Here is a 57671-nt window from a genome sequence, read left to right on the forward strand (position 1 = left end):
TCTGTCCTTCTTCGCCGGCTTCGGCGATCTCGTTGGGCGAGAGGGCATCGAGCTTCACGACGCGCAGCCGCGTATTGATGCCCGCGCGGCCCGCGCTGCCGGGCTTCTTTGTCGCGTCCTGGTCGATGCTGAACGTGTAGACCTCGGACGAGCCGTAGTGATTGACGAAGAGCTCCGGCTCGAACGCGGCCGAGAGGCGCTTGAGCAGGCCGTCGTTCATCGGTGCGCCGGCGAAGCCGAGCTTTCTGACCGACGACGTGTCCGTGCTCGCGAACGCGCTGTCGGCGAGCAGATCGTGATAGAGCGTCGGCACGAGATAGAGGCAGGTGAGCGCGTGCTTCGAAATGCAATCGAGCGCGAGCTTCGCGTTCCAGCGCCGCACGCAGACGAACAGGCCATCGACGAGCGCCATCGCGAGCAGCGAGCGCACGCCCATCGTGTGATAGAGCGGCATCACGCCGAGCGTGCGTTCGCCGCGCCTGTAGAGGTTCTGCGCGACGTGCGCGAGCGCGCCCGCGCGTTCATGCCGATGCCGGCGCGGCACGCCCTTGCCTTTGCCCGTCGTGCCGGACGTATAGAGGATCAGCGAGATGTCGTCGGCGGTGGCGTGCGTCGTGTCGGTCACCTCTGCACTGCGCGTTCGTTCGACGATGAGCGCATCGAAGGTGGTGGTGCGGCCGGGCGCATCGTCGAGTCCGACGCGCGGCACTTTTTGCGCGGCGGCGCTCTGCGCGACGGAATCCGCGCTGACGGGTTCGTAGACGATCGCCTTCACCCCCGCGTCGGTCACGCAGTAGTCGACTTCTTCCGGCTTCGCCCGCCAGTTGAGCGGCACGATCACGATGCCCGCGAACTGTCCGGCCCAATGCAGCGTCGCCATTTCCCAGCGGTTTTGCAGTACGACGAGCAGCCGGTCGCCGTGTTCCAGGCCCAGTTCGCGCAGGCCATCGGCGACATTGAGGATCATGCGATGCCACTGCGCGTAGGTCAGTTGCACATCGCCGTCGACGAGCGCGAGCGCGTTCGGACTGCGCTCGACGCTTTGCAGGAACGTACGTCCGAGATCAAGCATGTTCGGCCTCCTTCGCGCTTGCCTCGGCCCGGCGGCGCGCCGCCACGTCGAGCACCGCGGCCACGATGGGCGTGTAGCCCGTACAGCGGCAGATATGACCCGAGAGCATCTCGCGCACCTGCTCTTCGGAAGGATCGGGCACGCGCCGCAGATAATCCGCGCACGACATCAGAATGCCCGCCGTGCAAAAGCCGCATTGCAGCGCGTGATGCCGCTGGAACGCCTGCTGCAGGTCGCCAAGCGTCTGATCGGGCGCAAGGCCTTCGACGGTATCGATATGCCGACCGTCGGCCTGCACCGCGAGCATCAGGCACGAGCGCGCCGCGACGCCATCGACCTGCACGGTACATGCGCCGCACACGCCGTGTTCGCAGCCGACGTGCGTGCCCGTCGCGCCCAGTTCGTGCCGGATGAAGTCCGACAGCAGTTCGCGCGGCTCGCAATAGCCGCTTCGTTCGCGGCCGTTCAGCGTCAGCGCGATGCGCCGCACTTCGCCGTGCCGCATGATGGTGTCCGACATCTTGCTCACTTCGCCTCCTCGATCACGCGCCATCCGAGTTGCCGGACCAGATTCCGGCGATATGCCGCGCTGATCTGCGCATCGTCCTGCGCGTTCAGTTTCCAGCTCAAATCGTTCAGTGCGCCGCGCAGGTCGTCGCCCCGCAGACGCGGCCATTGCTCCGTCACCGGCCGGTCGGCGACGCCGCCGACAGCAATGCGGATCGACTCGTCGGTGACCACGGCCGCGCACGCGACGATCGCGAAGTCGCCGTGCCGCGCGGAAAATTCGGCGAACGCGTAGCGCTCGCCTTCCTTGCGCAGCGGGAAGCGCACGGCTTCGACGAGTTCGTCGGGCTCGCGCGCGGTCATCAGCATTCCCTGAAAGAAGTCCTGCGCCGCGAGCGTGCGGCGCCTCTTTCGCGAGCGCAGCATCACGTCGCCGCCGAGCGCCGCAAGCACGAGCGGCAACTCCGCGCTCGGGTCCGCATGCGCGATCGATCCGCACACGGTGCCGCGATTGCGAATCTGAAAGTGCGAGATGTGCGGGAAGGCCATCGCGAGCAGCGGCGCTTCGTCGGTGAGCGTGCTGCGCCATTCGACGCTGCCTTGCGTCGCCGCGGCGTTCACCACGAGACGCCCCGCCTGCTTGTCCACGCGCACGGCATCGAGTTCGGCGGTGCGCGAGATATCGACGAGCACCTTAGGCTGCGCGAGCCGCATATTGAGCACGGCCATCAGCGACTGGCCGCCCGCCAGCACGCGGGCGTCTTCGCCGTATTGCGTGAGCGCGTCGAGCGCGTCTTGCGCGGTCATCGCGCGCAGGTAATCGAATGGTGCGGGCTTCATGCGTGTCTCCTGAAACGTGCAAGGAGTCTTGCGATCCACGATCCGTGCGCTTGCACGGGCTTGCCCGCCGCCTGCCGTCCGAGCGATTCGAACAACTGCTTGAGCACGACCTTCGCCGCGCCTTCGAGCATCCGGCCGCCGACCGCCGCAACCTTGCCTGACACCTGTGCTTCGTAGTCGTACGTCAGCCGCGTGCCGCTGCCTTGCGGCGTCAGTTCGACGAGACCGCTGCCGCGCGCGCTGCCGAGCGGCGAGATTCCCGCGCCGGCGAGTCGCAGGCGGCGCGGCGCATCGATCTCCGACAAGCCGATACGCGCCTCGAAACGCGCCTTGATCATGCCGACGCCGACGGTCACGTCAGCGCGATACTGGTTCGGCGCCGTCTCTTCGAGCGCGTGACAGCCGGGAATGACGTTAGCGAGTGCCTTCGGATCGAGCAGCACGGCGAACACGGCTTCGGGTGTCGCGGGCAGGTCGACCGCGCCCTGCGCCGTCAGTGCGCGACCGCCGCCTGGCGTCGCCGGCTTCGCGGCGGGCGCTTCGCGATATTCCGGCCGCGACGGTTCGGGATCGTCCATGCCGATCATCGCCATCACTCTGGGCGGCGTGAGCGGCAGGCGAATGTCTTCGACGCCAAGCGCGTCCGCCACCGCATTCGCGATGCACGGCGGCGTGCTCATGTTGTTGCCTTCGCCGAGACCCTTCGCGCCCAGCGGCGTGAAAGGCGAAGGCGTCTCCAGATGCACGATCAGCGGATCGGGCACTTCGCAGGTGGTCGGCATCAGATAGTCGGCGAGCGTGCCGGACTGGAAGCTGCCGTCCGCGCCGTAGCGGAACTCTTCCATCAGCGCCGCGCCGAGGCCTTGCGCGAACGCGCCGCGAATCTGGCCATCGGCGAGTGCGGGATTGAGGAGGGTGCCGGCGTCGTGCACGGTCACATACCGGTCGATGCGCACGCGTCCCGTCGCGCGATCCACTTCGACCCCGCACATGTCGAACGCGAAGCCGTATGCCGCCGAGGTATTGATGCGGTCCTGTTCGTCGGGCGCATCCATGTGCGGCGGCGACCAGAACACGGTTTCGCGCAGGCCCGGCTCTTCGCCTTCGGGCAGGAGCGCGGGCGCCCAGTGCGGCGCATTGCTCGCGGCACGCGCGAACGGCAGCGCGCGGTCTTCGGCGTCGTGCGGAAAGACGCGCGCGCGTTCGAAGCGCACGTCGCCGGGCGCGCAGTTGAATTGCTTCGCGAGCACGCGCGCGAGCTTGTCGCGCACGCGCGTCGCGGCGAGATGCACCGTGCCCGCCACCGCGCCCGCGAAGCGGCTCGAATAATTGCCTGCCGCGACGGACCAGGCGTCCTTGTGCGTATCGAATTCGACGTTGACGACGATGTCCTTCGGATCGAGCCCGAGCACATCGGCGACGACTTGCGCGCACACGGTCATGTGGCCCTGGCCCGCGGGCGTCGATGCGATCGTGACGACCACGCCGCCGAGCAGATCGACGCTGACGGTCGCGCTCGCGATCGCGCCGTTCTTCGGCCCGGCTTTCCTGCGTGCGTCGGCGGGCATCACGGTCGTGATGTAGCCCATGTTCGATACCGACGGCTCGACGATCGCCGCGAAGCCGATGCCATACAGCCGCCCTTCGTTGCGCGCGGCGTCGCGGCGCGCAACGAGTTCCCGGTATCCGCCTTCGTCGAGTGAACGGCGCAGCGCTTCCTGATAGTTGCCCGAATCGAGCAGGGCGCCCGCCGCTGCGCGATACGGGAACGCATCGGCGGGAACGAAGTTGCGGCGATACACGTCGAGCACATCGAGCTTCAGTTCGATCGCGATGCGCTGGATCAGCCGCTCCAGCGCGAAGTACACCTGCGGGCCGCCGAAGCCGCGCACGAGCCCCGTCGGCGTCTTATTCGTCAGCACGACGCGATTGCGCACGAGCAGATTCGGGATCGCGTACGCGCCCGTCAGGCAGCCGTGCATCCGGTAGAACGTCGCCGGCTCGGGCGCGCGCACGTAGCCGCCGACGTCTTCCAACTGATCGTAAGACAGCGCGACGATCCGGCCATCGGCTTCGACCGCCGCTTCTATGGTTGAAACACGCGCCGTCGCCGATGTCGCCGCGCTCAAGTGTTCGAGCCGATCCTCGACCCACTTCACCGGCGCGCCGGCCTTGCGCGACGCGAGGCACATCAGCACGACATACGGAAACACCGCCTGCTTCACGCCGAAGCTGCCGCCGGAATCGCGCGGGGCCTTATGACGCAGCCGATTGGCAGGCACGTTCAACGCCATCGCCATGACGGCGTGCAGCGAGAACGGCCCCATGAAATTGGACGTGACGTCGTAGCCTTCTTCGCCCGAAAGATACTCGGCGATGACCACGCCGCACTCGATCGGCGCGCAGGTGTTGCGCGGATAATGCGCGACCAGCTTCACGCGATGCGGCGCGCGCTCGAAGGCCGCTTCGGGCTCGCCGTAGCGGAAATGCCGGTCGCTGATGACGTTGCTGCCGACGCGTTCGTGCAGCACCGGCGCGTCGTCCTTCGCGGCCTGTTCGATCGACGTCACGGGATCGAGCATCGCGTAGTCGACCTTGATGAGATCGAGCGCGTCTTCCGCGAGCGCACGCGATTCGGCCATCACGACCGCGACCGGCTCGCCGACGTAGCGCACACGGTCCATCGCGAGCGCCCACTGTTCCATCGGCGATTTCAAGCCGACGACGAACGGTCGCGACCACGGACGCAAATCGTCGCGCGTGAGCACGGCACGCACGCCCGCGAGTTTCGACGCGGCTTGCGTATCGATCGACAGGATGTCCGCGTGCGCGTGCGGCGAACGCAGAATCGCGGCGTGCAGCGTGCCCGGCTTGACGGCGATGTCGTCGCCATAGCGGCCACGGCCCGTCAGGATCGCCGGGTCTTCGAGGCGCTCGATCGAGCGTCCGATGTGACGCTGCGGTGCGCTCGCTTCGCGCGCCTCGTTGCCGGCGACGCGCGCGTCCATGTCGGCGAATGCGGTTTCGCGCTGATTCATGACCTTACTCCTCACGTGCGGCGCGGCCGCCGAATTCATCGGCTAGACCGCTCCAGCGGCGCGCAATCTCGTCGTGCTCGATCTCGAACAGATCGAGAATGCGCCCGACAGTGTGGTCGACCACGTCGTCGATAGTCTGCGGATGCGCGTAGAACGCGGGCACCGGCGGCATCACGATCGCGCCCATTTGCGTGGCGAGCGTCATGTTGCGCAGATGCGCGAGATTGAGCGGGGTTTCGCGCGCGACCAGCACGAGGCGGCGGCGCTCCTTGAGCATCACATCGGCGGCGCGCGTCAGCAGGTTGTCCGCGAAGCCGTTCGCGACGCCCGCGAGCGTTTTCATCGAGCATGGCGCGATCACCATGCCTTCGGTCAGAAACGATCCGCTTGCCACGGCCGCGCCGATATCACGCACGTTGTGCACGACATCGGCAGCGGCTTCGAGGTCACCGCGCGCGAGGCCGAGTTCCTGGGCGGCCGTCACCGCGCCCGACGACGACACGATCAGATGCGTTTCGTGCGTGCCGAGCCGGCGCAAGGCGGCGAGCAAACGCACGCCGATCACCGCGCCGCTTGCGCCCGAAATGCCGACGACGATGCGTTTCTTTCGTTCAGCCATGATCGCGTGACAGATAGGCGTCGAACGCGCTGTTGTCGGCGGCGACGAGTGCTTGCAGGTCGACCGTGTCCTGCCCCGGTATGCGCACGCGGGTGAACACATGCGCGGGGTAGACGACGGGGCGCGTCGCATCGAGACCCATCTTCGCGCTGACGCCTTGCAGATGCGACGGCGCATCGTCGGGCTGACCGACCGTCGTCGACGGATCGAGCGGCGAGCCTTGCGCGCCTGCTATCACGACGAGATCGCGGTCGGCCTGGAAGCGCGTCGCGATGGCCCATTCGATTTCGGCGGGATCGTGCACGTTCACATCGGTATCGACGACGACGACCTGCTTGATGTCGTAATGCGCGCCGAACGCGCACAGAATGACGTTCTTCGCTTCGCCTTCGCGCTTCTTGTCGAATTGCACCCACAGGTGATAGCGGCACACGCCGCCCACCGACAGATGCACGTCTTTCACGGCGGGATGACTGCGCTGAAGATGCGCGAGCAACGTGGCTTCACGCGGAATCGCGCCGAGCAGCAGATGCTCCATTTCGGCGGGCACGATCGTATGAAAGATCGGATCGCGCCGATGCGTGACGGCCGTCACTTCGATGACTTCGCGTGCTTCCTTCGCGCTGTAGTACTTGGGAAATTCGCCGAACGGACCTTCCGGCTCGCGCACGTTCGGCAGAATGCGCCCTTCGATGACGATCTCCGCGAACGCCGGCACGTGCACGCCGTTCGTCACGCACCGCGCGACAGGCAGCGGCGCACCGTGCAGCGCGCCTGCGATTTCGAGTTCGTCGTGATCGATCGGCGTGATCGCTTGCGACGCGAGCATCGTCAGGGGATCGACGCCGATCGCGATGGCGACGTCGAGCGCATCGCCCGCGGCTTCCGCGTCGCGCTGGAACGCGTAGAGATGACGCGGCAGCAGCAGGATCGCCATGCGATCGGGGCCGTGCACCTGAATGCGGTTGATCGAGACGTTCTGCAGGCCGGTGCGCGGATTGCTCGCGATCACGAGACCGGCGGTGATGTACGGGCCGTTGTCGTGTTCGCTGTGCGTGGGAATGGGCAGCAGGGCGTGGAGATCGATGCCGCTCGTATGCACCACCTGCTGACAGGGCGCGTCTTCACGTTGAATCAGTTTCGATGCGAGCGGCGCCGCGGCCGCAGCGGAAAAACGCGCGAGCAACGCCGATTCATCGACGCCCATCGCTTCGGCGATCCACGCGCGCTTCGACATGAAGCCGCTCACGACGGGAATCCCATGTCCGTGCGGCTGCGTGAAAAACGCAGCTTGTTCGCCGTCGAGGCGCTTTGCAATGGCGGCGAGTTCGTGCTCGAGCGCGACGGGCTTGTCGATCGTCGCGACGCGGCCGGTTTTCGCGAGATGCGCGAGCCAGTCGCGCAGCGACAGCGAGCCGGTGTCGGCGTGATCTCGTGCCCAGGTGAATGAGGGATTGCCGTGCGTTGCGGCATCGCGTGTGTTCATCAGCGTCTCCATCTGTGCGCGCTACCGTAGCAAGCGCATGGGATGAAGCGTAGCGAGATCGCGCCATAACATCTAATACTGTTTACTGATGCGACGAATCATTCGTCGTTATATCGGTGTTAGCCCGGATGACAGCGGTCTTACGGTTACGTATCAATAGACCGCTCACGCACGCCCGTACTGCAGGGCGCACTACCAAAAGGGGCCCTGCACCGTCGATGAACGCAGGGTGATAATGTCACCACGCCCCATTAGCATCGCTGATGCCGTGAGGGAACATGGACCTCAAGCAAATCCAGTACTTCATCGCACTATTCGAGGACGGCTCGGTCACCCGTGCCGCGAAGCGGCTGAACATCGTGCAACCGGCCCTGAGCATGCAGATCGCCAAGCTCGAGGACGAACTGCATCAACAGCTGTTCGAGCGCGGCGCGCACGGCATGGCGCCGACCGCCGCCGGACGGCTGATGTACCGCCTGTTTTTACCGATCGTGCGTGACCTTGCCCACGCACGGCAGCAACTCGTGCAGCGCGATGAAGTGGTGACGGGGCATGTCGGCATCGGGCTGATCGCATCGGTGACGGAAAGCGTGCTCGCGGATTCGCTGTCGCGCTTTCACGCGCGTTACCCCGATGTCGAAGTCACCGTCGCCGATGGCTACAGCGCGACCTTCATCGACTGGGTGGCGGGCGGGCAGCTCGATGCCGCCCTCATCAACAAGCCGCGCGCGCGCTTGTCGCTCGACTCGCGCCCGCTGCTCGACGAAGAGATGGTGCTAGCCACCAGCGCCGCGCATGGCCCCGACTTGCCGCATGCGATCGAACTCGCGCAATTGCCGGAACTGGAACTCGTGCTGCCCACCAAACGTCACGGCCTGCGCGGCGTGCTCGACAGCGCCGCGCAACACGAGGACGTGCTGCTTGCGCCGCGCTTCGAGATCGACGTGCTTTCGACGATTCTCAAGCTCGTCGAGCACACGCGCTTTGCGACGATTTTGCCGCGCATCGTCGTCGAGCGCGCCGCGCGGCACGGCACGTTGCGCGCGTACCCGATTCTGGCGCCTCGCATCGTGCGGCACATCGTCTGCGTGAATCATCCGCGCCGCCCGTTGAGCGCGGCGGCCGAAGCACTGATCGGGATCATCGGCGACGAGTTGCACCGCGCGTCGAGCCTGTCGGGCGACGAGCCCTCACACACCATCAAGGAACGATCTTCATGAACGCACGACACTGGATTGCCGGCGAATGGACCGGAACGCCCAACATCGACAGCATGGATCCCGCGACGGGCGAGGCCATCGGCCGGTTCGCCGACGGCGGATCGAGCGAAGCCGATGCCGCCATCGCCGCCGCTCGCCACGCGTTCGATCGCACGACATGGGCGCAGGACGCGCGCTTGCGCCAGGACGTGCTGCTCGGCTGGGCTTCGGCGCTCGAAGCCGAACGCGACATGCTCGCGACGCTGCTCACGCGCGAAAACGGCAAGGCGATCGCGCAATCGCGCGGCGAGATTGCCGGCGCGATATCGGAGGTGCGCTATTACGCGGGGCTCGCGCGCCATATTGCCGGGCACGTGCTCGAACCGGAACCGGGCACGATATCGACGATGCTGCGCGAAGCGGCTGGCGTTGCGGCGGTCATCGTGCCTTGGAATGCGCCCGCCGTGCTGCTCGTGCGCTCGCTCGCGCCCGCTCTCGCGGCCGGCTGCACGGCGATCGTCAAACCGGCGGCGCAAACGTCGCTGCTCACGGCCGCGATGCTGCGCTGCTTCGAACACACGGCGTTGCCTGAAGGCGCGGTGAACCTCGTCAACGAACGGGGATACGCGGCCAGCCAGCGGCTCGTCGATTCGCACGGCGTCGACGTGGTGAGCTTCACGGGATCGACGGCGACGGGCAAGAAGATCATGGCGGCCGCTGCCGACAGCATGAAGAAGCTGTCGCTCGAACTTGGCGGCAAGTCATGCTGCGTCGTCTTCGACGATGCCGATATCGCGGCGATCGCGCCGCGTCTCGCGCGCGCCGCGACGATCATCTCCGGGCAGCAATGCACGGCGGCGCGCCGGGTGCTGGTTCATGCGTCGCGCGCTGCGCAAATGCGCGAGCACCTCGCGTCGGCGCTTGCGTCGCTGCGGGTCGGACCGGGCATCGATCCGGCGACGGATATCGGCGCGCTCATCGACGGCACCACGCGCGATGCGGTGGCACGGACGATCGAGCGCGCGTGTGACACGGCCGAGCGTGTGCTGCTGCGAGGCACTCGCTCGGGGTACGCGTTTCTGTCGCCGACGCTCGTCGAGCATGACGATCCGAAGGCGTTCTTTTGTCAGGACGAGATCTTTGGCCCGTTCGTCACGCTGGAGGTCTTTGAGAACGAAATGGAAGCGATCGAGAAAGCCAACGACACGGTCTTCGGTCTCTCGGCGAGCGTATGGACGCACGACGGAGCGCGCGCATTGCGCGTCGCGCGTGCGCTGCGCAACGGCACGGTGTGGATCAACGACCACAACAAGCTTTTCGCCGAAGCCGAAACGGGCGGGTATCGCCAAAGCGGACTGGGTCGGCTGCACGGCTACGATGCGCTGGCGGACTTCACCGAGTTGAAGCACATCTGCATGCCGGCCGGCGTGGCGGAAGGCATCGCGCCGTTGCGGTGAAGGGCAGGGACAGGCGCCGTAAGGCGAGCGGTCCATCGCTTAACTGCTGGCGCAGGAAATCGACCGCCACGCGCACCTTCGCGGTGGACGGCCTGCGCTGAGTCCCGTCGAGGTAAGTCAGTCGTTGTCGGCGTCGGGGGCTCCGGTATCGAATCCGGCGGCCTCGCGCAGCGCTTGCAGCATCGCCCGCGCACCCGGTGAGAGCCGGTCCCCGCGCCGTGTGACGATGCCCGCCGGCCCGAGCTTCAGATCGAGCTCGAACGGCAACGGTTCGAGCGCGCCGGCAATGCAATACGGCCGCACCGGCTCGCGCGCAAGCGGCGCGATCATATCGCTGATCTGCAGCAGACTCGTAATGACAGGCAGCGATGAGCTCTCCACCACATCCGTCGGCAACGCGAGCTGCCGTTCGAGAAAAAGTTGCGTGAACTGATTGCGCATCACGTTGCCCTTGGGCGGCAGGATCCAGGTTTGCGGCGCCAGTTCGTTCCAACTGAGAGCCTTACGCCTGGCGAGCGGATGGCCAACGCGCGCGAACAGCGCATGCTGAGCTTCCGCGAGCGGGGCGTAGTGCAGTTCCGTCAGATCGTCCGGCTTGCGGATTCGCGCGACGATCATATCCAGCTTGCCTTCCTGCAAACGCTGCACCAGCACCTCGCTGAACTCCATCTCGATGTTGACGCGAATCTGCGGAAAGCGCTTCTTGAGTAGCGCCACGGCCTGCGGCACGACGTTGGTGGCCGCCGTGACCTCGGTGCCGATCATCGCCTGCCCGGTCAGGCCGGCTTTGAGCGCGGACACTTCGTCGTACGCGTGCTGCAACTCCGCCAGCACGCTGCGCGCATGGCGGATCAGCACCTCGCCGTACCAGGTGGGCTCGACACCGCGCGGATGGCGTTCGAACAATGGCACACCCATCGTCTCTTCCAGTTCCCGCAGCAACTTGGTCGCCCCGGGTTGGGTCATGTGCGTGGCGTCCGCCGCGCGCAATACCGAGCGATGCGTGTCGAGCTGAACGATCAGGGCCAATTGGCGCGTCTTCAGGCGCGAGGGGTCGAAGCGGCCCGGCGCGATGGCCCCCGCGCCGTCGACCGGATGAAGTGCCGAGCTCACGATGTCGCCTCCACGTATTCCGTATCGATATAGATCTTGCGTTATTTTTCATTATAAAAGCATATCGAACAATCCTACTATGCAGCAGTCGCCCTGCATTTCAAGGCGGGCGGTTTCCCATCATGGGCATCGAGACCGGCTGCATCCAGCATCCGCGCATGCAGCCGCACAGGAGGCGAAGAGGTAATGAACATCCGTACTGCAGACATCCCGCCGGAAGGCATCACCACCGACGAATTCCTCGGCCGCGTCGCCAAGGTCCGCAGCGCGCTCGACAAGGCGGGCCTGGTCGGCCTGCTTGCATTCGGCGATTGCTGGCGTGGCGCGAACATCGGCTACTTCACCGAGTTCCGCCCGCTCGACGGCGTATCGGACATTGCCAATGCGATCCTGCTGCTGCCGGTGGACGGCGACCCCGTGCTGTTCGTGTCGGATCAATGCTTCGATTACGCGACGAGCGTGACCGCCTTCGAGGTGCGCAGTCTGCGTGAAGTCACGCAACAGGTGCAGGCCTTTTCTGCGCGGCACCGCAGCGGCACGGTCGGCCTCGCTGGCGCCGCCTATATCCCCGCGGACCTGTTGCAGCGCCTGAACGCCGGTCTCGGCGAACTGAAGCTCGAACCGACGATGGTGCTGGCCGAAATCAAGGCGATCAAGAGCGAGCCCGAGGTCGCGCTGATGCGCAAAGCCGCGGCCTTGACCGATTCGGCGATGGCCGCGATTCGCGACGCGCTCGCCGAGGGCCGTCCCTACACCGAGCGCGAACTCGCTTTAATCGCCGACCGCGCGATGCTCGCGGGAGGCGCGGACCGGACCGCGTTCGATTCGATGGTGCAATCCGGTCCGCGCTCGGCGTATAACCTGGCGCGCCCCACCGACCGCATCCTGCAACCGGGCGACCTCATCATGACCGACATCGGTGCGCGTTATCGTGGGTACGTGGCCGACGGCGGACGCGGTTTTACCTACGGTCCGGCGAATCCAGAGAAGATGGCGATCGTCGCGGCAGCGGCGCGCGCGGTCGAAGCGGGGCTGGCCGCCGCGCGTCCCGGCATGGCGGCCATGGAGTTGAACGCGGTGATCCAGCAGGCGCTGGTGAAGTCGAACTACGAGCAATACTCGAGCGAAGCGCGCGGCCATGGCACCGGTCACGGCACCGGCATGGACCCGGAAGAAGAAGCGCCGTGGATCGGGCCGGGCAACAGGACCGTGCTGCAGGAAAACATGGTCTTTACGCTGAAGGCGACGATCACGGTGCCGAACGTCGGCGGCCTGCGCACGGAACGTATCGTGCGGTTGACTTCGGGCGGCGTCGAAACGCTCGACCATTTCCCGATGGAACTGCACTGGTGAGCACAGTGAACTGATCGTAACGTGCGGGCGGCCCCGCGCCGCCGACACGCAGCAGTTCAAAACATAGATTCCCAGAGAAGGGAGGAGACGTGAAAACATCGCCCATTTCATCCGGCAACGCGCCGGTTATCAGCCGGTCGGCCGTCAACCGTGTGCTGGTCGCCTCGGTGGTCGGGACCGCCATCGAGTGGTACGACTTTTTTCTCTATGCCACCGCTTCGGCGCTGGTCTTCGCCAAGCTGTTCTTTCCCTCGTTCGATCCGATGGTCGGCACCATCGCGGCGTTCGGAAGTTTTGCGGTCGGCTATCTCGCCCGGCCCTTCGGCGCCGTGTTTTTCGGGCACTTCGGCGATCGCATCGGACGTAAGGCGACGCTCGTCGCGACGCTGACGATCATGGGCGTCGGCACCTTCGTGATCGGCCTGCTGCCGACTTACGCCTCGATCGGCGTCTGGGCGCCGATGCTGCTGGTCGCGATGCGCTTCCTGCAAGGGCTCGGCGTCGGCGGCGAATGGGGCGGCGCGGTGCTGATGGTGGTCGAAACGGCACCGGCCAGAAAGCGTGGTTTCTTCGGCGCGTTCCCGCAGTTGGGCGTGCCGCTCGGGTTGATGCTCTCGACCGCCGTGTTCAAAGCCGTCTCGAGTCTGCCGTCGCAGGCGTTCTATTCCTGGGGATGGCGCCTGCCGTTCCTGCTGAGCGTCGCGCTGATCGCGATCGGCCTGTTCATCCGCCTGCGCGTCATGGAGTCGCCGGTATTCGAACAGATCAAGGCGAGCAGGCAGGTCGTGAAAGCGCCGCTGATCGAATTGCTGCGCCGGCATCCGAAAGACCTCGTGCTGACGATCGGCACGCGCTTCGCGGTCGACATCACCTTCAACGTGATCAACGTGTTCGTGCTGGTGTACGGAACGACGCGGCTCGGCTTGTCGCGCGGACTGCTGCTGAACGCCATCATTGTGGGCTGCGTGGTTGCGCTGTTCACGCTGCCGCTGTTCGGCAAGCTGTCGGACGCTATCGGACGCCGGACCGTCTTCATGCTCGGCGCGGTATTCGTGGCAATCTATGGATTCGCGTTCTTCCCGTTGCTCGAGACACGCAATCCGACTTTGATTTTCGTGGCGTACGTCTGCGGCATCGCGTTGAGCCAGGCGTCGGTGTACGGCGTGCAATCGACGTGGTTCGCGGAACTGTTCGGGACCCGGGTGCGTTATACAGGTGCTTCGCTGCCGTATCAGATCGCCGGCATCATCACGTCGGGACCGACGCCATTGATCGCCACCTATCTGTTCGCGACGTATGGCCAGACGCTGCCCATTTCGATCTATATCGCGGCGACAGGATTGCTGAGCCTCGCGTGCGCGTTTTTCCTCGCAGAGACTTTCAGGCGCGATCTGTCCGCCGAGCCGGGAGATGAGGCGGCCGCGGCGCCGGGCGCGCGAGCGTCCGCGCACTCGCCGCATCCTCTGGCGCGGTGAGTGCAAATCGATCCGGTTGCTGTGCCGTCCGGGACCTGATCATTTTCGGTGCTGGAGCGGCAGCCCGGCGAGGGGGCGGGCGAACTCGCTAACGCGGGTGGAATGGAAGCCTCGTCGGCCCGTTCGCTGATTTACGCATCGCTTACCGGCCCCATGGCGCGGGCAAGCGCAAGCCGTTTTGCAAGGGCTTCGTATAGAGCGCGCACGCCGAATCGCCAAGGCGCGATTTCGGTTGACGACTGCACGGTGTTGACCAGTGCGCCGAGCTCCGGCGTTGCAATAGTCACCTTGTCTCCGAGGTGATGCGTGAAGCCACTGCCCGGAGCATGCCGGTCTTTAATCGGGGAGAACATCGTGCCGAGAAACAGCATGAAGCCGTCGGGATACTGGTGATGTGGGCCGGCAGTCTGAGCGACGAGTTCCTCCGGGTCACGGCTGATCTCGCGCATGTGGCTCACGCCTTCGAGAATGAATCCGTCGTCCGCGCCTTCTATCCTCAGCGACACGCTGGCCGCACGCACCGAGTCCATCGTGAAGCGATCATCGAACAAGCGGACAAAAGGACCAGTCGCGCATGAGCCGTTGTTGTCTTTCGCCTTGCCGAGCAGCAACGCACTGCGGCCCTCGATGTCGCGCAGATTGACGTCGTTGCCAAGGGTTGCTCCGACGATCGTTCCGCGGCTGTTTACCGCCAGCACGATTTCCGGCTCGGGATTGTTCCAGTGGGAGGCCGGGTGAAGCCCGACGTCCGCGCCGTAGCCGACTGCCGACATCGGTTGAGACTTGGTGAACACCTCTGCGTCAGGCCCAATGCCGACCTCCATATATTGCGACCATGCACCGCGCCGTTCCAGTTCCCGCTTCAGACTGTCGGCGGCTGGCGTGCCGGGGCGAATTCTGGAGAGATCAGTGCCGATCAGTTGCGCGATCGTCGCGCGCACCGTGTCGGCTTGCGTCGCGTCGCCGGCAGCCTGTTCTTCGATGACCCGTTCGAGCAGGCTCACGGCAAAGGTCACGCCACATGCCTTGATAGCCTGAAGATCGCATGGCGCGAGCAATGCCTGGCCGATGTTCTCGACGGGACCGAGCGCCTCGCCCTCGACGTGACGTGCAAACTCCAACAGGTCCACGCGCTCGAACAGATCGGAGCTCGTCGGCGCCGACGCCGTGATGTCGTAGACCTGACCGGCACGAACAACGACGACCGACGGCCCGTCTATCGGCGCGTCTCGCCAGATGCGTCCGACCAGCAACGCATCGGGTAGGTCAGCAGGTACGAAAGGCGGAAGATCGTTCGATATCATGGACGGATTGGCTAGCGAGGGTTCGGAACCGCGCGGCAGGGGTGCTTCCGGCGAGCGATACGCGTTGCGTGCCGGGCCGAAGCTTGCCTGGCAACATCACGCGACTCAGCGCTTCGGCGAAGAAGAAATCGCCGAACATCGTCGCGCCATCGACGCCTTCATTGTGCGGCTTCGAATAGCAGGAATTTCTCAGGAGTCCGCGATGCGCAGATTCGTAGGCAAACTCGTCACGACACAGAGCTTCGAGCATCGCAAGTCCGTGTTCTCGCCAGTGAACCGAACTGGCCGGATCGGGATGCAGACGGCCCAGCTCGATCAGCGCTGACGCCATCACCGCTGCTGCGGCAGTGTCCTTGATTTTCGCGTCCGCGCCAGTGGCGTCGAAATCCCACGGTGGCACCAGACGTCCATCGAGCCGGCGCAGATAGTACGCCCCCAGGCGCCCTGCAAGATCCAGCCAGATGCGCTTGCCGGTTTCACGCGCCGTGTTCACGTAGCCATAGACGGCCCACGCCTGGCCCCGGCTCCACGCCGATTCGTCGAATGCGCCCTGAAACGTGTAGCCGCGCCGACGCTCACCGGTTGTTACGTCGTACTCGACCGCGTGATAAGTCGAACCGTCCGGGCGGATAAACGACTTCGCGGTCATGACGGAATGTGCTTCGGCGGCGAGGCGATAACTGCCGTCCCCGGAATGGTTGGCCGCCCAGTAAAGCAACGATAGATTAGCCATCGTGTCGATAGCTGAAGCGCTGCGTCCGCGCGGATCGTCGAGCGGGCCCCAGGAGGCGAGATAGGCGCCACTGTGCGTGGTGACGAGACGGGCGCGCAATTTGTCCGCGGCTTCCATTGCAATTTGCGCGTACCACGGGTCGCGGGTGATTTCATAACCGGGCACGGCGCTGCTGTCGAAGATGAAGCCAATGTCGTGCGTGTTGGGGTCCTGCGCGCGCTGCGCGACGAGGCGCATGCGCTCGCGGGCCCACGAGAGGTATTTGTCCTCGCCGGTGTGCAAATACGACGTCAGCAGAAGTCCGACCCAGAAGCCACAAAACCAGTTGCCGTGGCTCCAGGTTGAACCGCTGTAGCCTGCGGACAGCGACGCCGGGAGCAGCACCCACTTTCCATCGGCCGCCGTGATCTGAGGGAATTCGACGCCGAGCGTCGGCTCGTCCTCAGCAACTTTGGCTGCCATGCGGTCGAGGACGCCGGTGAAGAGCGCGGACCGTTCAGAGGACAACCCTTGATCTTGGTACGAAGCATTCACGCCTTTTCTCTCCTGATTGCTTTCACGTTTCCCGAGTGACGGGGACACGCAAATTCTAGGAGCGCGGCGGTTCCGGCAGTTAGGACGAAGTGCGGCTTATGTTGGACTTTTCTACGCGCACCGGCGTGTGTCGAGCCACTGCTTCAGATGCTCAGTTTTTCCAGGCTGCGGCGGAAGTCGATGGGCGAGCGGCCCGTATGCTTGCGAAAACATCGGCTGAAGTAGGCCGGGTCGTCGAACGCAAGCTGTGTTGCGATCTCGGCCACATTGACCTCGGAATGCAGCAGCAGACGCTTCGCTTCCAGCATCACGCGTTCACGAATCAGCTTGGCTGCGGTGCTGCCGAGCGCCTGGCGCGTCGCATCGTTCAGCGCTCGTTCCGTGACGTTCAGCAGGCAGGCGTAGCGAGCGACGTCGTGGATCGTGGCGAAATGTTTTTCCAGCAGGCTCTTGAAGCGTCGCGACAACAGCACGCTACGCGACGAATTGACCTCGGTGACGGCGTCGCCGCCGAGGCGCGCGGACTTGATGAGCAGAACCCGCAGATACGACCAGATCACGTCCTCGTAGCCAGCCTCTTCACCCTGATATTCCGCATTGATTCCATCCAGCACACGGCGAAGGTCCTGAGCCTGTGCGTCGCTCATATAAACCGTATTCGGAATTCGCTCGAAATCGTAGACGGGAATCTCGGTCTGCGAATGGCGGTTCTGCACCTTGAACGCGAAAAATTCGGACGAGAAACTGATCGCGTGCCCGATGGTGTCTTCGGACAACGCGAAATCGTGGATCTGGCCAGGGGCCATGAAAAACAGCGTATTGGGCCGCACCTCGTAGCGAATCGAGTCGATGATGTGGTGACCGCTGCCCGACTCGACCCAGACGATGTGATAGAACTCGTGCCGATGAGGATACGGCAACGTCGATTTCATATCTTCGAGAGGCGCGAGATGAAAATCGATCGACTTGATTCTCGACCCATACTCGTAGTGCGCGATCTTGAAGACCGGCAACTCACAACCACAACTGCTAGGCATCTGACTTGTCTCCTGCATCCAGCGCACTTCTCAGGCTCGCCTAGCCAGTTGCCCCCCAGCCAAGTCAAGCCTGCTGTTTCTCCTTCGCCCGTTCGGCATCGAAAGTAGTCTAATTGTAATTGGCAAAGCGGCGTGACGGCTGTTGCCGAAAACCCGCACAGGTTCGGCCTCGCGTGCTGATTGTCAGCTCATTACGTCTGCTGATTGGAAACGCAATTCCTTCAGCGCCGACAGTCCGGTCAGCACCGGCTTGCCGTCCTGATTGCGAACCATCGTGTCCATCACGAGGATGCGCTTGGCGGGTTTCTTCTCGACCACGGTCACATGGATTTTGATCGTATCGTCGATGAAGACGGGTCCGAGAAAGCGCAACTCCTGCCCGACGTAGACGAAGCCGGGACCGGTCAAGCCGGTATGCGTCGTCGACACCAATGCCGCGGTCAGCAGGCCGTGCGCCACGCGCTGGCCGAATGGCGTGCGTGCCGCGAAGTGGGGATCCATATGCAACGGATTCAGGTCGCCCGACAGATGGCCGAAAGCGTTCACGTCACTTTCCGCGATGGTATGCACGAGGATCTGGCAGCGGCCAATCTCGATATCGTCGAAACGCAGCATCTCGTGGCACCGATTCGGATGAGTGTTCATGCGGTTCTCCGCTCGGTCAACGCTGTGCCGGCTTCAACCAGCGCATTGATTTCGTGCGGCTCGTAGCCGAGTTCGGCGAGCACCTCACGGGTGTGCTCGCCTTGCCGCGGCGGCTGGCGGGTGAGCGGCGGTGCTGCGCCGTCGTATCGAACCGGATGCGCGAGCAAGCGAACCGGCCCGGCCTGCGGATGGTCGACCTCCATGATGATGTGGTTGTGCGCCACTTGCGGGTCGGCCTCGACCTGATCGTAATCGTTCACGGGCGCGTACCAGACGTCGTGCTCGTCGAAGGTCGTCATCCAGTCCGCCGTCGTGCGCGTGGTCAGCGCGTCGTACACGATGCGGTTCAATTCGTCGCGGCGGCGCACGTTGTCCTTGGGGTGCGAAAACCCGGCGAGCGTGGGCTGAGACAAGGCCGCCGCCAGCTTTTCAGTGGGCGTCAGCGAAACGGCGATCCAGCCGTCGAGCGTCCGGTAAATCCCGTAGGGCGCCGGATGGAACCGGCTGCCGGTCGGCGGGTTTGTGCGCGGCCAGAGCGGCCCCTTGTTCAGGTAGTAGGTGAACGGCTCGATCTGAAGATCGAGCGCCGCGTTGAGCAGATTGCTTTCGACCAGCGTGCCTTTGCCGGTACGTTCACGCGCCTGCAACGCCGCGACGACGCCGAAGGCTGCCAACGCCGCCGCGTGCTGGTCGACGATCGCGGAGCCGACTGGTGTGGGCGGGGAATCGGCGTCGCCGGAGAGCATCGTCATGCCGCTGATCGCCTGCAGCAGCAGATCCTGCCCTGGCCGCTTCAGATATGGCCCGGATGACCCGTAGCCGGTGCACGAACAGTACACGAGCCTCGGATTGATCTCGCGGACATCGTCGTAACCGAAGCCCATGCGCTGCAGGACGCCTGGGCGGTAGTTTTCGATCAGGACATCGGCTTCCTTGATCAGCCGCCAGACGATCTCTCTCGCGCGCTCGTCTCGGAGATCCAGCGAGATGCTGCGCTGATTGCGGTTGCCGAGCAGGAAAAACATGCTCACACCTTCGACATACGCATCGAAACCGGTCCAGCTTCGCTCGAACGCGCCGCCCGGCGGTTCGATCTTGATCACGTCCGCGCCGACGTCGGCCAACATCTGCACGGCAGCGGGGCCCTGTAAGAAGTGAGTAAAACTTACTACCTTGATGCCTTCCAGCATGACTCGTCTCCTGAGCGCGTGTTCCTATCTGTTTGACTGATCGCTCAGGCAAGCAGGTTTCGCGAAATGATCATCCTTTGAATCTCCGAGGTCCCCTCGACGATCTCCAGAACCTTGGCGTCGCCGAATGCGCGCGACACCGGGTACTCGCTCATCACGCCGTAGCCGCCGTGTATCTGCAACGCCTGATGAGCCGCCTCCATCGCGCGCTCGGTGGCGAAGAGCTTGGCCATCGACGCCTGTTGATCGAAGCGAACGCCCGCATCTTTCAGCGCGGCGGCATCGTAGAGCATCAGCCGCGCGGCGTGCGCGTGGGCCGCCATGTCGGCGATCTTGAACTGCAGCGCCTGGAACTCGGCGATCGGCTTGCCGAACGCGCGCCGCTCCTTCATGTACGCGATCGACCGATCCAGCGACCCTTGCAGGATGCCCAGCGCGAGCGCGCCGATCAGGATTCGGCCCGTGCTGATCTGGGCGAGCGTCTGTCGTAAGCCCGCACCGCGTTCGCCGAGCAGGTTGGCGGCCGGAATCGCGCAGCGCTCGAAGAACAACTCGTAGGTGCTCGATGCGCGCCAGCCGATCTTGCGCAGTTTGCGTCCGTAGCTGAAACCGGGGGTGCCGTTGGGCACGATGAAGTTGGAAATTTCCTTGCGGCCGTCGGGGCGCGTTCCCGTTACCGCGGCGATGACGACCGGTCCGGTCACTTCCGTGCCGGAGTTGCTAATGAAGGTCTTTGATCCATCGATAATCCATCGGTCGCCTTCCAGCGTCGCACGCGTCGCGATGTTAGCCGCGTCGGAGCCCGCGTTGGGCTCCGATAATCCGATCGCGCCGACCTTGCGGCCGTCGAGAATAGGGCGCAAATAGCGGTCCTTCTGCTCATCGGTGCCATAGTTGGAGAGCAGGCTCGCGACCGTCGAATTGGCCATCAGCGAATTGGCGATTGCGCAATCCACCCGTGCAAGTTCTTCCAGCACGATCACATAGGAAAGCCATTCGCCACCGCCGCCACCCCAACTCTCCGGATAGGGCAGGCCGGCGAAGCCAAGCTCGCCGGCACGCTTCCAGATGTCGTAAGGAAAGGCTTCGGCTTCCCAGAGCTCTTCCGAGACAGGAGCGATTTCGTTTTCCGCAAAACGGCGCACGGCGTCTCGTATCGCGGTGTGTTGTTCGTTTAACCAATGCGGCATGTTCGATTCCGTGAAAAGCGGGAGAGATTAAAGGCAGTGCGCTGGGTTACAGCACCTTCAGATAGGTATCGCCGGATGCGACCACCGTGCCGTCCTGGCGCGTGACCTCTGCTCTGAACACGCATACGTTGCGATCGTCGTCCTTCTCGCGCAGCGTGAGCCGGGCAGTGACGGTGTCGCCGATAAATACCGGCGCGTTGAACGTGATGTCGTAGCGGTAGGAAACCGCACCAGGGCTCGGCGCCTTTTGCGCCATATAGCCCATCACAGTCGATAAGAAGCCGACCGACAGACATCCTTGCGCGATGCGCTTTTCGAAACGCGTGGTTTTGGCGAATTCCTCGTTCAAATGCACGGCATAGAAATCGCCGACGATCCCGGCGAAACCGTAGATATCGAATTCGGTGACGGTCTTGGCGAAATCGGCAGTGTCGCCGAGCGCGTAACAATCCATGTGCGGGCGTTTGGCCATGGTGGTTCTGACGGTGAGAGTGGGTTGAGAAGCCTGCCTGTTCCTCGTTGATTGGGGCCGGCAGGCATGACTCAAATCTAATCAGTGCGGGTTGCTGACCGTTAGGACGGTTTGGGGGAATGCTTGGACTTTTTTGACCGCACGCACGCGGTGATTTCAGTCTTCACCTGATCCGCAAGGCGCCCGCGGATAGCCCCCGCTGTGCCCTTCGCCAGTATCGCCAAGGGTCTTCCGCCGTGTGCGCCGGATCAATCGCCGGACAGTCCGGGAAACGCTTGCTATCGAAGACGCCGTAAAAAAGTACAAGAAATCGGGCGACCGGTCCTAACGCCCGTTGCGTGCACTCACGAATACTTGAAGCGCCTGCTGACGGATCGACCTGACGCGGAGCGAAGACTAAATTCCAGTACGGAAGGAGACGAAATGAAAGCATTCTTGAGCGCGCGCCGCGCAGGACGCGCCATCATGGTAGGTACGCTGCTCGCGGCAGGCGTCGTTGTCGCAGGCGTCGCTCGCGCCGACGACCCGATCGTCATGAAGCTGGGCCACACCCTGGCTCCGAACAATCACTATCAGCTGACTGCCCAGGTGTTCGCCAAGGAGGTCGCGCAGCGAACCCACGGCAAGGTCAAGATCGAGATCTTTCCGCAGTCACAGCTCGGCGGCGAAGTGCAGATGGCGCAAGCGCTGCGCACCGGCACGCAGGAGCTCATGATTTCCGCACAGGCGCCGATCGGAAACACGATCAGGCAATGGCAGATCTTCGATACGCCTTATCTCTTTAGCAGCATCGACGACGCCAACCGGGTTCTGCAAGGACCGGTCGGCCGCAAGTTCCTCGACATGATGCCGGCCGTCAACATGATCGGCCTGACGTGGCTATCGGTGGGCGAACGCAATTTGTTCACGGCTAAGAAGTCCGTCGGCTCGCTCGGTGACATGAAGGATATGAAAGTGCGAGTGATGCAGAGCCCCGGCTATATCACGGGCTATAAGGCACTGGGCGCAAACCCGACGCCGTTGCCTTATAACCAGTTATTTCTGGCGCTTTCGCAAGGTCTGGTGGACGGCGGCGACACGTCACCGGAGCAGTTCATCCAGGACAAGTTCTCGGATGTCGCGAAGCATTACTACCTGACCCACGTGAACTACTTGCCCGTGGTGCTGGCAATGAGCAAGAGCGCCTGGACGCGTCTTTCGCCTGACGAGCAGAAGGCGTTTCAGGCGGCTGCCGCCGTCGCCGCTGACTATGACATGAAAGAATACAAGCGCGAGTATGACGACGCGCTAACAACGATGAAGAAGAACGGCACCCAGGTGACCGAGATAAACACCGCGCCGTGGGCCGCAGCAACCGAAAAGGCGCGCGACGGCCTGCTCAGTGGCATTCCGGATGGCAAGGCGCTTTATCGGGAAATCGAAGCAGCCGACCAGTCCGCTGTCGCTTCGAAATGAACGGGGAGCGCCATGGAAAAGCTTGCGCGTAGTCTCCTGTTTATCGACGACCTGGTTCTGAAGATCACGCTGTTCCTATGCGGTGGACTGCTTCTCACGATGGTGTGCGTCGCTGGCCTCGGCGTGGTCTTTCGCTTCATCCTGCAGGACTCGCTGTCGTGGTCCGACGAACTCGCGGCTTATCTGTTCGTGTGGCTCACGTGCCTCGGTGCGGCGGCAGGAGCCAAGCTGCGGGTTCATCCGGAGGTGCGGGTACTGGCCGACCGTTGTCCGCCCATCTTCGCGCAGACACTGGCGGACCTTACCGACTGCGTAGTCCTCGCGCTCGGCGTGGTGTTCGTCATGTACGGTGGAGAGATGCTGGAGCTGATGGGCACGGAAACAGCGACCTCTTTGCCAGTTTCCATGGTCTACCCGTATCTCTCGATTCCCGTCTGCGGCGCGCTGCTGGTCTTTCATTCCGCGGTGCGAATCGCGGTTTCCCATCTCGCGCCCGGCGCGCAAACGAGGCCCTCTCTGTTGCAGGGCGTCTCCGAACATATCTGAGGTGAATCAACATGTGGGCACTCGCTCTAGGCGCCGGATTGCTCGGCTTCGGTGTACCGGTGGCCATTTGCATCGGCATTGCGGCGACGATTGCATTGACGCTGAATGGAACCCCGCTGCTGGTGATTCCGCAGCAGCTATTTGCGAACCTGAATAACGTCGGCCTGCTGGCCATCCCGTTCTTCATGTTGACTGGCGCCATCATGGATGCGGGTGGTGTCTCGCGCCGGATCATCGACTTTTCGCAGGCGCTTGTCGGGTTTATGCGTGGCGGCATCGGCCAGGTGACGATCGTTGCCAGCATGTTCTTCGCCGACCTCTCCGGTTCGGCGACTGCGGACACCGCAGCGATCGGCTCGGTCATGATTCCGGGGATGGTCAAGCAGGGCTATTCACGCGCGTTCGCAGTGGCGCTGCAGTCGGCGGCGGGCTCGCTCGGACTGCTGTCGCCCGTGTCGATGAGCATGCTGGTGTATGCGTACACCGCTAACGTGTCCGTCGGCACGATGTTCGTCGCGGGGATCGTGCCGATGCTGCTGGTGGTGATTTCCTTCATGCTCGTGAACTACGTCACTGCCGTGCGCCAGAACTATACGGCCGTCGAACCGTTTTCCGCCGCGCGGCTGTGGACCACGTTCAGACAGGCGATCCTGGCACTGCTGACTCCTGTGATCATTCTGGGCGGCATTCTCGGCGGCATCTTCACCCCGGTTGAGGCAGGCGTCATCGCGGCGGTCTATGTGACGCTGGTGAGCGCCTTCGTTTTCAAGTCGCTCAGGCTGTCGCACTTCAGGGAAATACTCACGCGCACTGCTATCAATACCACGCGGGTATCGTTTCTTCTCGGGCTCGCGTTCGTGCTCGGCCGCTATCTGATCGAGGCGCAAATCCCGCTGCACGTCGCCAACAGCTTTCTCGCCGTGACGACCAGCGCGTTCGTATTGCTGATCCTGATCAATCTCTTCCTTCTGGCAGCCCATACGGTACTGGAAACGATCTCGAGTATCGCGGTGGTGATCCCCGTGTTCCTGCCGCTCGTCGCGCAGATGCATATCGACCCGGTGGTGTTCGGCGTCATCGTACTGATCAACTCGGCCATCGGCATCAACCTGCCACCGATCGGCTTTTGCCTCTTTACGGCTGCATCGATCGGCGGCGTGTCCGTCGAAAAAGCGACTCGGGCGATCCTGCCGTTCATCTTCGCGCTGACGGTCGACCTGCTGCTGATCATCGTCTTCCCGCATATCCCACGGTTCCTGCCGAACCTGCTGGCAATCAAATAACACGAGGAGAATGGGCCACCGGCCGCACGCGCCCGGCCCAATCTTTAGAACTTCGTATGCGGCGACTGTTCTCGCGCGCAAAACGATCGCAATACCGAGAGGCTCATCATGAACACGGCTCACATCGAACGAAGCGGCGCCGCCCAGGTCCCGCTGGCCGCAGGCGAGGACCTGCGGTACCTGAAGCTGGAACAACCCGCTGAGTTCGTCTGGTTGATCACGTTGAATCATCACGACAAGCGCAATGCGCTGTCTGTGCCGCTGCTGGAGGAACTGGCGCGCGTGCTCGCGGCGGCCGAAGCTAGCGACGACGTCAGGGCTGTCGTGCTGACCGGCGGCGAGCGTTTCTTCAGCGCGGGAGCGGATATCGCCGACATGGCGGCACGCGGGGTCGCAGCGTATGCGGACCCGGTGCGCCTCGCGAGCTGGAAGACGATCGAGACGTTTTCGAAGCCGCTGATCGCCGCGGTCAACGGCTTTGCCATCGGTGGTGGTCACGAACTGGTGATGCTGGCCGATATCGTCGTCGCGGCGGACGACGCGACCTTCTCGCAACGAGAAATCGTGATCGGCGCGCTCCCGGGCGACGGCGCCACTCAGCGCCTGCCGCGGGTGCTCGGCAAGACACTGGCGATGAAACTCGTGCTGACCGGCGAACCGCTGACGGCTGCCGAGGCCGAGCGCCACGGACTGGTGACCGAGGTCGTCGCGCCGGCACGCAGCATCGCGCGCGCTGTCGAGATCGCGTCGCTGATCGCCGCCCGCGCACCGCTCGCGGTCCGACTGGCCAAGCGCGCGGTGCTCGATTCGTTCGAGACCGATCTTCAACGAGGCCTGGAGCTGGAGCATCAGGCGAATCTCGACGTGTTCAAGACGGAAGATCGCGCCGAAGGCCACCGCGCGTTCGTCGAAAAACGGCCGCCGCACTTCAAGGGTCGCTGATCACTGGTGCGTCGCACATGCGCCTTTCGACGGCGGTGGGCAACGCTTGCCTTTGGTTATGACGGGCATCGAATGTTCAGGGTGAACGCGGAGTTCGGCAGGGCCTTGGGCCGCCTCGGCAGATAGCCGGACTCACGACCTAACGGAGATTGCATGAACGGGCTGAACGGTATCCGCATTCTCAGCTTCAATCATTTTCTGATGGGGCCATTGGGCGTGCAGCACCTCGCCGATTGCGGGGCCGAAGTCATATCGGTCGAACCTGTCGACGGCGCATTTCAGCGCAAATGGGGCGGCGCTAACCGCGCCATCGATGGACAGACGATGCTGCTTCTGATGGGCAATCGCAATAAGCGCAGTCTGGCGCTCAATCTCAAGGACGCGCGGGCAATCGATATCGTCATGAGCTTGCTGCCACAAGTCGACGTCGTCGCCGAAAACTACCGTCCCGGTGTGATGGAACAGCTGGGATTGGGTTACGACGCACTCAGGGCAGTCAAGCCGGACATCATCTACGCGTCCGGCTCGGGGTTCGGTCCTGACGGACCCTATGCCAGCCGGCCGGGGCAGGACCTGATCATTCAGGCCATGTCGGGTATCGCGACAGTCACCGGAACCCGGCAGGACGGTCCGCGCGCGGTGGGCGTGTCCGTCGTCGATCATCACGGCGCTGCGCTGTATGCGAACGGTATCCTGACGGCACTGCTCAACCGTGAGCGCACGGGCGAGGGCTGCCGGGTCGACGTTAGCTTGCTGGCGGCGGCGCTCGATCTGCAACAGGAGTCTCTCACATGCTTCCTGAACGGCGAAGGCCATGACGACGTGCGACAGGCTGGGCGTGTATCAGGTTGGTACTTCCCCGCGCCGTATGGCATATACGCAACTGCGGACGGTTTCATCGCATTGTCGCTGAGTCCTCTTGACATCATCTATCAGATCCTGGAGATCCCTGAAAAGGAACGGATTCCCGCGGAGCGCGCATTCGACGAGCAGCACGAAATCTCCGACCGGCTTGCGCGCCGGCTTGCGCAGCACACGACGGCGCACTGGTTGCCACTCTTCGAGCGGCAGCATGTCTGGCACACGCGCGTCAACGATTATGAGCAGGTGGTCGCCGATCCGCAGGTGCGCCACTTGAAGAGCTTCGAGACAGTCGAAGGTGCAACCGGCAGCCCCGTGACGCTCGTCAATCATCCGGTGCGCTACAACGGCAGCGCCCCGGCTATCCGCACGCCGCCGCCACGATTGGGCGCGCACACGATCGACATCCTGTCAGGGTTGGGAATGAGCCGGCCGACCATCGACTCGTTGCTGGCGGACGGCGTAATCGGCGTTGCCGAGGACGCCGCGGCCGTTGCCGCGGATGCGGCAAAAGACGGCGTTGCGTGAAGCAGGGGTGCGCCGTCCACGCGGCAAGCGTGCCGCACGTGTCGATGGAAACAGGAGAAGCGGGCATGAGTGACAAGTACAGGGAAGTCATGACGGACGTGCTGGTCGTTGGCAGCGGCGGCGCTGCGCTGCGGGCTGCGCTCGAAGCAGATTCCAGCGGCGCTGACGTGCTGGTCGTGATCAAAGGTCAGTTTGGCAAAAGCGGCGCGACGTTTCATAGCGTAGCTGAAGTAGGCGCCTTCAATGTGCCGGACGGAGCCGGGGATCCCAGCGATAGTCCCGATGTTTTTCTCGCCGATATCCTGCATGCCGCTCAAGGCATGGCCGACCCGCGCTTGAGCGCGATTCTCGCGAACGAAGCGCAGGATTCCCTGCGGTACCTCGAACGGTACGGCGTAAAGTTCGAGCGCGAGGACGACCATTACCTGGTTTTTCGCGCATGCTTTTCTTCCAGGGCGCGCTCACATGTGATTCATGAGCACTTCAAACCCATCGTGAAATCGCTGGGGACCGAAGCGTCCCGGCGAGGCATCAAGGTCATGGACCGGTTGATGCTCGTCGACCTGCTATCGCAGGACGGCGAATGTCTCGGCGCATATGCGATCGATTCTGACGGCAACCCGGTGCTGATCCATGCCAAGTCGACGATTCTTACCACCGGCGGCGCAAGTCAGCTGTTCGCCCAAAACCTGTATCCATCGGACATTACCGGCGACGGCTATGCAATGGCTTATCGCGCGGGCGCGAGACTGGTCAACATGGAGTTCATGCAGGCCGGTGTGAGTGTGCTGACGCCTTTCGTCAACCTGTTCGGCAACTACCTGTGGGACGCGCAGCCGAATCTCACCGACCGCGATGGCAGGGCGTTCGTCCCTGACTATCTGCCGGCGGGACTCGCTCAGGTCGATGTCATTCGGCAAAAAGAGCGGCACTTCCCATTCAGCTCAAGCGATATCTCGCGCTACGTCGAAATTTCGATTCAGAAGGCACTCAACGATGGCCGCGGCACGGTTGAAGGCGGCGTGTTTCTCGACTTCGTCGGATGCGATCTCGAAGCGAGACTGGCCGACAAGAGCCGCAGCATCGCAAGGATGTGGCCGCTGACCTGCCAATGGTATAAGGAGCACGGCGTCGACCTTCATCGCGACCGCGTGCAGATCACCTGTTCCGCACATGCGATCAACGGCGGTCTGTACATCGACGAAAACGCTCAGTCCAATCTGAAGGGTTTGTTCGCTGCGGGTGAGGTGGCAGCGGGTCCGCATGGCGCCGACCGTCTCGGCGGCAATATGGCCTTGACGTGCCAGGTCTTCGGCCGCCGCGCGGGCCTCGCCGCGGCCGAACGAGCGAGAATGACAACGCACCGCGCGACCGCGGCAGCCCTCGACGACAGTCGCACGGTCGCCACGCAATTCCGCCGAAGTGGCGGACACACGGTGGAAGAACTGAGAGCACGGATTCAGCAGAGTGCAAACCGGTATTTGCTGATCGTGCGCGAGGAAGCCGGGCTTCAGACCTTCAGGCGGATCTGCAGAGAGACGCGCGATCAGTTGTTTCAGGACACGATGATCCGCACGCCGGCCGAACTCATCCGGAGCATCGAATTGGCGAACTTGATTCAGGTCGGTGAATTGATGGCTTGCGCATCGCTTGCCCGACGTGAGAGTCGCGGCGGTCACTACCGCGAAGACTTTCCTGAGCGCAATCCGGACTTCGCCAGCAACATCTTCCTCGAGCGGAATGTACCGGAAGGTCTGTGGTTCGGGCGGCTGGCGGATTTGCCGTCGTAAGTCACAGGTTCCCTCGGCACACGAATCAGGCCGGCCATACAAGCGAAGCTCAAGCCAGTTTCCAGCGCGTTCTTCGCCTTGCCGAGGTATCCGCCCTGTTCATCCGCGCCGTTAGCGGAACCGACGGTCGCCGAGAAACGTCGGTGAAATCCGAAACCCAGAGCTGGTTCTCGGTAGATTGCTGCGCACGCTTTTGCTGTGCGACTACTTCAGCAACATTGAATTCCGGCGTGAAATGCATACGCTGCTCAATCGCGGTGAATCGGTCCATCAGTTGCAGCGCGCAATCTAGACCGGCAAGATCGCGCCGGAGCGCGGGCGGCGCCGCGACGAAATGATCGCGATTTCTGGCTCCTTGTCGCTGCTGACAAACCTGGTCATTGCGTGGAATACACAGCGCATCCAGGCAACCCTTGATCGTTGGCAAAGCAAGGGCCAAGGGGTGGACGACGACTGGTTACGGCGGATGGGTCCAGCGCATTTTGCGCATGTGAATTTCCGCGGAACGCTGAGCTTTCCGATCGATCTCTATCGAGAGATGCTTCTCGATGCGGCGCCATGGCGGCGCATGGCTGGATCGTGAACGCGTTCTGCATGCACACAGACCGCAGGACTGCAGCGCGTGGTGCGGTTTTGTTGGCCGCCCTCAATCATGCGCGCTCCGGCCAGGCGCGGTGGCGGATGAAAGCGCCAGATTCATCACGAAAAGGACGAATGCCCCGAACTGCAGTTACCTTCGCCCACGTACCACAATGGCTCTTTGTTTTATCCGTGCGGTCAGCGGGGAAGCGTTGCTATGTCATCGGGGCTCGATATGACCAAGCAGCTCCATCAGCGAATGCGGGCGGCCATCAAACAACGCCGCGTAGTAGACCGTGTTCGACAACACATTCTTGACGTAGTCGCGGGTTTCGTTGAACGGAATAGTTTCCGCGAAAATCGCGCCTTCCACCGGACGCGGGAGGTTGGCCTGCCACTTGCGCGGGCGTCCAGGGCCGGCATTGTAGCCGGCGGTCGCGAGCACGGCCGAACGGTCAAGCTGGTTGTAAATCATCGACAGATAATACGTGCCGAGCTGGATGTTCGTGTCGAGCTCATTCATCCTCGCCCGCGAGAGCGGACCGAGCCCGATTTTCCTCGCGACCATCTCCGCGGTTTCCGGCATCACCTGCATCAGGCCGCCTGCGCCAACCTCCGAGCGCGCACTGATGTTGAAGCGCGACTCCTGGCGAATGAGGCCATATGCCCATTCGATATGGGACCCGTTGGACTGCGCATCTCGCTCGACAATCGCGCGGAAGGGCGCCAGATAGCGCAGCGAAAAATCATGCTCGGTCAGCGTCCTGTCGGCGGTGCTCACAGTCCGGTCGTAGAGCTCGATGCGGCGTGCGTACTCGGCGACTGCAAGCAGTTGCCGGTCGGTCATGCCGCGCAACGGCCAGTTCCACTCCCGGTTGCCTTCCGTGCGCAGGTTCAGCGCATAAAAACGTTTTGCCAGTTCGAAGCCCGGTGTCTGGCTGGCCTTCTTAACTTCTTCGTCGGTCACTTTGATCTGTGGCGGAATCACGATCTGCTGGCCGAGCGCCTCGGAGGCCAGTTGGCCATAGAAGGTGTAAGTTCCCGCGATCTTCCCGAATTCCTGGTTCGCCGCTGTCACCTCGCCGGCCTGCTTCAACGCGCGTGCGTACCAGTAGACCCACGGTGATTGTGCGCGCAGCGCGGCCGGCATCTGCTCGATCGACCAGCGCACCATCATCCAGTCTCCTGCCAGCAGCGCGCTACGCGTGCGCCACTCATAGGCCTGGCTCGACAGGGGCGCGTTCGCCGACAGCCGGTACCAGTCCACCGCGCCTGGCAGCTGCCGGGTCGCCGCCTGATAGGCAATCGTGCCCCAGCCGATAGCGCGTTCCGCCAGGGTGAGCGCCGGTGCGATCGCGGTGAAGATGGCTGCGGCCGCTGCCGGATCGCTGGCCGCCACCTGCGTGATGGCGAGCAGCGCGAGTTGATGTGACGCCGAGTCCATCGGGACGCCTTTCGCCAGCAGCGCGCGCGGCTGGTTCCTCGCCTGATCGAGCCGCAGCGGATCCGGGCGCGCCGTGCCCAGCGCATCGACCAGTCCGCCACCGGTCCTCGTCGCGCCCTGTTCATAGGCCTCGCGAATCTTCTGCCAGACATCCTCCGAAGTGAACTGGTGATTACCGTCGAGCGCGGTGATCAGATCGACGCAGCCGTCGCCGTACCACTTCGGCTCGACGAGCAGCGCGCGCGCCGCGTCGGCGACGTTTTCACCCCGCGCGGCGCGCGACTCGAGCGCATAGCAGTTCACCTGCGTGTCGTCGTTCAGGACGAACAGTGAATATTGGGAATCGAAATCCTTCCAGTCGTGGCGGGCGCCCAGCACGCGCAGGTAGTCGTTGCGCAGACGGTCGGCAATCGCCTGTCCGTCGTAGCGTTGCAGAAACGATAGCACCGGTACGTCCGGCGCATCGAGATTCGCATGCCCCGCGCCGATGAACAGACGCGGCTTGATCTGAAAATAGCTGAGATAAGCCGGCGCCGGATAATTTCGGATCAGGCTCGCCAGCTGCGCGGCACGCTCGGGATCGTTGTCGCGGGCGGCGTCACGCAACTTGATGAAAATCTGATCGTCAGCGGAAAGCGAGGAGAGTCGGGTGGGATGTCTGGCCACCGCCGTGCCAGACACGACGAACGTCGCGGCGGCAAGGGCAAAGCCGATCGCGCGAGACGCCCGGTGACGTCGTGTGGACATCGCTGTTCTTACCTTGTTTTAGTGCAGAAAATTGAGCCAAAGCTTAGGCCGCAATTCGGCGAAGCGAAGCTTCGAAAAAGACTGGACCCAGCCCGCAATTCGGCGCTTTGCGAGCCGGATGGTTGCCTGCAGCAAGCTCGCGGAGGGGTGCAACCTGCGTACAAAGGAAGCCGTGCGCTGGATCACCACGCCACTTGATCGCGTTCTCGCGAGATCGTGGCGGAGGCGCCGTCTCACGCATCTAATTCCAGCCTAATTCTCAAGGGGGAGAATTCGTTGCGCAGCACCTCCCGAGCGCTGTACCTTCAGCTTGATGTGGATTAGCCGCAGCCCGAGTCTAAAAATCTCGACTACTTAATTGTCATGGTCGGTGACCTTATCTGAGTGGAAAGCAGTAGCCCATTTCGCTTAACCTGACAAAGCCGGCAAAAACCCACAACCCGCTGTTGGTGCGACAAATCGCTCTTGACGTTATCTTCCGCGCCTGCATAGACTTTGGACGTATTCAGGTCAGTTCTTCGGAACATTCGACTATCTAAGGAAGCGCATAGAAACCCTGCCCGAATGAAACCGGCCCCCGTCAACGAGCGACGTCGCGTTGCCTGTTCGCTGCTCGCACTGTCTGCGTTCGCCCCGACCGCACTCCGAGGCGCGACGCATGCATCCGTTGCAGGCACGGTTAGCAGATGGCCCGTGTTGCTGTTCATTCCCTTCGCCGGAAGCGATCTCGGATTCAGCGAAGCCGCATATCGCGGCTACCTCCAGGTCCGCCACGACGGCTACCGGATGACCGTCGTGCGCGATGCCGACAGTCTGGGTGCCGCGCGAATTCTCACGGTTATCGGCCGCCACTACACGGCAGGTGTACGCGGTTTCATTCTGGCAGGCGCTGAGCTGAGCGCAGTCACCGCAACGGCCGCAGCACAATACCCGCAAGCCTATTTCGCGACCTTGTCGGGTAAGGCGAGTGGCCCCAACGTCGTCAACTATTGTCTCGATTGCAAGAGCCTCGGTGGAGCGCTTGCTGGTGCTGTTGCCGCGAGCGTGTCGAAGACGAAGACCGTCGGCTTCGTCGGCGGCGTAGAGTCTGTCGACGGTACGGAGGCGCAAAGCTTCAGGCAGGCCGTACTTGCCAAGGCGCCCGACGCAACGGTTCTGATAGATTGGGTCGGCAACTGGGGTGACCGCCGACGCACGCAGCAGTTGACCGTGCAGCAGATCGACGCCGGTGCCGACGTACTCGTTGCAGATGCAAATGACGCGGTGATCGTCGCGGCCGCCCGCCATCCGCGCGTCCGCGTGATCGGCTGGATGGCCGATGCATCGCGTCGGTACGGAAACGTCGCAGCGAGCGTGATCATCGACACGAGCATCATTTTCCGGCGTTTCGTCGATGGAGTGGTCGCGGGCCGATTTGAGGGCGGCGACTACCCCGTCGTCGATACGGACAATGTCTGGAAGGTTGTGTGGCCGCACGGGTAACCGCTGATATACGCTGAACTCGATCGCATGAGCTCGTTGAAAAACCAGATTACTGTAACGTTGATCGTACTGGTCACGGCAGTCGGCCTCATCGATGCGTATACGTCGTATTGGCTGTCGCGCAAGCACATCGGCGAACTGCTCGACGTGCACTTACAGGGCGCCGCTATCTGGCTGTCCGCCGGCAACGTCGGCGCGATAGGCTCACACGGTCCGCCGCAGCACTCCGTCGACGGCTTTGTCGGGCAAATCTGGAGGAGCGGCGACGCGGCGCCAACGGATAATACCGATCCGGAGCTGCTATTCGATCGCAATGCGCCGGACGGATATTCGATCGAGAGTATCGGCGGGCATGCCTATCGCATTTACACGTTGAGAAAGGCCGACGGCCAGTACACGTACCAGGTCGGACAGCCGGTGGCGTTCCGCGAAGAGACAGCAAGGCATGCCGCGCTCGAAAGCCTGATACCCACGCTCATACTGATTCCACTCGTCTGGCTCGCTATTCCCTTTGTCGTCAACGCGGCGTTCGCGTCGCTGTCGCGTGCAGCGGCGCAGTCGGAGTTAGTCGGCATCCGGCATCTCGAGCCTCTCGATATATCGGGCGTGCCGGACGAGGTACGACCGTTCGCGGCTTCGGTCAATCGGATGATTGCCCGGCTTCAGGTCGGTATCGACGCTGAGAAACGATTCGTCGCCGATGCCGCGCACGAGTTGCGCACGCCCATCGCTGCGATGCAGCTCCGCGTCGACAACCTCGTCAACGCTCCCGACGAGGCGGCACGCTCCGAGCGTCTGCGCGAATTGCGCGAGGCCATCGCTCGAGCGTCGACGATGATCCGACAGCTTCTCTCGCTAGCGCGAGCTGATGCACAGCTCGATCTGACAGCAATCGAGACAGTGGATCTGTCCCAGTTGGTTCAGAAGCTCGTCGCGGATTTTCTGCCGGTTGCAGATGCACGCTCGATCGATCTTGGTGTAGGGAAGTTCGAGAGCGCGCAAGTTGAAGCGCGTGAAGGAGAATTGCGTATGGCCGTGCGCAATCTGCTTGAGAACGCACTGCGCTATACGCCTGCCGGCGGAACCGTCGACATCGATCTGTTCCGAAGCGCCGACGACGTGGTGGTGCGCGTGACCGACAACGGACCGGGCATTCCGGAAGCGTCCCTGGACCGGGTGTTTGATCGCTTCTTCCGTCTGCGTGCGGAGGATTCGGAAGGTAGTGGTCTCGGGCTTTCGATCGTCAAATCGGTCGTGGCGAAGTACCGGGGTTCTATTTCGCTTGCAAACCGCAGCGATGGACACAGTGGTCTGATCGCTACAATCGTTCTGCCGGCGCGCGGCACTATGTAGGAGAGTGGGCCCTGAATGGCACCCGGTCACGGGTTTCGGTCTGGAAGCGGCGCAACGCTAATTCTCATTAAATAGGCACCGTACATACTGGCATTGTGACTACGTTCCTGTCAGGTCGCCTTCTCTGAGCAGCGAGTTGCTTGCAGCTCTTTTGGTGATGCCTGCGATCAGTGCGATTGCAGTAGCGACTTGCGGCGAGCGCTTTGGAGATGTTCTAAGGATTATCGCAACCCTTTACAGTACATCTGTCGATCAATGGAAATGGATCGAATACTTGAAGACATAAGAAGATTGGAATGTGTTTCTGACGTTGCTTTGATGTCACGTGTCGGGGAGTAGCGTGATCGAACGTCGGTCGACGCCAATCATCGCGGCGAGGGAAGGACACTTTGGCGGCGCAGCGGGCGCATGCATAGGTCGCCTGACTTCATCCGCAGCCGTGCATCGCGACCGACCCCATTTAATAGGCCCGAGGAAGGGCCGTTCCGTCGATTCTCATTCCAATCTAATTCTTAGGATCTAAAATATTTCCTGAGACGAAAATTGCGGATTGGCGGGCTGAAAAGCCCCGGTGCAGAGTGGATTCCGGGAGTTATTGCGAGGGAATCCCTAGCGCAAGATCGTCGCCTACGCGAGAGGGACAACATGTTTAATGTGTGTTTACTGCCCGTGGATTCCGAGGATAGTGAGTGTTCAGCCACCTGTGGAAATCCGGGGCGATACAGCTTCATCAGTTCCGGCATTCTCGAGTGGTTCAGGAAGGTTTTCCCGCGGAGAGCTAATTCGCCTGATGCGAAGCTTCCGAACTCTTGAGAAAAACCGGCGCATTACGCATGAATCGCAAATCGCTCAGGCGAGAAAGGCGCCCGCGGAAGAATGTTCCTTGCCCTGCGCCCAACGACAACGCTCCATTGCCGTGGACATTGCACTATGCGAGTGCTCATAGTCGAAGACGACCTGCAGATCGGTCAAAGTTTGCTGCGCGCGCTTCAGGATGCGGAGTACAGCGTCGACTGGGTCCGCGACGGCAATGCCGGCAGCGCGGCCATCGCTGCCGTTGAATATACGCTGGTCTTGCTCGATCTTGGTTTGCCCGGCATGGGCGGCATCGAATTGCTGAAGGCGGCGCGTGAGAAGGGGAGCAAGGTACCCATACTGATCCTGACCGCACGTGACGACCTTGACGCCCGGGTCCAAGGGCTCGATTTCGGCGCTGACGACTACGTTCTCAAGCCCTTCCACCTGCCCGAACTGCTTGCGCGGATTCGTGCCGTGTTGCGTCGCAGGGCAGGCTTTGCGTCGTCGCGTCTAGGCAATGACACGTTGAACCTCGATCTCGACAAACGAACTCTATGCTGCAACGGGGTGTCATCCGTTCTGTCGGCGCGCGAATTCGCATTGATGTTCGCGTTCCTTGAGCGCCCCGGCACTATCCTTTCGCGAGATCAGCTCGAGGGGAAGCTTTATGGTTGGGGTAAGGAAGTCGAGAGCAACGCGGTCGACGTGCTGATCCACGGTGTACGCAAGAAGTTCGGACAGTCTGTGATTCGCAACGTGCGTGGCCTCGGCTGGACTGTGACGCTCGGCGAATCGCCCGAGGTGTGACCGCGCGTTTCGGCTATGTTCCCGTACGACGGCGATGTCAATTTTCCGGGCTCTTGTTGGCGGGAATAAAGCGAATCTCCAAATATTCTTCTTCGGCGCACTTGTGATGATCGGAGACCCCCGAAGAAAAGCATAGTTCTGCGGCGCTCAGGAAGCAGCCATTCACATATCGAATCGTGCTAATCCATACTTTCGTCAACACTACGCCGTTGCCGGTCTTGCCGGCCGATGTTCAGCAGAACACGTTCGCCCGGTCACCATAGAACACCAACCGGCTTGCCATAGCGCGACGCCCGTCGGGGAAGCGGAGTTCCAGGCTCGAAATTCGCGCCGCGCTCTTCAGCTCCTCGACATTCGCATTTTTGTTCCATTGAACAAAGCCCGGCTAGCGGCACCTGATGTTCCCTCCTACTAATAGTTATCTAAGTTATCACGCGCACTATGCAACTTAAGCGCAACGGATTGATGTCTTTTCAAACGCGCATTGGGTGCCTCGGCACGCTGGATCGTGAGATTTATTATGAAAACATTTAACCATATTAAGTCGCTTTTAAGTTTCATGATTATGTGACCATGCCTCCGCCGAATTATTCCGGCGAAAGTTAGAAATTAATCATCTTCCTGTGCAGCGCTCAATTTCGTAGGCATCACTTGCGAGTGCCGGCTTGCGGTCATTCGTCGTGTCCAGAAATCGGATTTTGTCCGATCGAGCCGGGTCGCCAGTAAAACCAGTCTCTGTGCGACTCGCAGACAGATTCGATGTCTTTTCAAAAGACTGGAACCAGTTGCACCTGTTATTGCGACAGAACCGAATGAGGAAGTTCGTGTACATATTCAAGCATTCATCGCATTGTGAGTCTGCGCGGACATTGACGTCGGCGCCTTGTTTTGAGGATTGCTGCGGCCGCAAGCGTCGGACCGTGGTTGCGTTGGCTTCTGCCGTAACGTCGCTTGCCGCGCTGTTTGTTCCGGTCGCTGTGCGAGCCCAGTGCAACAGCAGCGCCAACCCGGCGCTGCCTGCGGCGCCGGCACAGACCAACTTTTCCAATCAGTCGTTTGGCGCAGCGCCGCTTCCGCAGTACTACCTGAACGCCGCGGGACAGGCGGGATGCAAAGGCGCCGACGACGGCTCTTGGAACGGAGTGGGCCAGGATGGCTTCGCTGGTCAGTCAGGTGGTTCCTTTAACAGTGTCAACAGCGGAATTACGGTGAAGGGGGGATTCGCGCCGACCTTCATCAGCCCCACGATGGGAGCGGGATGGTCCGTCGACGGTGGTGATGGTGGTGCCGGCGGACAGGGCGGTTATGACGCCAATGGCTCCGCCCACACGGGAAACGGCGGGGCGGCAGGCAATGGCGGCGCGGTCTCCGTGCAGTTTAGCGGCACCGTTGGTCCCGACCCGAAAGGTGTCCTTCCGGAAGTTGCGCTCGACGTGCAAGCCAATGGCGGCACCGGCGGAGTGGGTGCCGTGTCCAATGCCCAAGGTACTGAGCCGCTCTACGGCGGCAACGGCGGAGCAGGGGGGCGGGGTGGTCAGGCAGCGCTTAGCGCCTCCGGCAGCATTCAGTTCTATGGTGTCGGCCTGCGAGCGTCCGCCCTGGGCGGGACCGGCGGGGTAGGTGGCAACTCGCCGACTCCGGGCGATTTGGTTGTAGAAGGCCATGGAGGCAAGGGCGGCAACGGCGGCGCCGGCGGTACCGCGACGCTTGCCTTTCAGAACGGCAGTCTGACCGCCAGCACCCCGGCAGGCCAGATCTTTCCGATGCAGGCCGACGCCGATGGCGGTACGGGCGGCAGCGCTGGTGGCGCGTACGGTGGAAGTGGCAGTTTTGGCGGGACCGGCGGCAACGGAGGTAACGGCGGCACAGCGAGCGCGGAACTCGGCAGCGGTGGCCAGATCGTGTTCTCCGATCAGATGCAACCGGCGAACAGTCGGTATCAGCCGGGCAGCGGCGTAACCGCCAAGGCGAACGGCGGAGCGGGCGGGGGCGGTGGCACTGCCATCGACGGCTCATTCCGCAATGAGGGTGGTGTGGGCGGCAACGGCGGAATTGCCGGCAGCGCCAGCGCCACCGTTCTTGGTTCCATCGATTACACCGCGAATGTTCCGGCCGGGCAGTCTGCTGCCGGGTTGATCGGGGGTGAGGGGGTGCTGGTGCAGGCCAATGGAGGCGCCGGCGGTATCGGTGACGGCGCCCAGAGCACTGTCGTGGGTGAAGGCGGTGATGGTGGTAAGGCAGGCGCTGGCGGGAAGGCTTCGCTGATCCTTGGAGACGCGGCGAACACGGCAACAATTAAAACGAACGGCCCATATACACATGGCGCGTTGGTGCAAAGTGTCGGAGGCGGAGGGGGCAATGGCGGTAGTGTCAGCTTCGCGCTGGCCGGCACGGGCGGTGCAGGTGCCGCGGGCGGCGATGGCGGCGCGGTCACGGTGAACTCGGACCACGCCTTTGTCACGGTCGGCAGTCAATCAGGCGTAGGCAGCATCCCGCTGATCGCGCAAAGCATCGGCGGTGGCGGCGGAAGCGGCGGTGACTCCAGCGGCTTCACCGCTGGCGCGGGCTTCGAGATCGGCGGCAACGGCGGCCAGGGCGGCAATGGCGGCGCGGTGAAACTCACGCTGGGCCAGAACAGCGTGTTTGGCAGCCTCGACCAGAGCGGCGGAGCCGGCATCCTTGCGCAAAGCATTGGCGGCTCCGGCGGCAATGCCGGCAGCGCGACGTCGAGCGGCGGGGGGCTGATCACCATGGTGATCGGCGGTGATGCCCACGGTGGCGGCGCGGGTGGCCAGGTCACCGTTGACAACGGCGCACTCGTCACGACCTACGGCGACCACGCAGCCGGTATCAAGGCTCAGTCGATCGGCGGCGGTGGCGGCAATGGCGGCAACGCTACAGCGTTCACCGTCGGCGGCCCGCTGTCGAGCTCGGTTGCCGTCGGCGGACAAGGCGGCGGAGGCGGCGCGGCCGGCGCGGTGTCGCTGACCAACACGGGGCAGGTCGTTACGTATGGTTCGGACGCCGAAGGTGTCGTGCTGCAAAGTATCGGCGGCGGCGGCGGCTCCGGCGGCAGCGCCACGGCGCGTGCCGTTGCCGCATCGGCCAGCCCAAATATTCCTTCGATCAGTGTCAGCGCCGCTATCGGCGGCGCCGGCGGGACCGGCAACACCGGCGGCAATGTCACGCTTGATAATTCCGGCCTGATCACCACTGCGGGCGACAGCGCGACCGGCGTTTTCGCGCAGTCCGTCGGTGGCGGCGGTGGTACGGGCGGCGACGCAACCGCCGCGTCCTACTCCGCGTCGCCTGCCAAGGGGGCGTCCCTGTCGGTCTCCGTGGCTCTCGGGGGCAGCGGCGGCAGCGGCGGCACGGGCGGCGCCGTCAACCTCGAAAACTCAGGGCTCGTCGCAACCCTGGGCCAGGACGCCCATGGTGTGTTCGCACAGTCAATTGGCGGTGGCGGCGGCAATGGCGGAACGGGCGATGCCTCGGCAACGGCGGCTAACGCCAAGGCCAGCTTCAGCGCGTCAATCGCGGTGGGCGGAACGGGTGGAACGGGGGGAACGGGCGGCACGGTCGGCCTGACCAACGACGGTTCGATCGCGACGCGTGGCGACGGCGCCGATGCCGTGTTCGCCCAGAGCGTGGGCGGCGGCGGCGGCGCAGGCGGCGGAGGTACCGCTGCGGCCAGCGGCGGCAAAGATGCCATCGCCGTGGGTGTTGGCGGCAAGGGTGGCGTCGGCGGCGACGGCAACACGGTGACGACGACCAACAACGGCAACATCGTCACCCGCGGCGCGGCCTCGACCGGCATCTTCGCGCAAAGCGTCGGCGGCGGCGGGGGCAAAGGCGGCAAGGGCGCGGCGGCCGCGGGCGGCAGCGGCGGCCTCGACACGATCTCCAACGCCCAGACGCTGTTTGGCATTCTGGGTCAGGGCCTTGGCCTCAACCAGAACGTGCAGAACCTGGGCAACAACATCCTGCAGGTCGGAGTGCTCGGCGAAAAAATCAAAGCGACTTATGGTGACCTGGAAAAGCTTCTCACGCAGCCGGACGGGGTATCGAAAGTTCTGGGCACCGTGAACCAGATCAGCGTCGGCGTGGCGGTCGGCGGCAGTGGCGGCGCGGGTGGCCTGGGCGGCGCGGTGAACGCCAGCAACACCGGCGCGATCGGCACCTATGGCGCGCAATCCCACGGCATCTTCGCGCAGAGCATTGGCGGCGGCGGCGGCAGCGGCGGCGCGGCGAGTTCGACCGGCAAGTCGAATAATGATTCGAAGGTGCAGGCCGCGGTCGCCGTGGGCGGCAGCGGTGGCGCGGCGGGCTCGGGCGGGGTGGTGAGTGTCGTGCAGAAGGCAAATGGTGCAGTCGAGACGCAGGGGGTGGAAGCGTTCGGCGTGTACGCGCAGAGCGTAGGCGGCGGTGGCGGCAACGGCGCGATGTCGGGGGCGGTCAGCGGTTCGCTGAAAAGCCTGTCGATCGCCGTGGGCGGCAATGGCGGAGGCGCCGGGAATGGCGGCGACGTAAGCGTCAGCAACGGCGGCACGGTCACGACACTTGGCAAGCACAGCGTCGGCATCCTCGCGCAAAGTATCGGAGGCGGCGGCGGTGTCGTGACGACCGCGAGCAGCGATGAGACATTCGATCCTTCCAAAGCCGTCCAGAATCCGCAGGGACGGATCGCCGACATCTACGGGGTGACACTGAGCTTCGGCGGTCAGAACGGCAGTTCGGGAAATGGCGGCGGCGTCACTGTCAACACGCAAGGCAACGTGACGACGAACGGGCTTGACGCGCACGGTATCGTCGCGCAGTCGATTGGCGGCGGGGGCGGGTTCGTGGCGGGCGGACAGATCAACACGAACACGAACGCGCTCGTTGGCGCCGGCGGCGCGAGCGGCAATGGCGGCAACGTTCTTGTCGTGGACACCAATCACACTGTCTCTACCACCGGCGACGGTGCGTATGGGATCGTCGCACAATCGATCGGCGGTGGCGGGGGCTTTGCCGGCGACCCGTCCGCCCCGAACTACTACGGTGACAATACGGGCGGCGTGGTATTTGCCAACAGCGGCAATGGCGGCACCGTCAACGTCATCGTGGTAAACGGCGGGAAGGTCGTGACGACCGGCCGGTACGCGCCGGCAATCTTCGCGCAATCGATCGGCGGTGGCGGTGGTCTGGTGGCCTCCAACTACAACTCAAGCCCGCTCGGCCCGCTGCATGATGTGGCACGTGGCAGCGCGGGTGGCGCCGGCGTGGGCGGCCTGGTCGCCGTCAACGTCAGGGATAACGACACGGTCATGGCCACGGGTGTCGGGTCCGCCGGCATCCTCGCGCAAAGCGACGGCCAGAAAGGCGGGCAAATCTCGATCCACCTGGCGCCCGGGTCGAAAGTCATAGGCGGCACGACCGATCCCAATTTCCGGACCTCCTCAATGGGGGGATTGGACCCGGAGTTTCGCGACGCTGCCGCCGTCCGTCTGATCGGCGGCAATAACAACATCATCACCAACCAGGGCACCATCCAGACCTTGGGCAAATACGCGATCCTGGTGGACCCCACGTTGTATGGCGAGGCGTCCGCCACCACCACTGTCAACAACTCCGGCACTATCACCGGTGACATCCACGTCCTTGGTGGCCCCCGCAACAGCGTTGTCAACAATCTGCCAGGGGGCGTTATCGACACACCGGCCACGCTGAACGTCGGAGGCGGCACGGTGAACAACGCCGGTACGCTGAAAGTCGGCGGCGCGAAGTCGATCGGCAATACGATTCTCACCGGCAATCTCGTGCAGAGTTCGACTGGCACGCTGAACGTACAGATCGATCCGGCCAACAAGCGGTCCGATCTGCTCAACATCACGGGTACCGCCGCGCTTGCCGGCAAGGTGCAGGCCGATCCGGTGAGCTATCTGAAGAGCACGAGCACCGTGCTGTCGGCGGCCGGCGGAATTCGGCCGGATACGGCGCTCACGGGTTCTTCTACGCCGGTCTACCGCTTCACGCCGCTGGTGCAGGGCAACACCGTCACGATCAAGACCGATGCGGACTTCGTCGGTGCGAGCAAGGGGGCTTCGGCCACGCAGCAGAGTGTCGCAGCCAATCTGGACCGGTTGTGGAACAGTGCCGATCCTACCTTTGCTCCCATCTTCGGAGCTTTCGGTAGCGCCGGTAGCACGGCGGGCTATGCCCAGACGCTAACCGCCGTTTCCGGCCAGGAGTTGCTCGGCGTTGCCGCTGCGCGCTACCAGTCCAGCCAGGCATTCTCGCGCTCCGTCTTCAGTTGTCCAGAGTTCGGCGACGACGACACCACCGTGAGAAAGCAGGGCTCCTGCGTGTGGTTCCGCGCCACGGGCATGTGGGAAAACCGCAGCGCCGACGCTTCGTTCCCAGGTTTCGGCTGGCAAGGTACGACGATGAAAGTCGGCGGGCAGGTCCAGCTACAGCCCGGCTGGTTCCTCGGTGGCGCCATCGGCTACGAGACCGACCGTTTCACCGGCAACGACAACCTGACGAGCGCCAACGGCAATGCGCTTCTTGGCGTCGTCGCGCTCAAGCACGAGGTCGGGCCATGGACTTTCAGCGGTGCGGTGGACGCGAGCTACGGCTGGTTGAACAGCTCGCGCGTGATCCCGAGCGCCAATGCGGTGGCGACCGCCTCGCCCAATTCGTTCAATCTCGGAATGCACATGCGCGCGGCCTATCAGATTCCGTTCGGCCGTTTCTACCTGGAGCCGGCGCTCGACGGCGACCTGAACTACATCAATCTCCCGGGCTACACGGAGAGCGGTGCGGGCGCGCTCAACCTGAAGGTGAATAGTGCGAACAGCATCATTGCGACCGGCACGCCGAATCTGCGGATCGGGACGCGCGCGCAGATCGGGTCAGCGACCGTCGACGCTTATGTCGGCGCCGGGGTGAGCTTCATTGCAGGCAATAGCTACACGACCAACGCGTCGTTCGCCGCTGCCCCGGGTTTCGGCAGCTTCACCAATACGCTCACCAATGCGCACGTTGCAGGCAAGTTTTCCGCTGGGGTAGAGGTCTATACGACCAAACGTCTCGATGTGCGTCTGGAGTATGACGGCGTCGTTGCCGCGCACGAGGTCGAGAATGGCGGCCAGATCCGGTTCAAGTACCGGTTCTGAAAACCTCCGGGACCCGGACAATGCAGCAAAAGCCATAAAGCGTAGTTGGATTGATGACCAGGATGCGCTGTCGCAAATCCGGTTCGGGTACCCAGTGCGCAAGTTGATTCAACACGCGCGCGTCGTCGACGTGACGGAATGGGCTTATGGCGGTCGATTTTTCGCCCGGCTCTCCTTGGTTTGAGTACAGGAAAGCGCGCCGGGCGGCGCTCGGCTGCGATCAGTGCGCGGCGGCGCTGGCCGTCGGCTGCGGCACGGACTGGCGCGTAAAGCGGTCGATCGCGAAGTCGTCGAGCGGCAGCGAAGCCTTGCCGTCGAGCACGAGTTCGGATACGAGCCGCCCGCAGGCCGGTCCAAGCTGGAAACCGCTGCCGCAATAGCCGAACGAATAGACGAGATTCGACGCGCGGCGGCTAGGTGAGAGCACGGGCAGCGCATCGTCGGTGAATGCTTCGACGCCGGCCCACGCGCGGTTCACGCCGAGATGCCGCAAATGCGGGAAGAGATCGACGACGGTATTGGCGCTACGCACGAGCCGCGCGAAATCGACTTCGCCATGCCGGCCGTGCAGATCGGCGATACCGATCAGCTTGCCGCCGATCACGACGGTGCCATTGTCGAACTGCTTGAACGACAACGGACGCCCGGTTGCACCCAGCGTCGCGCGGCAGAACGGCGCGACGCGATGCGTGACCATCAGCATCAGCCCTTCGGGGTGCACGGGCACGCGTTCACCCACTTGTTCGGCCAGTTGTCCCGCCCACGCGCCCGCCGTGACGACGAGTTTGTCCGCGCTGAACCCGCCGCGCGGCGTCTGCGCGAACCAGCGCGTGCCGCGTTGTTCGATGCGCGTGACCGGCGTGCCTTCGAAAAACGCCGCACCATGCCGCTGCGCGGCGAGTCGGAAGGCGGTGGTGGTCTTGAACGGCAGCGCATAGCCGTCGCGCTCGACCCAGATGCCGCCCGTCACGTGCCGCGCGAGCGCCGGCTCGAGTTCGAGCACGCTCGCGCGGTCGATCAGCTTTTCGTGCGTGAAGCCGTGCGCTTCGAGTTGCGCGACGCGGGCGCGGCATTCGTCGAGTTCGGCTTCCGTCTCCGCGATCTTCAACTGGCCGGACGGCACGAAGCCGCCGTCGTCGCCGATCGTTTCGCGCAGGCTGTGCCAGATTTTGCGCGACATCAACGCGAGCGGAATCTCGGGCAGCGGGCGGCCGAGCGTGCGCACGCCCCCCGCATTGACGCCTGACGAGTGCCGCCCGACGTAGTCGGCTTCGAGCACGATCACGTTCGCGCCGCGCGCGGCCAGATGGAACGCGCTGCTCGAGCCGTGCAGCCCGCCGCCGATCACCAGCACGTCGGCCTCGCGCACGGCGCCGGAAGAGGAGCGGGTAGCGTCATTCACCGGCGAGTTCTCCGAGCGTCAGCGGCTTGATGGGCGGACGGATGCGGTAATAGCCGACTTCGCCCGGCGGCACCTTGCGCGCGTCGGCGATGATTTCGGTGACGGTCAGGCCGCACATGCGACCCTGACACGGGCCCATCCCGCAGCGTCCGAACGATTTCGCCTGGTTCGGGCCGAGGCAGCCGAGTTCGACGAAACCGCGCACGTCGCCCGCCGTCACTTCCTCGCAGCGGCACACGACCACGTCGTCGCGCGGAATGCGGTTCGCGTCGCGCGGGCGGTACAGGCTGTCCAGAAACGGACGGATGCGCATCACGCTCTCCAGCGCGAGGCGGTGCGGCTCGGCTTCGCGCTCGCAGGCAGCTGCATCGATGGCACCGAGTTGACTGGCGACCCGTAGCGCGGCGAGCGCGCCCTGTTCGGCCGCCGCCAGCGCACCGCCGATACCGCCGCCGTCGCCCGCGACGAAGATGCCCGGCACGTCGAGTTCGCCCCATGCGTCGGTGGTCGGTGCGAAGCATAGCTGCGCGGCGTCCCAATGGTGGTGCGCGCGCAACGACAGCGTGAACTGCGTATTCGGCACGACGCCCTGATGCAGGAGGATCACGTTCGCGTCGATCCGCTGCGCACGGCCTTGCGTGCTGAAACTCAGCGCGGCGGCGCGCTCGACGCCTTGCGCGTCCTGCTTCGACTCGACGCGCAGATCGTCGGCGGCTTCGTAGACGGGCACGCCCGCGGCGCGCAGCGTGCGGATCAGTTGCAGGCCCTTGCTCAGGAACGGCCACGCGCGCAACGCCGACAGCAGATGTTTCTTCGCGCGCCAGCGGTCTTCGTGACGAGTCGTGTCGACGAGTGCGCGGATCGGCACGCCGGCACGCACGTACTGCCAGCCGAGCAGATAGAGCAGCGGACCGCAGCCCGCCAGCACGGGCGGCTCGGCGGGCACCTCGCCCGCGCTTTTCAGCAGGATCTGCGCGGCGCCCGCCGTCAGTACGCCGGGCAGCGTCCAGCCGGGAATCGGGAACGGCCTTTCCAGCGCGCCCGTGGCCAGAATCACGCGGCGTGCGTCGAAGCTGCCGACCTTGCCGTCCCTCAGATAGTGCACGGCATGTTCGCGCGTCACCTGCCACACGGACGCATGCGCGACATGCCGTGCGCCAGAGCGCGCGAAGGCGTCGGCGAGCGATGCGCCCGCCGCGTAATCCGGGCCGAGAATCTCCTTGCGGCGCGCATCGGCGCGGCCGATCGCCCGATAGATCTGCCCGCCGACGGCGTCCTGTTCGTCCAGCAGCACCACTGACAGGCCAGCGCTCGCGGCGCGCGTCGCCGCGCTCATGCCGGCGGGACCGGCCCCGACCACGACGACATCGACGGCTTCCGAAGGGAAACTCGACACGGTTTCGACAGCGTGATCAGCGGGCATGAGCGTCCTCCCGTGAAACATCGACGGGCGGCAGATCGCGCGCGCCCTCCTGCGAGCGGATGCGCATGCCGGCGCGCACGGTCACCATGCAGCTTTGCCGGCTCGGCACGCCGTCGATCTCGACGAGACACTCGAAGCACGCGCCCATCATGCAATACGGCGCGCGCGGCGCGCCCGAGACGGGTGTCGCACGGAACCGCGCGATGCCGGCAGCGAGCAGCGCCGCCGCTACCGACCGGCCGCCCGGCACGCGCAGCGGCTGATCGTTGAACCAGATGTCGACCGGCGCATCGGCGCCGGGCAAGGCCTTGAAGAGCGGTGTGGAGGTCATGTCGGAATCAGTGAGCGGGGGTGAGTGCAGGGGATTCGAGAAAGCGCGTGCCGGACAGCGCGGGGATTTCAGCGGGCATCGCGCCGCCCGCGATCCACGGCGCGATGCGCAGCGCGTGCGCGGCGGCCAGCGTCACGCCGCTGTGGCAGGTGACGACGAACGCGCCGGGATGGCGTGCGGATTCGTCGTAGATCGGAAAACCATCGGGGCTGTAGACGCGCAACGCGGCCCACGTGCGCACCAGCCGCACGTTCTTCAGCAGCGGAAAGGCGCGCACGCCGCGCCGCGCAATGTCGGACAGCACGGGCGTCGTCGTGAAGTCGTCGAAACCGACTTCTTCCATCGAATCGCCGAATTGCAGCGTGCCTTCGTCGGTTTGGCGCACGTTGAGGGTCGGGTAACGCAGGAACGGCGCGACGCGTTCGCTGATCAGCACCTGTCCGCGATTCGGTGCGACGGGCGCATGCAGTCCGACGTGCGGCGCGAGCGCGCGATTGCCGAGGCCCGCCGCGAGCACGACGCGCGCCGCGCGGTAGGTGCCGAGTTTGCCTTGTACCGTGAAGCCGCCGTGTTCGGGTGTGATGCGCAGCGCTTCCTCGTTGTTGACGAGCTTCACGCCGCGCCGCTGCATGCCCGCGTGGAGCGCGCGCAGCAGCTTGAGCGGATTGACGTGGCCGTCCATCGGCGTGTAGCTCGCGCCGATCACGTCCGGCCCGATTTCGGGAATACGCTCTCGCACTTCGCGCGCATCGAGCAACTGATACGGGTAGTCGCCCAGTTCACGCTGCAAGGCGCCGAGACGCTTCGCGCGTTCTGCGATTTCGTCTTCGGAGAAAAAGAAGTGGAAGCCGCCGGGCTGGCGCAGCGCGACGTCGATACCGGTTTCGTCGAGCAACGCCGCAGCGAGCGACGGCCAGCGCGAAGCCGAGTTGCGCGACCAGCGTGCATACGGCGACAAGCCATAGCCCTTGCCCTGAATCCAGACCAGCCCGAAGTTGCCGCGCGACGCGCGGAACGCGCCGTCGTCCTGGTCGAGCACGGTGACGTTCGCGCCTTCGCGCGCAAGGCCCCAGGCAACGGCGGAACCGACCAGTCCGCCGCCCAGCACGAGCACGTCGGGGTTGTCGGTAGCGTGACGAATCATCGAGCTTCTCCAATGAGGATGCGGTCCAGTCCGACCATGCGGTCGAGCAGCACCATCAGCAGAACCGTGCCGACGATCAGCACCGCCGACACGGAAGCGACGAGCGGATCGATGGTCTGCGCGATCTGGTTGCACATGGCGACGGGCAGCGTGGTCGTGCCGGGGGTCGCGACGAATATGGTCATCGTCAGCTCGTCGAAACTCTGGATGAACGACAGCACCCATCCGCCGGCGACGCCCGTGCGGATCATCGGCAGCACGACGCGGCGAAACGCGGTGAAGCGGCTCGCACCGCACGACAGCGCCGCGCGTTCGGCATCGCGATCGAGCCCGACGGCCGACGACAGCGCGAGGCGCAGCCCATACGGCAGCACGATGATCACGTGCGTTGCCGCCAGCGCCCAGAACGAGCCGCTCAGATGCAGCAGTGACAGAAAGCGCAGGAACGCGATGCCGAGCACGACGGCGGGAATCATCATCGGCGACAGGAAGAAGCTTATCAGCGCGCCACGGCCCGCGAAGCGATAGCGCGCAATAGCGAGCGCGGCGGGCACCGCGAGCGCCACGCCGATGGTCGCCGCCACGAACGCGAGCCGCACGGAAAGCCAGAATGCCGACACGATGTCGTCGTTCTCCAGGATCGCGCGAAACCAGCGCAGCGACGCTCCGTCGAAGGGCATCGAGATGAAGCCCTTGTCGGTGAACGCGACCAGCATCACGGCGACGAGCGGTGCGAGGATGAAAGTGAGGAACAGCGCGTTGAACAGCAGGCCCCACAATCCGTTCTGTTTCATGGCGTCACTCGAAAATATGCTTGAAACGGCGCTCGGCGAGACGGCTGCAACCCATCACGATCGCGACGTTCGCAATCAGCAGCAGCACGGCGATGCTCGCGCCGAGCGGCCAGTTCAGCGTACCGAGGAATTCGTCGTAGGCGGCGGTGGCCACCACTTTCAGACGGCGCCCGCCGATCAGCGCCGGCGTCGCGAAAGCCGACGCGGACAGCGCGAATACGATGATTGAACCCGACAGCACACCTGGCATGATCTGCGGCAGCACCACGCGGCGGAACACGCGCAGTGGCGAACCGCCCATCGACAGCCCCGCCCATTCGACGTGCGGATCGAGCTTTTGCAGCGTCGCCCACACCGACATCACCATGAACGGCACCAGCACATGCGTGAGCGCGATGATCATGCCCGTCATCGTGAAGACGAGACGGATCGGCTCGGACGTAATGTGAAATGCTTGCAGTGCGTTATTGAGCACGCCGTTATTCCCGAGCAGAATCTGCCAGCCGAGCGTGCGCACCACGACGGAAATCAGCAATGGGCCGAGCACGATCAGCAGGCACAGCGACTGCCAGGGCCGCTTCATGCGCGCGAGCACGATGGTTTCCGGCACACCGAGCAGTACGCTCAGCAGCGTCACGGCGAGCGCGAGACCCACCGTGCGCAAAAAGATTTCGCCGTAGTACGGATCGCTCAGCACTTCGACGTAATTTTTCAGCGTGTACGCGGCCTGCACACCGGCCACATCGCTGAACACGCGAAACGACAGCAGCAGCGTCAGCACGAGCGGCACGAACAGCAGCGCGCCGAACAGCAGCAGTGCCGGCGAAGAGAGCAGCCAGGGCGCCGCGCCCGCGCGTGAATCGTCAAGCGTTGCCATGAGCACGCTCCCGGGTCAGCACGCGCAGATCGTCGTCTGTGAACGAGAGTCCCACTTCATGGCCTTCGTCGGGCGGCGGCGCGCCGAAGTTCGGCTGCGCGATATGGAGTTTGCCGAGCGCCGTATCGACTTCGAGCAGCCACTGGTTACCGATGAACACGCGGTTCGCAATACGTCCGTGCATGCGCGCGTCGCCATTCGCAAGGCGTACTTTCTCCGGGCGAATGTAGACGTGCACTGCGCCTTCGACATCGCGCCCTTCGTGCGGCACGTGCAGCGTCGTGCCCGCCACATCCACGACGGCGCAGCGCGGATTACGCTCACGCACTTCGCCAGGCAGCGTGTTGGTACGCCCCAGAAAGGTCGATGCGAACGGCGTAGCGGGACGTTCGTAGGCATCGAACGGCGTGCTCAGTTGCGCGATGCGCCCCTTGTGCAGCACGGCGATGCGGTCGCTCATCGTCATCGCTTCGACCTGGTCGTGCGTGACGAGGATCGTCGTAATGCCGAGGCGCTTCTGGATCGCGCGCAGTTCGATGTGCATTTCCTCGCGCAGCTTCGCATCGAGATTCGACATCGGTTCGTCGAGCAGCAGCAGGTTGGGGCGCATCGCCAGCGCCCGCGCGATCGCGACGCGCTGGCGCTGGCCGCCCGACAGTTCCTTCGGATAACGCGCGTCCAGGCCGTTGAGCCGCACAAGATCAAGCGCTTCGGCGATGCGCGCCGCGCGCTCGTCGCGCTTCATGTTGCGCATTTCGAGACCGAAGCCCACGTTGCCCGCCACCGTCATATGCGGAAACAGCGCATAGCTCTGAAACACGACACCCATGCCGCGCTTTTCGGGGCGCTCGTGCGTGATGTCGCGTCCGCCGAGCGTGATGCGGCCCGCGCTCGGCGTCACGAAGCCGGCGATCATCTGCAGCGTGGTCGTCTTGCCGCAGCCGGACGGCCCGAGCAGCGACAGGAACTCGCCGCGTTCGACGGACAGATCGAGCTGCTCGACCGCAGTGAAATGGCCGTAGCGCTTCGAGATGCCCTGCAGAGTGAGAAAGGTCATGGCGTCGGTCCTGTGCGGAGTCGGGACGTAGGAACTGTTGAGCGGCTATGAGGCGGTTGCGCCGCTCAGCGTTCGACCGAGCGGTTCCAGCGCTCCGTCCATTCCGTGCGATGCTGGTTGATCGTGGTCCAGTCCATCGCCGTGAGCTTGTTCACCTGTTCCGGACCATACGGCACGCGCGCCGCGACCTCGGGCGTCAGCTTGACCGTTTGGTTGACGGGGCCAAGTCCGATTGCTTGCGCCTGCATTGCCTGCACTTCGGGGCTCAGCAGATACTGGATGAACTCCTGCGACAGCTTCGGCTGTGCGTTCTCGGCGAGCGCGCAGGCCGCTACCTGCAGCGCGACGCCCCCTTCCTTCGGATACACGAACTTGAGCGGAAAGCCCGTGTTTTGCAACGCGACGGCGCGACCGCTGCCATACGGCGCCATGATGACGTCGCCCGCCTGCATCAGGCCGTCCATCTCACCGGGCGTCGGCGCCCACGACAGCACGTCGGGTGCGACCTGCTTCGTCATCGTGTTGAAGCCGGGGTCGATATTCTTTTCGCCGCCGCCGTTCAGGCGCGCGAGCATCACGAGTGTATGCAGTCCATACGTGTTGGTGATGGGCGGCACGCCGAGCTTGCCCTTCAGGCGCTTGTCGGTGAGCGCCTGCCATGAATCGGGCGCGGGCAGACCGAGCTTTCTGAATGCCTCTTCGTTGTAGCCGATGCCCGTCGCGACCATGCCGACGCCGACGGCCGTCGGGCCCAGCCGCGCGAGCGGGTAGAGGTCTTTCATCACGGGCGCATCCTCGACCTTCGCGCACAGGCCGAGCTGCATCGCCTGATACATGGGGCCGTCGTCCATCACCGCAACGTTGATCTGTTGATGGCCTTTCTGCGCCTGAAGCTTCGCGAGCGTGTCGCTTGAATTGCCCGCCACATAGACGATCTTCACGTCATGCGCTTTTTCGAACGGCGGAATGACTTTCTGCCGGTACAACTGCTCGTTCGAGCCGCCGACGTTCGCGACATACAGCGTGGTTTCGGCGTGGACGTGGAAGGGAGCGGTCAGACAGACGACGGACAGTGCGGAGACGAGGGCGCGGAGCGTAGAACGGCAACGGCGGCGCGGCGATTCTTGCATGACGGCGATCTCCAGTCAGTGTGGGAATGGACGCTCTGGTGGCGTGTCCATGCATCACAGTCTGTGCCGGGATGGTCATATAGTCCAATACGAATAAAATAGCAATCTATACATTGTTGATATGGGTTGAAGCCGATGAACCTGAAACATGTCGAGGCATTTCGGGCGGTGATGGTAGCCGGGTCGATGACGGCGGCGGCCAAAGCGCTTTTCACGTCGCAACCGAATGTGAGCCGTCTGATCTCGCAGTTGGAGCGTGAGACCGGCTTGCTGCTGTTCCAGCGCAGCGGCGTGCGGCTGATTCCAACCAGCGAGGGCACAGCGTTTTTCCGCGAAGTGGAGCGCGCGTATGTCGGCTTGCAGGGGCTCACGAACGCCGCTGCGCAGATCCGCAATCTGGGCAGTGGGCGTCTGCGCATCGCGGCGATGCCTTCAGCGGGTCTCACACTCGTGCCGCATGCGATCAAGCGTTTTCAGGCGCTGCATCCCGGTGTGACCGTGTCGCTGCACGTCAATACGTCGGGCACGGTGAATCACTGGACGGCGTCGCAGTTCTGCGATCTGGGCGTGGCGGTGTACATCAGCGAGGCGTCGAATTGCGAAGTTGAGATGCTGTCCAAAGTGGCCGCCGTGTGCGTGATGCCGGCGGTGCACCGGCTTGCTTCAAAGGCTGTCATCAGGCCCGCTGATCTCGAGGGCGAGTCGTTCATCTCGCTGTGTCACGGCGACGGCACGCGCGCGCAGATGGATGAGGTGTTCCTGCGGGCGGGCGTCGAACGCAAGCTGGCGATCGAGGCGCAATATACGGCGATCTGCTGCGAGCTGGTGCGCTGCGGCATGGGTGTGACGCTCGCACATCCAGGCGTGGCGCTGGACTTCGTCGGGCCGGACATCGCGATCCGGCCGTTCTCGCCGGCGGTGATGTTCCCGATGTATCTGCTGTTCCCGCCGCACCGGCCGCGCGAACGGCTGGCGTCCGCGTTCATCGAAGTGCTGCGCGAGGAGCACGACGAGCTGATGGAGAAAATGGCGCGGATAGTGCCGGACTCAACGCCGAAGAAGACCCGCAAGCGAAGCGTGAAAAGGTGATCTTCGCCGGCCTCTCCTTCTATTGCCGCGTCACGTCATTTGAGGGCTGTGAGAGCCATCTCGATGAGTTGCTGCAGTCGTGCATTGGGATCGCCACTCTGTTTGCGCAAAATCATGAAAAGAGAAAGCGGATCGGGTGGATTTAAAGCGATCCGATGGATCGTGCATCCGGTTTCCTTGGCCAATGGCGTCGTTAAAAAAGCAGGAACAATGGCCCACGCTCCGTTTCTCAGCATCGGCGCCAGCATGTGTGCTTTCTCCACCCAATTTACGTGCCGCGAAAACCCGCGCCGAGCGCGCCATAGATCGAACTGAGGCGACCACGGCAGATGAATTTCTCTTGATGGATCGAGATCCGTCATGTCGAGAACTTCGGGCAACGGGGCTGAACCCGACGCAGCGTAGACCACAAACATCGCATAGTCTCGGATCTTTCTTGAAACAAGATCGACGTGTTCGGATGGAGTCAGTGTGAAGGCTACGTCAAGGTGACCAGAAACAACCCGGTTAGCGAGCTGGAAATAGCGCGAGCTTTCCATATGTAATTGGACAGGCGGTGTCTCATTAGAGAGCGCAGCGACAAACGGCGGTAGCACGTTGATTGCAACGGCGTCCACGGAACCGACAGCGAGGTGCCGCACCTGGTTCGCCTGAAGTTGCTCAGCCTCTATTTCGAGCATTTTCCAGCGCTCGGCAATGTCGAGAAAACGCTCACCTTCCGCCGTCAGCGATATGCCCCGCGCGCCCCTCGAACGCCGCAACAGCGGATGTCCTAACCGGCGCTCGAGGGACTGGATCCGATACGAGACTGTCGATTGCGTCGTAGATACGATCTCGGCCGCCTGAAGCAAACTTCCCGAGCGGACCACCGCCAGGAACGTGTTGATCTCCTCGCTGAACAGCATATCGAATCCTTCGATATTTGGTGAATAAAATCTGACATTGACCGATATTGTGCCCCCACCTTAGCCTAGCTGAATAGAAAAACAAATCCCGTCATTTGATTCGGTAACGTTTGGAGGCACATATGGGCAAGGCACTCGTCGGCATCGAAGATTTACCTCCGAGCCGCTTTCATAAGAGGATAGCCCTCGTGGCGGCAGGGGGACCGTTCTGTGACGGGTATCTGCTAGGGATCATCGTTGTAGCGCTGCCGTTCATTGCGAAGGACCTCGCGCTGAACGCGCTGCAGATCGGTCTGATCGGCGCGTCGAGCCTGATCGGCATGTTCGCCGGCGGCCTGGTTTTCGGACCCATGACGGACCGCTTCGGCCGCCAGAAGATGTATGTGCTTAATCTCGCCGTATTCGTTATCTGCTCACTCGCGCACCTGTTCGTGCATGACGTGACGACGTTGTTCATCCTTCGTTTCGTCATGGGGGTTGCGCTGGGCGCGGACTATCCCATAGCGACCGCGCTGGCAGCTGAATTTCTGCCTCGGAAGCTTCGCGGGCCGGTGCTCGCGAGCCTCGTGCTTTTGCTCTGGGTCGGATACACCATAAGCCTTGCAACGGGTTTGATCGTTAGCGGCAGCGAAAGCGGTGTATGGCGCTACATTCTTGCAAGCGCTGCGATTCCTTCGGCAATCTTCCTGCTGCTGCGCCTTAACATCCCCGAGTCGCCGCGCTGGTTGATTTCCGCAGGACGCGTAGACGCCGCTCGTGGCATCGTGGCACAGCATCTTGGGCCGCAGGTTGACTTTGAGGCGCTCGTTGCTGAAACCCGAGTCAGCACCTCCGGGCGTGGCCTCGGGCTGTCCAAAATCCGCGAACTGCTTTCGCGAGGCTATGGGCGCATGCTGGTGTTTTGCTCGATCTTCTGGATGTGTCAGATTGCGCCTTCGTTCGCAATCAAGACGTTTCAACCGATGCTATTGAAATCGCTCGGCGTCACTCAGCCACTCGCCGGCTCGCTCGTGATCATTTCATTTGCCATCGTCGGAACTGCGATCGGCATGTTCGTCGTCAACCGCGTCGGTCGGCGCACGCTTTGTCTGGTCTCTTTCGTTCTTGCAACGCTCGCGCTTTTTCTTCTGGCAACGCCGATGTCGAACATTGCCACGGTTGCGATCGGTTTGTTCGTTCTCTTCACGGTGGCTGAAGCTGCCGGCTCCGGGCTGCAATTCATCTACCCGAACGAGGTTTTTCCGACTGATCTTCGTGCAACCGGTATGGGACTCGCGATGTCTGCAAGCCGCATCGGAGCCGCGGCAGGAACGTTCCTCCTTCCTACCGTGCTAGTCCATTTTGGAAGCGCGACTGGTCTGCTTATCGCGGGTGGGATCAGCCTGATTGGCCTGCTCGTATCGGTTCGCATGGCTCCCGAGACCCGTAACGTGTCGCTCGGCGCGGCGAATGCTCCGAGCATGGCAGCGAGCGCCAGCGAACACTCTCTGCAGCGAAGAGAGGCTCGCAGCTGAGCGGAAAGGACGGCGTAGCCATCGCTGACGCCGGTCAGCCACAGCAACTCGGACTTAAGAATCTCACCCTGGCAACACTTCTTGCACCAATGCAAAGAGGCACTCTATGAATTCGGCACCTAAAGTCATCATCATCGGCGCTGGCATCATCGGCACCACACTCGCTTATGATTTCGCGAAACGCGGCGCGCGCGTCACCGTGCTCGACAAGAACGAAGTCGCGAAAGGCGCCACTTCTGGATCATTCGCGTGGATAACGAATCAGACGAAGTTCCGCAATGCGGACTCGCTTGGCGAAGTTGGCGCGCAGCATTACTTCAATCTGCATCGCCTGTCGCACCTGCGCTGGCGTTACCTGCAAAGCGAAATCGACGGTCTGCCGATTCGCTGGTCAGGCTGCTTTCAAAGCGCCGAGCCCGGCACCGAGGAGGCACGGGAACTCGCGGCGGAACTGGACCGGCGCCTGCGCTGGGGCAGCCCGACGTACCGCGTCACCGCGGCCGAGGCACGCGAGATTGAGCCGGGGTTTGAGCCGGGAGCCGAGACGGACATTTTCTACACGCCCGACGAAGGGATGATGTCCCCGGTGCAGCTAACGTCAAGGATGCTCGATGCCGCGGTCGCACACGGGGCGCAATACTCGCCACACGATGCGTATCTAGGCTTCGCGAAGACGGCGGGCGGTTACGAGATCCAGAGCGGAAGTGGCAAGCGCGAGGCCGACATTCTCATCTTCGCGGGCGGCATCGCGAACCCGGAACTCGTCGAAGGCACGGGGCTTAAGGCACCGCTCATCCACAGCATGGGGAGCGTCGTCCATCTCGCGCCGTTGCCACGCATTTTCGATTCGGTCATTCTTGGCTCGCATGTTCACGCGATCCAGCGCATCGACGGTCGTGTGGTCATCGCCAGGCACTTCTCCGGTTCGCCCGTTGGCGATCCAGGCACGCCCGACCCCGAGGAGCTTGTACGTGTCGCCGCGCGCGTGCTGCCCGGCTTGAAGGACGCCGTCGTGGAGAAAGTGACCGAAACGCGTCGCGTCATTCCCGCTGATGGACTGCCCGTCGTGAGCCGTTCTGAAGACCTGCCCGGCGTGCTTTCCATTACAACGAACGCAGGCATCAGTCTTGCGGCCGGACTGTCTCAGTTCATCACGACCGAATTGCTTGACGGCGTGATGGTGAACCTGATGGATCCGTACCGCTCCCAGCGTTTTGCATAGAACTCCGCGGGTAAGTTAATGTGGCGCGCTCTCGGGCGGTGCCGCAGCAGCATCGACAGCATCGCTCGATCGCGCAAACCTTTCAGAACGTCATCGCCTGCTTCCTCGACGAATGGCTATCAGCGCAAGCCTCTCGACGCGTTGGCTATCGACATGGCTCTTTAGGCGTGTTCGTGTTTTCGACCGCTCAGGCAGACACATAGGCGGTGCCGCGGCAGACAAAAGAACACACAACACAAACTGCAACAGCACCGACATGGATCTTGACGCGTGAAAACTCCGACAGCAAACCATTGAATTTCGGCGTGTGGACCGCGAACCGGAGGCGATGCCAGGCTCGCGCAGCAGCTGACGGTCACGTAGGCCGCGGTCCGCGGCCTGATGGATTGCTTCGAGCAGATATCAAAGCGCTTCAGAGCGGTTGGTTGTCTTTTTTGAACGGAGAGTATTCCGGCGCGTCTTCATGCTGGATCAGTCGCAGCAAAGGGCTGATCGCCCGGTTCAGCAAAGGCTGGCGGTGGCGCACCCAAACCTGCATCGGCTCCGGCCGGCAGCCGATGCGGGCTTTGGGTGCGAGCGCCGTTCTGCCGAAAGAGACGCGTCGGCAACCGAAATCGATTGCCTGCGTCAGCGACGCATGCAGAAGGCGTAGATAAAGCGGCACGCCATAGGTAGCAGCTTCGCGATCGAAACCGATGTGCCAGACGACCGCCGTGTCCGCGTCCTTGAGCGTGACAACGAAGCCATAAATATGGCTACCCTTGACCGCGACGTGGAAAACGATTCTTGCGCCGGCGGCTGCCGCTAACGCTGGCCAGTATTCCTGATCCAGCATAAATGGCCGCAACCTGGCATTGGTGTGGGTCTGCAGGTAAAGATCTTGCAGATGTCCAGTAACCGACGCCACGTCGTCAAGACGTTCCATCCGGAACCCAGCCGCATCGAACGGTTTGTAGATCTGGGACTTGACCGCATTGCGGTACTTGGAAGCAAGATTGGCAAGATAGTCAGCGTGGGTATGGACGCCTTCGGGTAGCGTCAGCACCATGTTGGGTTCGGTTTCGACGGCGGAATAGCTGAGTTTGCCGAGGCAGGCGCTGGGTTCCTTGTCGGCTTCGAGAATGTCCTTAACCACAATAAGGTTGGTCTGTCCGTCCAGCTTTTCGCATCGCCGGGTACGATACAGTGCGTCCGCCACGGCGGGCCACAGTTCCGCAGGAGTACTGCCGGGCGCGAAACAAACGCCGTGCTGCCCGTAACTGAGCAGGTTGCCGCAGACAAGAATACGCTCGGTGAGCGGCACTTTGAGTTTGCGCTTGCCTGGTTCACCGAAGTGCTCGAGGCTTACCTGGACGATTTGCATGCAAACTGCGGCTCGCGGTCCGTCGTCATCCGAGATCAAGGCGTAGCGCGGCTCCAGATTGGCCGGACCGGCCACTTCGATCATTTGCAGGTATTCAGGCGAAAAATAAAAGCTTTGCGCAGCAGTGACTGTGCGCCAATCCTCCACGTTAAGCTGTCGCAGGCGATGCGCAATAGCGATTTGAAAGCCGCTGGCGCGACGCAGTTGCTTGCGCAGTTGCAGGCGGGTGTTCAGTTGCTTTGGAAGTAGTTTCATTGCGAAGGGGCCCTGGACGACCGGCAAACTGGCACCCGAGCAATCTTACAACCGCTTTGGTCCCGCTGGCGAGGTGTCCCGATGTCGTCGTAAGTCACGCTTCTGAGCCGCCCACGCTGTTGCATCTGC

General features: G+C 63.3%; 44 protein-coding genes and 1 pseudogene (1 of these 45 cut by a window edge). 19 read left to right on the forward strand and 26 right to left on the reverse strand.

What is annotated here, in order from left to right; all coding sequences use genetic code 11:
• The 6 genes in view from VSR82_RS26205 to VSR82_RS26230 are tightly spaced (at most 4 nt apart) and all read right to left on the reverse strand, a layout consistent with a single transcriptional unit that may run on beyond the window.
• Window positions 1–1072, reverse strand: the 5' portion of a protein-coding gene (locus VSR82_RS26205; RefSeq protein WP_498858218.1) for an AMP-binding protein. 503 nt of this gene lie to the left of the window's left edge; 1072 of the gene's 1575 nt are visible here — the first part of the coding sequence; it begins with the start codon at window positions 1070–1072; the stop codon falls past the left edge of the window.
• On the reverse strand, window positions 1065–1601 hold the full coding sequence (locus VSR82_RS26210) for a (2Fe-2S)-binding protein (RefSeq protein ID WP_498858219.1): 537 nt from the start codon (window positions 1599–1601) through the stop codon (window positions 1065–1067). Before VSR82_RS26210 ends, VSR82_RS26205 begins: the two co-directional genes overlap by 8 nt.
• Entirely contained in the window at window positions 1598–2419 is an 822-nt protein-coding gene (locus VSR82_RS26215; RefSeq protein ID WP_129961536.1) for an FAD binding domain-containing protein, read from the reverse strand. The genes VSR82_RS26210 and VSR82_RS26215 overlap by 4 nt, the downstream gene beginning before the upstream one ends.
• Window positions 2416–5457 carry a xanthine dehydrogenase family protein molybdopterin-binding subunit gene (locus VSR82_RS26220; RefSeq protein ID WP_429462227.1) on the reverse strand — a complete coding sequence of 1014 codons (3042 nt, stop codon included), beginning with the start codon at window positions 5455–5457 and terminating at the stop codon, window positions 2416–2418. The genes VSR82_RS26215 and VSR82_RS26220 overlap by 4 nt, the downstream gene beginning before the upstream one ends.
• Window positions 5458–5461: 4 nt before the next feature.
• On the reverse strand, window positions 5462–6076 hold the full coding sequence (locus tag VSR82_RS26225) for a UbiX family flavin prenyltransferase (RefSeq protein ID WP_013093433.1): 615 nt from the start codon (window positions 6074–6076) through the stop codon (window positions 5462–5464).
• Window positions 6069–7562: a UbiD family decarboxylase gene (locus tag VSR82_RS26230; protein WP_429462230.1), complete on the reverse strand. Its 1494-nt coding sequence runs from the start codon at window positions 7560–7562 to the stop codon at window positions 6069–6071. Before VSR82_RS26230 ends, VSR82_RS26225 begins: the two co-directional genes overlap by 8 nt.
• 278 nt (window positions 7563–7840) lie before the next feature.
• Here VSR82_RS26230 and VSR82_RS26235 point away from each other — a divergent pair, with 278 nt between their 5' ends.
• Window positions 7841–8782, forward strand: coding sequence for a LysR family transcriptional regulator (locus VSR82_RS26235; RefSeq protein ID WP_429462232.1), 942 nt, complete (start codon window positions 7841–7843; stop codon window positions 8780–8782).
• Window positions 8779–10218 carry an aldehyde dehydrogenase family protein gene (locus VSR82_RS26240; protein WP_429462234.1) on the forward strand — a complete coding sequence of 480 codons (1440 nt, stop codon included), beginning with the start codon at window positions 8779–8781 and terminating at the stop codon, window positions 10216–10218. The genes VSR82_RS26235 and VSR82_RS26240 overlap by 4 nt, the downstream gene beginning before the upstream one ends.
• Before the next feature lie 117 nt (window positions 10219–10335).
• On the opposite strand, the gene VSR82_RS26245 is transcribed toward VSR82_RS26240, so the two are convergent.
• Window positions 10336–11331, reverse strand: coding sequence for a LysR substrate-binding domain-containing protein (locus VSR82_RS26245; protein ID WP_429462236.1), 996 nt, complete (start codon window positions 11329–11331; stop codon window positions 10336–10338).
• Between the two features lie 186 nt (window positions 11332–11517).
• On the opposite strand from VSR82_RS26245, the gene VSR82_RS26250 reads away from it, so the two are divergent.
• Together VSR82_RS26250 and VSR82_RS26255 are read left to right on the forward strand one after the other, a co-directional pair.
• Entirely contained in the window at window positions 11518–12684 is a 1167-nt protein-coding gene (locus tag VSR82_RS26250) for a M24 family metallopeptidase (protein ID WP_429462239.1), read from the forward strand.
• An 89-nt stretch (window positions 12685–12773) separates the two neighbouring features.
• Window positions 12774–14159, forward strand: a complete 1386-nt coding sequence (locus tag VSR82_RS26255; RefSeq protein WP_429462241.1) for an MFS transporter — start codon at window positions 12774–12776, stop codon at window positions 14157–14159.
• Between the two features lie 131 nt (window positions 14160–14290).
• Here VSR82_RS26255 and VSR82_RS26260 read toward each other — a convergent pair whose 3' ends face one another.
• The 7 genes from VSR82_RS26260 to VSR82_RS26290 form a co-directional block, all read right to left on the reverse strand.
• A complete protein-coding gene (locus VSR82_RS26260; protein WP_429462243.1) occupies window positions 14291–15463 on the reverse strand; it encodes a fumarylacetoacetate hydrolase family protein in 1173 nt (390 codons plus the stop codon).
• On the reverse strand, window positions 15426–16730 hold the full coding sequence (locus tag VSR82_RS26265; protein WP_498858220.1) for a glycoside hydrolase family 88 protein: 1305 nt from the start codon (window positions 16728–16730) through the stop codon (window positions 15426–15428). Before VSR82_RS26265 ends, VSR82_RS26260 begins: the two co-directional genes overlap by 38 nt.
• Before the next feature lie 143 nt (window positions 16731–16873).
• Window positions 16874–17767: a helix-turn-helix domain-containing protein gene (locus VSR82_RS26270; RefSeq protein ID WP_410848489.1), complete on the reverse strand. Its 894-nt coding sequence runs from the start codon at window positions 17765–17767 to the stop codon at window positions 16874–16876.
• A gap of 183 nt (window positions 17768–17950) precedes the next feature.
• The gene (locus VSR82_RS26275; RefSeq protein ID WP_368581600.1) at window positions 17951–18412 is read right to left on the reverse strand and encodes a MaoC family dehydratase; all 462 of its coding nucleotides are present in this window, start codon (window positions 18410–18412) and stop codon (window positions 17951–17953) included.
• Entirely contained in the window at window positions 18409–19602 is a 1194-nt protein-coding gene (locus VSR82_RS26280; protein ID WP_429462247.1) for a CaiB/BaiF CoA transferase family protein, read from the reverse strand. Before VSR82_RS26280 ends, VSR82_RS26275 begins: the two co-directional genes overlap by 4 nt.
• A 44-nt stretch (window positions 19603–19646) precedes the next feature.
• Window positions 19647–20792 (reverse strand): acyl-CoA dehydrogenase family protein, encoded by a 1146-nt coding sequence (locus VSR82_RS26285; RefSeq protein WP_408237611.1) that lies wholly within the window; start codon window positions 20790–20792, stop codon window positions 19647–19649.
• 46 nt (window positions 20793–20838) lie between these two features.
• A complete protein-coding gene (locus VSR82_RS26290) occupies window positions 20839–21264 on the reverse strand; it encodes a MaoC family dehydratase (protein WP_013093447.1) in 426 nt (141 codons plus the stop codon).
• Window positions 21265–21729: 465 nt separating this feature from the next.
• Here VSR82_RS26290 and VSR82_RS26295 point away from each other — a divergent pair, with 465 nt between their 5' ends.
• The 6 genes from VSR82_RS26295 to VSR82_RS26320 all read left to right on the forward strand — a co-directional run bounded on the left by VSR82_RS26295 (window position 21730) and on the right by VSR82_RS26320 (window position 28669).
• Entirely contained in the window at window positions 21730–22719 is a 990-nt protein-coding gene (locus VSR82_RS26295; protein WP_498858221.1) for a TRAP transporter substrate-binding protein, read from the forward strand.
• Between the two features lie 12 nt (window positions 22720–22731).
• On the forward strand, window positions 22732–23265 hold the full coding sequence (locus tag VSR82_RS26300; RefSeq protein ID WP_129961552.1) for a TRAP transporter small permease: 534 nt from the start codon (window positions 22732–22734) through the stop codon (window positions 23263–23265).
• A gap of 11 nt (window positions 23266–23276) precedes the next feature.
• On the forward strand, window positions 23277–24548 hold the full coding sequence (locus VSR82_RS26305; RefSeq protein ID WP_429462254.1) for a TRAP transporter large permease: 1272 nt from the start codon (window positions 23277–23279) through the stop codon (window positions 24546–24548).
• Between the two features lie 108 nt (window positions 24549–24656).
• Entirely contained in the window at window positions 24657–25490 is an 834-nt protein-coding gene (locus tag VSR82_RS26310) for an enoyl-CoA hydratase-related protein (RefSeq protein ID WP_498858222.1), read from the forward strand.
• Window positions 25491–25643: 153 nt separating this feature from the next.
• On the forward strand, window positions 25644–26879 hold the full coding sequence (locus VSR82_RS26315) for a CaiB/BaiF CoA transferase family protein (RefSeq protein WP_429462259.1): 1236 nt from the start codon (window positions 25644–25646) through the stop codon (window positions 26877–26879).
• Between the two features lie 65 nt (window positions 26880–26944).
• Window positions 26945–28669 carry an FAD-binding protein gene (locus tag VSR82_RS26320; protein WP_429462261.1) on the forward strand — a complete coding sequence of 575 codons (1725 nt, stop codon included), beginning with the start codon at window positions 26945–26947 and terminating at the stop codon, window positions 28667–28669.
• Window positions 28670–28718: 49 nt separating this feature from the next.
• Here the strand turns inward: VSR82_RS26320 and VSR82_RS26325 are convergent, their stop codons facing one another.
• Window positions 28719–28940, reverse strand: coding sequence for a hypothetical protein (locus VSR82_RS26325; RefSeq protein ID WP_498858232.1), 222 nt, complete (start codon window positions 28938–28940; stop codon window positions 28719–28721).
• On the opposite strand from VSR82_RS26325, the pseudogene VSR82_RS26330 reads away from it, so the two are divergent.
• Window positions 28839–29252, forward strand: a pseudogene (locus VSR82_RS26330) (Tn3 family transposase); the annotation flags it as partial. The gene VSR82_RS26325 and the pseudogene VSR82_RS26330 overlap by 102 nt on opposite strands.
• 216 nt (window positions 29253–29468) lie before the next feature.
• On the opposite strand, the gene VSR82_RS26335 reads toward VSR82_RS26330, so the two are convergent.
• Window positions 29469–31439: a lytic transglycosylase domain-containing protein gene (locus tag VSR82_RS26335; RefSeq protein ID WP_429462263.1), complete on the reverse strand. Its 1971-nt coding sequence runs from the start codon at window positions 31437–31439 to the stop codon at window positions 29469–29471.
• Between the two features lie 693 nt (window positions 31440–32132).
• Between VSR82_RS26335 and VSR82_RS26340 the strand changes: the two genes are divergently transcribed.
• From VSR82_RS26340 to VSR82_RS26360, 5 genes are all read left to right on the forward strand, one after another.
• Complete coding sequence (locus VSR82_RS26340; protein ID WP_498858223.1) at window positions 32133–32921, forward strand: BMP family ABC transporter substrate-binding protein; 789 nt, start codon at window positions 32133–32135, stop codon at window positions 32919–32921.
• A 372-nt stretch (window positions 32922–33293) separates the two neighbouring features.
• Window positions 33294–34274, forward strand: a complete 981-nt coding sequence (locus tag VSR82_RS26345) for an ATP-binding protein (RefSeq protein WP_410851063.1) — start codon at window positions 33294–33296, stop codon at window positions 34272–34274.
• A 930-nt stretch (window positions 34275–35204) separates the two neighbouring features.
• Entirely contained in the window at window positions 35205–35879 is a 675-nt protein-coding gene (locus VSR82_RS26350) for a response regulator transcription factor (protein WP_013093459.1), read from the forward strand.
• A gap of 737 nt (window positions 35880–36616) precedes the next feature.
• The gene (locus VSR82_RS26355; RefSeq protein ID WP_498858224.1) at window positions 36617–43036 is read left to right on the forward strand and encodes an autotransporter outer membrane beta-barrel domain-containing protein; all 6420 of its coding nucleotides are present in this window, start codon (window positions 36617–36619) and stop codon (window positions 43034–43036) included.
• The gene (locus VSR82_RS26360; RefSeq protein WP_368581613.1) at window positions 43002–43220 is read left to right on the forward strand and encodes a hypothetical protein; all 219 of its coding nucleotides are present in this window, start codon (window positions 43002–43004) and stop codon (window positions 43218–43220) included. The genes VSR82_RS26355 and VSR82_RS26360 overlap by 35 nt, the downstream gene beginning before the upstream one ends.
• Before the next feature lie 36 nt (window positions 43221–43256).
• Here the strand turns inward: VSR82_RS26360 and VSR82_RS26365 are convergent, their stop codons facing one another.
• The 8 genes from VSR82_RS26365 to VSR82_RS26400 form a co-directional block, all read right to left on the reverse strand.
• The gene (locus VSR82_RS26365) at window positions 43257–44438 is read right to left on the reverse strand and encodes an NAD(P)/FAD-dependent oxidoreductase (RefSeq protein ID WP_368581614.1); all 1182 of its coding nucleotides are present in this window, start codon (window positions 44436–44438) and stop codon (window positions 43257–43259) included.
• On the reverse strand, window positions 44431–45861 hold the full coding sequence (locus tag VSR82_RS26370) for an FAD/NAD(P)-dependent oxidoreductase (RefSeq protein ID WP_429462274.1): 1431 nt from the start codon (window positions 45859–45861) through the stop codon (window positions 44431–44433). The genes VSR82_RS26365 and VSR82_RS26370 overlap by 8 nt, the downstream gene beginning before the upstream one ends.
• Window positions 45851–46192, reverse strand: a complete 342-nt coding sequence (locus VSR82_RS26375; RefSeq protein ID WP_429462276.1) for a (2Fe-2S)-binding protein — start codon at window positions 46190–46192, stop codon at window positions 45851–45853. Before VSR82_RS26375 ends, VSR82_RS26370 begins: the two co-directional genes overlap by 11 nt.
• Before the next feature lie 7 nt (window positions 46193–46199).
• Window positions 46200–47336, reverse strand: a complete 1137-nt coding sequence (locus VSR82_RS26380; RefSeq protein WP_498858225.1) for an NAD(P)/FAD-dependent oxidoreductase — start codon at window positions 47334–47336, stop codon at window positions 46200–46202.
• Window positions 47333–48130, reverse strand: coding sequence for an ABC transporter permease (locus VSR82_RS26385; protein WP_429462280.1), 798 nt, complete (start codon window positions 48128–48130; stop codon window positions 47333–47335). The genes VSR82_RS26380 and VSR82_RS26385 overlap by 4 nt, the downstream gene beginning before the upstream one ends.
• 4 nt (window positions 48131–48134) lie before the next feature.
• Window positions 48135–49007 carry an ABC transporter permease gene (locus VSR82_RS26390; RefSeq protein ID WP_368581619.1) on the reverse strand — a complete coding sequence of 291 codons (873 nt, stop codon included), beginning with the start codon at window positions 49005–49007 and terminating at the stop codon, window positions 48135–48137.
• Window positions 48994–50064 carry an ABC transporter ATP-binding protein gene (locus tag VSR82_RS26395; protein ID WP_368623174.1) on the reverse strand — a complete coding sequence of 357 codons (1071 nt, stop codon included), beginning with the start codon at window positions 50062–50064 and terminating at the stop codon, window positions 48994–48996. The genes VSR82_RS26390 and VSR82_RS26395 overlap by 14 nt, the downstream gene beginning before the upstream one ends.
• Before the next feature lie 65 nt (window positions 50065–50129).
• Entirely contained in the window at window positions 50130–51194 is a 1065-nt protein-coding gene (locus VSR82_RS26400) for an ABC transporter substrate-binding protein (RefSeq protein WP_498858226.1), read from the reverse strand.
• 135 nt (window positions 51195–51329) lie between these two features.
• Between VSR82_RS26400 and VSR82_RS26405 the strand changes: the two genes are divergently transcribed.
• The gene (locus VSR82_RS26405; RefSeq protein ID WP_368581622.1) at window positions 51330–52283 is read left to right on the forward strand and encodes a LysR substrate-binding domain-containing protein; all 954 of its coding nucleotides are present in this window, start codon (window positions 51330–51332) and stop codon (window positions 52281–52283) included.
• A 35-nt stretch (window positions 52284–52318) separates the two neighbouring features.
• Here VSR82_RS26405 and VSR82_RS26410 read toward each other — a convergent pair whose 3' ends face one another.
• Window positions 52319–53188 carry a LysR family transcriptional regulator gene (locus VSR82_RS26410; RefSeq protein ID WP_429462285.1) on the reverse strand — a complete coding sequence of 290 codons (870 nt, stop codon included), beginning with the start codon at window positions 53186–53188 and terminating at the stop codon, window positions 52319–52321.
• A 122-nt stretch (window positions 53189–53310) separates the two neighbouring features.
• On the opposite strand from VSR82_RS26410, the gene VSR82_RS26415 reads away from it, so the two are divergent.
• Window positions 53311–54702: an MFS transporter gene (locus VSR82_RS26415; protein WP_368581623.1), complete on the forward strand. Its 1392-nt coding sequence runs from the start codon at window positions 53311–53313 to the stop codon at window positions 54700–54702.
• A gap of 106 nt (window positions 54703–54808) precedes the next feature.
• Complete coding sequence (locus VSR82_RS26420; protein ID WP_429462289.1) at window positions 54809–55924, forward strand: NAD(P)/FAD-dependent oxidoreductase; 1116 nt, start codon at window positions 54809–54811, stop codon at window positions 55922–55924.
• A 412-nt stretch (window positions 55925–56336) separates the two neighbouring features.
• Here VSR82_RS26420 and VSR82_RS26425 read toward each other — a convergent pair whose 3' ends face one another.
• Window positions 56337–57542, reverse strand: a complete 1206-nt coding sequence (locus VSR82_RS26425) for a GNAT family N-acetyltransferase (protein ID WP_429462291.1) — start codon at window positions 57540–57542, stop codon at window positions 56337–56339.
• Window positions 57543–57671: the final 129 nt, after the last annotated feature.

Source organism: Burkholderia sp. JPY481 (assembly GCF_038900515.1).
Taxonomy (GTDB): domain Bacteria; phylum Pseudomonadota; class Gammaproteobacteria; order Burkholderiales; family Burkholderiaceae; genus Paraburkholderia; species Paraburkholderia youngii.

Coding starts and splice junctions, on each gene's coding strand:
- VSR82_RS26215 (WP_129961536.1), bottom strand. CDS start 2,419: ATGAAGCCCGCACCATTCGATTACCTGCGCGCGATGACCGCGCAAGAC.
- VSR82_RS26220 (WP_429462227.1), bottom strand. CDS start 5,457: ATGAATCAGCGCGAAACCGCATTCGCCGACATGGACGCGCGCGTCGCC.
- VSR82_RS26225 (WP_013093433.1), bottom strand. CDS start 6,076: ATGGCTGAACGAAAGAAACGCATCGTCGTCGGCATTTCGGGCGCAAGC.
- VSR82_RS26230 (WP_429462230.1), bottom strand. CDS start 7,562: ATGAACACACGCGATGCCGCAACGCACGGCAATCCCTCATTCACCTGG.
- VSR82_RS26235 (WP_429462232.1), top strand. CDS start 7,841: ATGGACCTCAAGCAAATCCAGTACTTCATCGCACTATTCGAGGACGGC.
- VSR82_RS26240 (WP_429462234.1), top strand. CDS start 8,779: ATGAACGCACGACACTGGATTGCCGGCGAATGGACCGGAACGCCCAAC.
- VSR82_RS26250 (WP_429462239.1), top strand. CDS start 11,518: ATGAACATCCGTACTGCAGACATCCCGCCGGAAGGCATCACCACCGAC.
- VSR82_RS26260 (WP_429462243.1), bottom strand. CDS start 15,463: ATGATATCGAACGATCTTCCGCCTTTCGTACCTGCTGACCTACCCGAT.
- VSR82_RS26270 (WP_410848489.1), bottom strand. CDS start 17,767: ATGCCTAGCAGTTGTGGTTGTGAGTTGCCGGTCTTCAAGATCGCGCAC.
- VSR82_RS26275 (WP_368581600.1), bottom strand. CDS start 18,412: ATGAACACTCATCCGAATCGGTGCCACGAGATGCTGCGTTTCGACGAT.
- VSR82_RS26280 (WP_429462247.1), bottom strand. CDS start 19,602: ATGCTGGAAGGCATCAAGGTAGTAAGTTTTACTCACTTCTTACAGGGC.
- VSR82_RS26285 (WP_408237611.1), bottom strand. CDS start 20,792: ATGCCGCATTGGTTAAACGAACAACACACCGCGATACGAGACGCCGTG.
- VSR82_RS26290 (WP_013093447.1), bottom strand. CDS start 21,264: ATGGCCAAACGCCCGCACATGGATTGTTACGCGCTCGGCGACACTGCC.
- VSR82_RS26295 (WP_498858221.1), top strand. CDS start 21,730: ATGGTAGGTACGCTGCTCGCGGCAGGCGTCGTTGTCGCAGGCGTCGCT.
- VSR82_RS26300 (WP_129961552.1), top strand. CDS start 22,732: ATGGAAAAGCTTGCGCGTAGTCTCCTGTTTATCGACGACCTGGTTCTG.
- VSR82_RS26305 (WP_429462254.1), top strand. CDS start 23,277: ATGTGGGCACTCGCTCTAGGCGCCGGATTGCTCGGCTTCGGTGTACCG.
- VSR82_RS26310 (WP_498858222.1), top strand. CDS start 24,657: ATGAACACGGCTCACATCGAACGAAGCGGCGCCGCCCAGGTCCCGCTG.
- VSR82_RS26315 (WP_429462259.1), top strand. CDS start 25,644: ATGAACGGGCTGAACGGTATCCGCATTCTCAGCTTCAATCATTTTCTG.
- VSR82_RS26320 (WP_429462261.1), top strand. CDS start 26,945: ATGAGTGACAAGTACAGGGAAGTCATGACGGACGTGCTGGTCGTTGGC.
- VSR82_RS26325 (WP_498858232.1), bottom strand. CDS start 28,940: ATGGACCGATTCACCGCGATTGAGCAGCGTATGCATTTCACGCCGGAA.
- VSR82_RS26335 (WP_429462263.1), bottom strand. CDS start 31,439: ATGTCCACACGACGTCACCGGGCGTCTCGCGCGATCGGCTTTGCCCTT.
- VSR82_RS26350 (WP_013093459.1), top strand. CDS start 35,205: ATGCGAGTGCTCATAGTCGAAGACGACCTGCAGATCGGTCAAAGTTTG.
- VSR82_RS26360 (WP_368581613.1), top strand. CDS start 43,002: ATGGCGGCCAGATCCGGTTCAAGTACCGGTTCTGAAAACCTCCGGGAC.
- VSR82_RS26370 (WP_429462274.1), bottom strand. CDS start 45,861: ATGCCCGCTGATCACGCTGTCGAAACCGTGTCGAGTTTCCCTTCGGAA.
- VSR82_RS26375 (WP_429462276.1), bottom strand. CDS start 46,192: ATGACCTCCACACCGCTCTTCAAGGCCTTGCCCGGCGCCGATGCGCCG.
- VSR82_RS26380 (WP_498858225.1), bottom strand. CDS start 47,336: ATGATTCGTCACGCTACCGACAACCCCGACGTGCTCGTGCTGGGCGGC.
- VSR82_RS26385 (WP_429462280.1), bottom strand. CDS start 48,130: ATGAAACAGAACGGATTGTGGGGCCTGCTGTTCAACGCGCTGTTCCTC.
- VSR82_RS26390 (WP_368581619.1), bottom strand. CDS start 49,007: ATGGCAACGCTTGACGATTCACGCGCGGGCGCGGCGCCCTGGCTGCTC.
- VSR82_RS26395 (WP_368623174.1), bottom strand. CDS start 50,064: ATGACCTTTCTCACTCTGCAGGGCATCTCGAAGCGCTACGGCCATTTC.
- VSR82_RS26400 (WP_498858226.1), bottom strand. CDS start 51,194: ATGCAAGAATCGCCGCGCCGCCGTTGCCGTTCTACGCTCCGCGCCCTC.
- VSR82_RS26405 (WP_368581622.1), top strand. CDS start 51,330: ATGAACCTGAAACATGTCGAGGCATTTCGGGCGGTGATGGTAGCCGGG.
- VSR82_RS26410 (WP_429462285.1), bottom strand. CDS start 53,188: ATGCTGTTCAGCGAGGAGATCAACACGTTCCTGGCGGTGGTCCGCTCG.
- VSR82_RS26415 (WP_368581623.1), top strand. CDS start 53,311: ATGGGCAAGGCACTCGTCGGCATCGAAGATTTACCTCCGAGCCGCTTT.
- VSR82_RS26420 (WP_429462289.1), top strand. CDS start 54,809: ATGAATTCGGCACCTAAAGTCATCATCATCGGCGCTGGCATCATCGGC.
- VSR82_RS26425 (WP_429462291.1), bottom strand. CDS start 57,542: ATGAAACTACTTCCAAAGCAACTGAACACCCGCCTGCAACTGCGCAAG.